Source organism: Humibacter ginsengiterrae (assembly GCF_054780115.1).
Window position 1 is genome coordinate 56,330 of sequence record NZ_BAAGWY010000005.1, and the last position, 55,737, is coordinate 112,066.

Genomic DNA, 55,737 nt, shown 5'->3' on the forward strand with positions numbered 1-55,737 from the left:
AACCGGACGACGTCGGGGGAGCGGCGATCCCTGCCGCCGACACCGAGCCGAGGGATCCGGAAGACATCGGTGAGCCCGACCCTGTTCCCGAGGAAGACATCGAGGCCGAGGAGGACGAAGAGCTCGAGGCGGCCGGGTTCGGCATTCCCGAGGAGGCCCAGCCGGAGTCGCAGGGCGAGGACCCGTTCGAGGCCGAACTCGGCGATGAGGGGCAGGGCGACCTCGCACCCGAAGATCTCTGAATGGGGATGTCGTCGCCTACCGTCGTGCCGCCGCGGCGGTCTCGAGATCGCCGACGAAGCGGTCGAACGCCTCGTCGAAGCCGTCCTTCCCGCGCAGCCGGAGCACGGCGGAGGGGTGCGTCGTGACGAACACGGCGGCATCCGGTGCGGCATCCGGCCCCTCGAAGCGCTGCCCGCGAGACCGGGTGATCGGGATCGGGCGGCCCATAACGGCGCGCGCCGCGGTCGCGCCGAGACACACCACGACCTGAGGGTGCACCACCTCGAACTCGGCCTCCAGCCACGGGTGGCACGCGATGACGTTGCCGACTTCCGGCTTGTCGTGGATGCGCCGCTTACCCGACACGTGGTGTCTGAAGTGCTTGACCGCGTTGGTCAAATATGTGGTCTCCCGATCGATGTCTGCTGCCTCGAGCGCGTCATCCAGCAACTTCCCGGCCGGTCCGACGAAGGGCTCACCGGTCGTGTCCTCGTGGTCGCCGGGCTGCTCGCCGATCAGCATCATGGCGGCGGATGCCCGGCCCTGCGAGAACACGACGTGTCGCGCGTCCCGCCACAGCTCGCATCCACGGCAATCGGGTGCGGCGCGACGCAGAGCCGCGAGCGTGTGTCGCTCGGGCACCCAGCGGTCGGCGCCCGGACGCTCCGGATTGCCGGTCTGCGCGTGCACCGCGGTGTGGGGCATACGGCCACTCCAGCAGGTGTTGCGCCGCTCACGGGAGTGCTTGCGCCGCGCGGGTACTGACGCTAGCGGTGTCAGTTCTCGTCGTCGGGATGCGCCGCGAGGTACCGCTCGATGCGACGGTCCGGGATCAGCCAGATCACGGCGACCGCGACGTACGGCACGAGGCCGAGCCACGGGACGACGAAGCTCAGCCCGATCCCTATGGCGTACAGCACGGGCGATAGCCAGCCCTTGGTATCGCGCCCGATCGCTTCCCGCAATCGGTCGCCGCCCGGCCGCCGGGCGATGACGGACTGCAGGATGCTGTACGCCACCGCCGCAGCCAGCAGATTGACGCCGTACACCACGGTCGGCGCGGTGGCGACCTCCGTCTTCGTCAGCCAGCCCGTCGTGAACGGGAAGAGCGACAGCCAGAAGAGCAGATGCAGGTTGGCCCACAGCACCCTGCCGTCCACCCGTGGCTGCAGCTGGAACAAATGATGGTGGTTGTTCCAGTAGATGCCGATGTAGATGAAGCTCAGCAGGTAGGTGAGGAGCCCCAGGCCGGAGGTGCTGACCAGCGACCAGAACGAGTCTCCGGACGGCGCCGCGAGGCCCAGCACCATCACGGTGATGATGATCGCGAGCACGCCGTCGCTGAACGCTTCCAGTCGTGACGACCTCATCGGATGCCTCCCCGCAGCACGCCGCGCCATAGCGCGCATCGCACCCTCGACGACTCGTTCACCTCGAAAGCCTATTGTCCCTTCCGGGCCGAAGCGGGCGGGGCGACTCCCAGCTCTTCGTTGCCGTATCGTCGGCACCGTGCCCGCCCGTGCAGTGGGAGCACACCAGAGGGAAGGGGAACCGATGCGTCTGGCCGACCTGCTCGTCACTCCGCTCGGCTGGATGCTGCGCGGCAAGCGTTCGAAACCGGAGCGCAGCGTGCAGTTCGCGCCCGAGCTCACCGCCCGAGGCATCCTCACGGTGACGTCTCCATCGTTCGAGAACGGCGCACGCATCCCTCAGCGGCACTCCGGCATCGGACAGGGGCCGAACGTCTCGCCGGAGCTCTCGTGGAGCACGCCGCCGGAAGGCACGAAGCAACTGCTGCTCATCCTCGAGGACACGGATGTTCCGTTCGACGCCCCGATCGTCCATCTGATAGCCCTGGTCGAGCCGTGTACCGGCGTCGCAGAGGGCGCGCTCACACCGGGAAACCTCGCCGTGCATTACGTGCCCGCGTTCCGCGGCTGGGTGGCCTACCAGGGACCCCGTCCGCTTCCCGGCCACGGCGTGCACCATTACGGCTTCCACCTCTACGCTCTCGACATCGAGTTGGATGCCCGCGATTTCGCCGGTCTCGCCGACCTGCTTCCCGCGGTGGCCGGGCACGTGCTCGCCTCCGGCGTTCTCACTGGGGAACAGCGAGCCTGAACCGCGCCTGACCAAAGCGCGTCGCCACCCCGCACGCGGGGACACCGTGCGTATCGTGGAGCATGACGCCTTCGCACGAGTCGTACCCCCTTTCCCCGAACCTTCCGGCCGGTGCTCCGGCGGCCTCCGACGCGCCACGGATCAGCATGCTGGGCGAGCTGAAGGCATCCGGCCACGTGCAGAAACCGCTGCGGGCCGAGGTGCGAGACAACCTCCTGGCGAAGCTGCGCGCAGGCGAGGATCCGTGGCCGGGCGTGCACGGGTTCGAGAGCACCGTCATCCCGCAGTTGGAGCGTGCGCTCATCGCCGGACACGACATCGTGCTGCTCGGCGAGCGCGGACAGGGCAAGACGCGCGTGCTGCGCACCATCGGCGGACTCCTCGACGAATGGACGCCCGTCATCGCGGGGTCCGAGCTGGGCGAGCATCCGTATCAGCCGATCACCCACGCCTCGATCCGCCGAGCCGCCGAGCTCGGCGACGACCTGCCTGTGGCGTGGCGGCACCGCAGCGAACGGTACGTGGAAAAGCTCGCGACGCCCGACACGTCGGTGGCCGACCTGATCGGAGACGTCGACCCGATGAAGGTCGCGGAGGGACGCTCGCTGGGAGACCCCGAGACCATCCATTTCGGGCTGATCCCGCGCAGCCATCGCGGCATCGTCGCGATCAACGAGCTGCCAGATCTGGCCGAGCGCATCCAGGTGTCGATGCTGAACGTGATGGAGGAGCGCGACATCCAGATCCGCGGCTATGTGCTGCGATTGCCGCTGGACGTGCTCGTCGTCGCCAGCGCCAACCCGGAGGATTACACGAACCGGGGCCGCATCATCACGCCGCTGAAGGACCGGTTCGGCGCCGAGATCCGCACCCACTATCCGCGGCAGCTCGAGGCGGAGATCGCCGTGATCCGGCAGGAGGCCGAACTGGTGGCGGATGTTCCCGACCACCTGATCGAGATCCTCGCCAGGTTCACCCGCAGCCTGCGGGAATCCAGCTCGATCGACCAGCGCAGCGGCGTCAGCGCCCGGTTCGCGATCGCGGGCGCCGAGACCATAGCGGCCGCGGCGCTGCATCGCTCGACCGCACGCGGGGAGGACGACGCCGTCGCCCGCACGGTCGACCTCACGACGGCCGTCGACGTGCTGGGCGGCAAGATCGAGTTCGAGACGGGGGAGCAGGGCCGGGAGTCCGAGGTGCTCACCCACCTGCTGCGCACCGCCACCGCCGACGCGGTGAGAGCCCACTTCCGCGGCATCGACTTCGGCCCCCTCGTCGCCGCGATCGAGGGCGGAGCCATGGTCGCCACGGGCGAGCGGGTCACTGCTGCCGAGTTCCTCGCCGGGCTGCCGATGCTGGGCGAGTCCCCGGTGTACGACGAGATCGTCGAACGACTGGATGCCCGCACCGACGGCGAGCGCGCCGCCGCCATCGAGCTGGCACTGGAGGGCCTGTATCTGGCGCGCAAGATCGGCAAGGACACCGACGGGAACGAGACGATCTATGGCTGAGCATCCACACGGCGCGCCACGCTCCCCGGTCAGCCGGTTCCACCGCTACGAGGGCGGGGACCCGCTCGCGCCGCCGGTCGACCTCGCCGAAGCGCTCGACGCGATCGGCGAGGACGTCATGGCAGGGTACTCGCCCGAGCGCGCGCTGAGCGAGTTCCTGCGAAGGGGCGGGCGCGACCTGACCGGCCTCGACGACCTGTCGCGCCGCGTGGCCGAACGACGCAGGGACCTGCTGCGGCGGCACAATCTCGGCGGCACGCTGCAAGACATCCAGAAGCTCCTCGATCACGCCGTGCTGGAAGAGCGCAAGCAGCTGGCACGCGACGTCGACATGGACGACACGGACCGCTCGTTCGCCGAGATGCGGCTGGAGAGCCTGCCGCAGTCGACCTCGGCTGCGGTGAACGAGTTGAGCGACTACGACTGGCGGTCGTCGCAGGCGCGAGCCGATTACCAGAAGATCAAGGACATGCTCGGTCAGGAGCTGCTCGGGCAGCGGTTCTCGGGACTCAAGCAGACGCTGCAGAACGTCACCGACGAGGACCGCGCATCGGTGAACAAGATGCTCACCGACCTCAACCGGCTGCTCGACAAGCACCGGCGTGGCGAGGACACGCCCGAGGACTTCGGCGAGTTCATGGCCGAGCACGGGCAGTACTTTCCGGAGAACCCGCAGAACGTCGACGAGCTGATCGATGCGCTTGCCGCGCGTTCGGCGGCGGCACAGCGGATGCTCAACTCGATGACCGAGGAGCAGCGGCAGGAGCTGATGCAGCTCTCCGCCCAGGCGTTCGGGTCGCCCCAGCTCATGGAGCAGCTCGCCGACCTCGATGCGAACCTGCAGGCGCTGCGCCCCGGGGAGGACTGGAGTGGATCGGAACGCTTCGACGGAGACCAGCCGCTCGGGCTTGCGGAGGGCACCCAGGTGCTGTCGGATCTCGCCGACCTGGACGAGCTGTCCGAGCAGCTCTCACAGGGCTACGACGGCGCGCGCCTCGATGACGTCGACCTCGACAAGCTGGCCAGGCAGCTCGGCGATGACGCGGCGGTCGACGCACGAACGCTGCGCGACCTTGAACAGGCGCTCCGTCGCAGCAACACGTTCCGCCGCGATTCGCATGGCAACCTGCAGCTGACCCCGAAGGCCATGCGGCAGCTCGGCCAGACCCTGCTGCGCGACATCGCGAACCGGATGTCCAAGCGCAGAGGAGAGCGCGACGTGCGGCTCGCAGGCGCCGCAGGGGAGACATCCGGAGCCACGAAACCGTGGGAGTTCGGCAGCACGGAGCCGTGGGACATCCCGCGCACCATGCTGAACGGGGTGCTCCGCCGTGCATCGGGCGGTGCGGCGGCCGGCCGTCGCATCGCGCTGGACGACATCGAGGTGGAGGAGACCGAGTCGCGCACACAGGCGACGGTCGCCCTGCTCGTCGACACCTCGTTCTCGATGGCGATGGACGGCCGGTGGGTGCCCATGAAGCGCACTGCGCTTGCGCTGCACACGCTCATCCGCACCCGGTTCCGCGACGACCGGCTCGAACTCATCGGGTTCTCCCGTCACGCGCAGGTGATGGAGATCGAGGAGCTGACCGGGCTCGACGCCATGTGGGACAAGGGCACCAACCTGCATCATGCGCTGCTGCTGGCGAACCGGCATTTCCGCAAGCATCCCGACGCTCAGCCCGTACTGCTCATCGTCACCGACGGGGAGCCGACCTCGCACCTGGAGGCAGACGGCTCCGTGCGGTTCGCCTACCCGCCGCACCCGATCACCATTGCGCACACCGTGGACGAGTTGGATGTCTCGATGCGGCTGGGTGCACAGATCACGATCTTCCGCCTCGGCTCCGACCCGGGTCTGGCCCGCTTCGTCGACGGACTCGCGCGCCGTGTGGGTGGACGCGTCGTCGCACCCGAGCTGGACGACCTCGGAGTCGCGGTGGTCGACAGTTATCTGGGATCGCGCGGGTCTCGCCGCGGACGCGGCGAGGGCGCCTTCGATGCCGGAGCTGACCTCTTTGGCGGTTCGGGCAACGGGCTGGGCGGCGGGCTCGGCGGTCACGACGGCTACGGCGGCGGATGGTTCGGTGGCCGCGGCTTCTGGGTCGACCAGTAGCCTTACCTCGCTTTCATCTGCCTGAAGTGGTCTGAAGGCGGAGGTCTGTTCGCGACCGCGAGAGAAGGGGCAGAGTTCGCATGTTGGATCCGCTGCACTGGTTGCTGACGCTGCGGATCGACAAGAGCAGTTTTCTGATCCCTCTGGATGTCGTTGTCGCGCTGCTCGGCGTGTATCTGCTGTTGAGGTCGCCGCGACCCAGGCCACTGCTGCGTTCCTTCGGCGCGGCGGCCCTGGGAGCGGCGGTAGGTCTTCTGCTGGCGTGGCTGGTCAGCGACGTCTGGAACGTCTTCGGGCTTCCTCTGACGGCAGTCACGCGCATGTGGGTGGCGATCGCCTTCGCCGGTGTGTTCCTCGCGATCATGAATCTGTGGGGGACCAGGTGGTGGCGAAAGGGGATCGCCGTCGCCATGATCCCCGGTGTTCTTCTGGTCGCGGCAGCCGGCATCAACGTGGACGAGGGGGCGTACCGCGACTTGAACGACGCGCTCGGCATCGTCCCGTACTCGGCTCTGCCCGCATCGGACCTTGCCGCGCACGCCGGTGCCATGGACCCGAATCTGGGGAAGGACTGGCGGCCGCCTGCCGGCATGCCGAAGCGCGGCCGCGTCGGGACCGTGAACATTGCGCCGACCGCCTCGCACTTCGAGGCGCGGGAGACTGTGGTTTATCTCCCGCCGGCGGCCTTGGTGCCGAATCCGCCTGTGCTTCCGGTGGTGATGCTGTTCAGTGGTCAGCCGGGAACGCCGGCGGATGTGTTCACCTCCGGCCGGGCAGCGGCGACCTACGACGCGTTCGCTGCGAAGCACAAGGGTCTCGCGCCCATCGTGGTGTCCGCCGACCAGCTGGGATCCCCTGGGCAGAACCCGATGTGCGTCGACTCCCCGCTCGGGAACTCCGCCACCTATCTGACCATCGACGTGCCGACCTGGATCCGAACCCATCTGCCCGTGGCCGAAAGCAGCAGGTACTGGGCGGTTGCCGGGTACTCGCAAGGCGGAACCTGCGCTATCCAGTTCGGGGCCGGCCATCCGGAGCTGTTCGGTTCCATCGTCGACGTGCTCGGGGAGCTCGCACCCACCATCGGCTCGAAGACGGTCGCGGAGGGCTTCGGCGGCTCCGCGGCCGCATACCACGCGGCGAAACCGCTGACCCTGCTGGCCAAGCACGCACCGTATCGGGACAGCTTTGCGATCTTCGGATCCGGAGCGCGGGATGTGAAGTACACGCGTTACGCGACAGAGCTGAATGCGGCGGCGCAACGAGCGGGGATGAGGACGGAGCTCGTGATCTCCCGCGGCTCGGGACACGACTGGAACACCGTCCGCTACGTGTGGGCGAGGGCCTTGCCGCAAATCGCAGACCGGATGGGTCTGGCGAACTGACACTCGCCTGTCGCGGCTGATTCCGCGCTCTCGGGGAACTTTCGGGTTATCCACACGTTCGTCGACGGCTGCTGTGCCGGTTCTTGGTATCGAGCCGCGACGGTGGAAGAAGGGACAGGTCGCGAGCTCGAAAGGCATCAGATGATTCTTCACACCGCCATTCCGCTGTTGGATGCCTCGAGCTGGCTGCACGCCTTCGGGCCCTGGGTGCTGCTGGGCATTGCGGTGCTGGTGTTCGTGGAGTCCGGTTTGCTGTTTCCGTTCCTGCCAGGTGACTCTCTTCTGATCACCGCCGCGATTCTTGCTCCTCAGCTGGGCATCCAGGCATGGATGGTCGCGCTCGTGGGGATCGTCGCTGCCATCGCCGGCGACCAGGCCGGGTACTGGCTCGGCAAACGCTTCGGCAGGCGACTGTTCAAGCCGGGCGCACGCATCCTTAAGCCGCAGCACCTCGAGCGTGCGGAGGAGTTCTTCGGCCGATACGGAGCTCCATCGCTGCTGCTGGGCCGGTTCGTGCCGATCGTGCGCACCTATGTGCCGCTGGCTGCCGGCGTCGCGAGGATGCCGTACCGCAGATTTGTGCTCTGGAACGTTCTCGGCGCGGCATCGTGGTGCATCGTCATGGTGATCCTGGGGTTGCTGCTTGGCGGGATTCCGTTCGTCGTCAGCAACATCGATGTGCTCATGGTGCTGGTCGTGGTGGTCTCCGTTCTGCCCATCGTCGTGACCGCTCTGCTCAGAAGGCTGAAGAGCCGGCGGGAACGCGCCGGGTCGGAACCTGCTCGCACGGAATCCGTGAGCATTCGGCGGTAGGCCGTGTGGATTCCGTAAGGGGTGCGTCCCTGCTCGCACGGCACGAGTTCGATGGTGCCTTGGCCGCACAGCGCGGCCCGCCGTGACAGCGGCGCGACAGGGATCGGAGCATCCTCGTGCTGGACCTCGCCTGCATCCTCGGCATCGCAGCGCTCGGCGTCGTCGTGGCGCTCGTCGCACGGGCGGTGGAGAAGCTGTGACCTTCTTCGTCGTTCTGTCGGCCGTACTGGCCGCGGCCTCGCTCGTGTACCTCGTGTATGCCCTCGTGAAGCCGGAGAAGTTCTAGGTGCTCACGTTCTGGCTGTTTCTCGCTCAGCTCGCCACCGTCGCGTTGATGCTGGCGATCTGTTACCGCCCGCTCGGCGACCACATCGCCCGCACGTTCACCTCGCGCAGAGACCTGAGGATCGAACGTGGCGTGTACCGGCTGATCGGCGTCGACTCGTCGTTAGAACAGAGCTGGCCCGTCTACCTGCGCAGCGTGCTCGCTTTCTCCATCGTCGGCGTGTTCCTCGTCTACCTGATGCAGCGGCTGCAGGCCTGGCTGCCGTACTCGCTCGGCCTTCCCGCCGTGCCCGAAGGGCTCTCGTTCAACACGGCGATCTCGTTCGTGACCAACACGAACTGGCAGTCGTACTCGCCGGAGGCGACCCTCGGCTACACCGTGCAGATGGCCGGCCTCACCGTGCAGAACTTCGTCTCCGCCGCCGTGGGTCTCGCCGTCGCGATCGCCCTCGTGCGCGGGTTCGTCGCGCGCCGATCGGGCACGATCGGCAACTTCTGGGTCGACCTGATGCGGGGCATCCTGCGCATCCTGCTGCCGCTCTCGGTGATTTTCACGATCATCCTGATCGCCGGCGGAGCGATCGAGAACCTGAATGCGGTGCAGACCGTGCACACGCTGACCGGCGGAACGCAGAGCATCCCCGGCGGTCCCGTCGCCTCCCAGGAGGCGATCAAGCTGCTCGGCAACAACGGCGGCGGATTCTTCAACGCGAACTCGGCGCATCCGTTCGAGAACCCCGCTGCGTGGACCAACCTCGTCGAGGTTTTCCTCATGCTGCTCGTGCCGTTCAGCCTGCCTCGGGCATTCGGCACGATGGTCGGCGACCGACGGCAGGGCTACGCCATCCTCGCCGCGATGGGCGTGATCTTCGTGGCGTCCGTCTCGCTCTTCACCTGGATCGAGTCGACCACCGGGGGAGCGGCGACCGCCGCCGCGGGCGGCGCGATGGAGGGCAAGGAGCAGCGTTTCGGCCTCGTCGGGTCAACCCTTTTCGGCACGACGAGCACCTTGACGTCCACGGGTGCGGTGGATGCCGCGCACGACAGCCTCACCCCACTTGGCGGGATGATGACGATGATCAACATGATGACGGGCGAGGTCGCCCCCGGCGGCATCGGCGCCGGGCTCTACGGGATGCTCGTCATGGCCATCGTCGCGGTATTCCTCGCCGGTCTCATGGTCGGTCGCACACCCGAATATCTGGGCAAGAAGATCGGCTCGCGCGAGGTGAAGCTGGCCAGCCTGTACTTCCTGACGACGCCGACCATCGTGCTGGCAGGCACCGCGCTGAGCTTCGCGATTCCCGGAGTGCTGCAAAGTGTCGAGAAGACCACGATCTTCAACCCGGGACAGCACGGGTTCTCGGAAATCCTCTACGCGTTCACATCCGCCGGGAACAACAACGGGTCGGCCTTCGGCGGAATCTTCGCGAACACGCCATGGATGAATGCGTCGCTCGGCGCTGCGATGTTCCTCGCCAGGTTCATCCCGATCGTGTTCGTGCTGGCGCTGGCGGGCTCGCTCGCCGCTCAGGAGCGGATCCCCTCCACTGCAGGCACGATGCCGACGCACCGGCCCCAGTTCGTCGGGCTGCTCGTCGGAACCATCCTCATCATCACCGCGCTGACCTACTTCCCCGTACTCGCCCTCGGGCCGCTCGCCGAAGGACTCCACTGACACATGAGTGACGAAACGACCATCGTCGAACCCGAGACCGTTGCGCCACGGCATCCTGGCGAAGGCAAGACGCGCGGCGGCGCATTCAACGCTCGTCAGCTTCTCACGAGCCTCCCGGATGCCCTCCGCAAGCTGAACCCGCGCGAGCTGTGGCACAACCCGGTGATGTTCATCGTGGAGGTGGGCGCCGCGCTGACCACCGTGCTGGCCATCGCGCAACCCTTCCTCGGCCAGCAGGTCTCGGGTGGTACGACGACGTCGGTGGCATTCACGTGGTGGATCGCCGTATGGCTCTGGCTGACGGTCGTGTTCGCCACCCTCGCCGAAGCGGTCGCCGAGGGGCGGGGCAAGGCGCAGGCTGCCAGCCTGCGAGCAACCCGCACCACGACCAGTGCGTATCGCGTCGTCGATTACAGCGAGGACGATCCTGGTGCTCTGCATGCCGCCACGGCCCGGGTCGCGTCGGCGGAGCTGAAGCTCGGTGACATCGTCGTCGTCAGTGCCGGTGACCTGATCCCTGGCGACGGCGACATCGTGTGGGGCATCGCCTCGGTCGACGAATCGGCGATCACCGGTGAATCGGCGCCAGTCGTGCGCGAGTCGGGCGGCGATCGGAGCGCGGTCACAGGAGGCACACGAGTGCTGTCCGACCGCATAGTGGTGCGCATCACCTCCAAGCCGGGCGAGACGTTCGTCGACCGGATGATCCACCTCGTCGAGGGCGCGAGCCGGCAGAAGACGCCGAACGAGATCGCACTCGAGATCCTGCTTGCCAGCCTGACCATCGCCTTCGTGGTCGTGGTACTCATCCTGGGACCGGTGGCCGGGTTCGCTCACGCGACACCGTCCGTACCGGTTCTCGTCGCGCTCCTCGTCTGCCTCATCCCCACGACCATCGGAGCGCTCTTGTCCGCCATCGGCATCGCCGGCATGGACCGGCTGGTGCAGCGCAACGTGCTCGCCATGTCGGGTCGAGCCGTTGAGGCGGCCGGGGACGTGACCACGCTGCTGCTCGACAAGACCGGAACCATCACGTACGGAAACCGGCAGGCGAGCGAATTCGTCCCGGTCGCAGGCACAGCCGTCGACGATCTCGTGGATGCGGCCGCACTGGCCTCGCTCAGCGACCCGACCCCGGAGGGATCCTCGGTGGTCGCCCTGGCGACATCGGTGGGACGCACGCCGCCGGCGTCGGTGGCGGGCGACGTCGTACCGTTCACAGCCCAGACCCGCATGAGCGGGGTCGACCTGACCGACGGACTGCTGATCCGCAAGGGCGCTGCGAGCGCCGTGATCGGCTGGGCGAGGCAGGGGTCTCCCGTCGAGCCCGCCGTGGTCGCCGAGCTCGACCAGGTGGTGGAGCGGATCTCGCAGTCCGGCGGCACACCGCTCGCTGTCGCGACACGCGTCGCAGAGGGCACGACGAGCATCCTCGGCGTCATCCACCTCAAAGACGTCGTCAAGACGGGACTGGTCGAGCGGTTCGCCGACATGCGGCGCATGGGCATCCGCACCGTGATGGTGACGGGCGACAACCCCCTGACCGCGAAGGCGATCGCGGACGAAGCGGGTGTCGACGACTTTCTCGCGGAAGCCACGCCCGAGGACAAGCTGGCGTTGATCAGGAGGGAGCAGGAGGGCGGAAAGCTCGTCGCCATGACGGGAGACGGCACGAACGATGCGCCCGCACTCGCCCAGGCCGATGTCGGTGTCGCCATGAACACCGGAACGTCGGCCGCGAAGGAGGCCGGCAACATGGTCGACCTCGACTCCGACCCGACCAAGCTCATCGACATCGTCTCGATCGGCAAGCAGCTGCTCATCACCCGTGGCGCTCTGACCACGTTCTCGATCGCGAACGACGTAGCCAAGTACTTCGCCATCATCCCGGCCATGTTCGTCGGCGTGTTTCCCGGACTTCAGGTGCTCAACATCATGCGGTTGCACTCGCCGTCGTCCGCGATCCTCTCGGCCGTGATCTTCAACGCGATCATCATCGTCGCCCTCATACCGCTCGCCCTTCGCGGCGTGCGGTACCGGCCGGCGGCTGCCTCGCAATTGCTCGGACGGAACCTGCTGGTGTACGGGCTGGGTGGCATCGTCGTGCCGTTCATCGGGATCAAACTGATCGACCTGGCTGTCTCACTGATCCCCGGGTTCTGATGCAGATACCGAACTCGACCTCTGCGCCGAACCAATTCCCAGACCAAGGAGAACCGCAATGAGCCCCGCCCTTCGCGGCACCGGTAGGCAGTACTGGGTCGCCGTCCGAGCCATGATCGTGCTCACCGTGGCGCTGGGCGTCGTGTACCCCCTCGTCCTGACCGGCATGGGGCAGCTGACCATGCCGCGGCAGGCGAACGGGTCGCTCGTGCGAGTCGGCGCCGAGACGGTCGGATCGAGCCTCATCGGCCAGTCGTTCACAGACGCTAAGGGCCGGGCGCTGCCCCAGTGGTTCCAGTCCCGGCCCTCCGCAGCGCTCACCTCCGCGGGCGCGGGCTACGACGGCAACGCGTCGAGCGCCAGCAACCTCGGACCGAACAATCCGGAACTGACCAACGAGATCGAGCAGCGCAGGGCCTCCATCGAGAAGCTGGACGGTGCGGATGCCACGAGCATCCCGCCCGACGCGCTGACGGCATCCGCCTCGGGTCTCGATCCGCACATCAGCCCTGCCTACGCGCTGCTTCAGGTTCCCGCCGTGGCCAAAGCTCGAGGCATCCCGGAATCCGAGGTGGAAGCGCTGGTGAAGTCTAGGATTCAGGGGCGGGATCTCGGTTACCTCGGTCAGCCGACGGTGAACGTGCTGCAGCTCAACCTGGCGCTGTCGAAGATGGATCCGGCGGGGGACAAGGCCTTCAGATGATCGGGTCGGCATGACGACAGGCAGACTGCGTGTGCTGCTCGGTGCGGCGCCGGGCGTCGGCAAGACGTACGCCATGCTCGAGGAGGGCAGGCGCCTTGCGGAGGCCGGCAAAGACGTCGTGGTGGCGGTCGTGGAGACGCACGGCCGCGCGGCGACCGCGGCCATGCTCGAGGGCCTCGACGTGGTTCGCCGCCGCAGCGTGGGGTATCGCGGCGTGACGCTCACCGACCTCGACCTCGACGCCGTGCTGGCCAGGCGTCCCGAAGTGGCGCTCGTCGACGAGCTCGCCCACACGAACGCCCCAGGGGGCAGGCACGACAAGCGCTGGGAAGACGTGCAGGAGCTTCTGGATGCCGGCATCACCGTCATCTCGACGGTGAACATCCAGCACATCGAGTCGCTGAACGACGTTGTGGAGCAGATCACGGGGATCGGCCAGCAGGAGACGATTCCGGATGCCGTGCTGCGCGCCGCCGATCAGGTCGAGGTGGTCGACCTCGCGCCGCAGGCGCTGCGCGACCGCCTCGCCGAGGGGCTCGTGTATCCGGCAGCGCGGGTGGATGCCGCGCTCTCGAACTACTTCCGGCTCGGCAACCTCACGGCGCTGCGCGAGCTCGCCCTGCTCTGGCTCGCAGACGAGGTGGACAGCGCCCTGCAGACCTACCGCCGCGAGCACGGCATCGAGGGCAAATGGGAGGCGCGCGAGCGGGTCGTCGTCGCGCTCACCGGCGGTCCGGAGGGCGAGACCCTGCTGCGCAGGGGCGCGCGCATCGCGGCGCGTTCGAGCGGTGGCGAACTCCTCGCCGTGCACGTGGTGAGCGACGACGGACTGCGGGAGCGGCATCCGCGAGCCCTCGCCGAGCAGCGGGCGCTCGTGGAGAAGCTGGGCGGCGCGTACCACGAGATCGTCGGGTCGGACATCCCGGCAGCTCTCGTCGAGTTCGCGAAAGCGGTCAACGCCACGCAGCTCGTGATCGGGGTCTCCCGGCGGTCGCGGCTGCTCGCGTTCCTCACCGGTCCCGGCATCGGGTCGACGGTGATCAGGGCATCCGGCGACATCGACGTGCACATCGTCTCGCACGCGGCGGCGGGCAGCCGTCAGCTCGTGCTCCCGCGGGCACGCGGCGCGCTCAGCGTGCGGCGACGGGTGTACGGATTCGTGCTCGCGCTGGCCGGAGGCCCGTTGCTGAGCTGGCTCCTCTGGCTGTTCCGCAGCCCGGATGCCCTGGCCAGCGACGTTCTGGCGTTTCAGCTGCTCGTCGTCGTGGTCGCGCTCGTCGGAGGCATCTGGCCCGCACTGTTCGCCGCCGTGCTCTCCGGCCTCACGCTGGACTACCTCTTCGTGGCACCGATCTACACCATCACGATCGCGCAGCCCGTGCACCTGCTCGCGTTGCTGCTCTATGTCGTCGGCGCAGCCCTCGTGAGCTTCGTCGTCGATCAGGCCGCGAGGCGCACGAGGGCGGCACAGCGCTCGGCGGCGGAGTCCGACGTGCTCGCGACGGTCGCCGGCGGCGTCATCCGCGGCGAGGACGCCGTGCATGCCCTCGTGCAACGAGCCCGCGAGGCGTTCGGGCTCAGTCGCGTGCGACTGCTCGACGACGACGGCACGGTTCTTTCGGAGGAGGCGGGGCATTCGGAAGGCACGGAGCCGGAGGAGGCGCTGCCGCACCAGGCCGATTCGACCGAGGTGCACCAGGCGCGCACTGTCGAGCGCGTAGGGGAGCGCGGAACGCTGGAGCTCTACGGAGCGGAACTCACGGCATCCGATCGCCGCGTGCTCTCCGTGATCGTGACGCAGTTGGATGCCGCGCTCGAGCATCGCGAACTCAGCGAGACCGCGAGCGAACTGAAGCCGTTGGCCGAAACGGACCGCGTGCGGTCGGCGCTTCTGGCGGCCGTCGGCCATGATCTGCGCCGGCCGCTCGCCGCAGCGACTGCTGCCGTAACGAGTCTGCGCTCTCCGCAGGTCGAGTTGAGCGCACTCGACAGGGATGCCCTGCTCGAGACAGCGAAGGACAGCCTCGCGAACCTCGACGCGCTCGTCACGAACCTGCTCGACGTCTCACGGGTGCAGGCCGGCGTGCTCGGCGTCTCGTTGCGCAGGGTGGATATCGAGGACCTGCTGCCGCCTGTGCTCGAGGAGCTTTCGGCGCCACCTGGCAGCGTGGAGCTCGATGTGCCGGAAGGAACGCCTGCGGTGATGGCCGATCCGGTGCTTCTGCAGCGTGTGCTGGTCAACCTGCTGGCCAACGCGCTGCGCTACTCTCCGCACGGGAGCCCGCCGCGGATGAGCGTCAGCGTCTTCGGCGACGAGGTGCAGGTACGCATCGCCGACAGCGGCACCGGTGTGCCCGACGAACACAAAGAGGCCATCTTCCAGCCGTTCCAGCGCGAGGGCGATACCGACAACACGACCGGAATCGGTCTGGGACTCGCGCTCTCCAAAGGCTTCGTCGAGGGAATGGGCGGTACGCTCACGCCCGAAGACACACCGGGCGGCGGGCTCACCATGGTGGTCGCGCTGCCCCTCTTCACGCGCGCCGGGGAGCCGGCCGGCCAGCACTCTGCGGAAGGACCCCGATGAAGATCGTCGTCGCCGACGATGACCGGCAGATCCTCGGTGCGCTGCGCATCATCCTCTCCGCACGCGGATACGACGTGACCATCGCCGCGGACGGCAAGCAGGCGCTCGACCGGGTGATCGACGACCACCCGGAGCTGGTCATCCTCGACCTCGGCATGCCGGGTCTCGACGGACTGGCCGTGATCGAGGCGATCCGCGGCTGGAGCACCGTACCGATCCTGGTGATCTCCGGCCGCACCGATTCGGCCGAGAAGGTGGAGGCGCTCGACCGGGGTGCCGACGACTACGTGACGAAGCCGTTCGCGACGGACGAGCTGCTGGCGCGCATCCGTGCTCTGGTGCGACGGATGCCGGCAGCCGACGAGCAGCCTCGCGTGGAGTTCGCCGACGTGCTCGTCGATCTCGCCGGGCGCAGGGTCACCAGGGGCGGACATCCGGTGCGGCTCACACCCACCGAGTGGCAGATCCTGGCGTTGCTGGTGCGCAACCCGGACCGCCTTGTCACCCGGGAGGCGATCCTCACCGAGGTGTGGGGACCGCACCACACCTCGGACTCCGGCTATCTCCGCCTGTACCTGGCCCAGCTGCGCAAGAAGCTGGAGCCCGAGCCGTCTCGTCCGCGTTTCCTGATCACCGAGGCGGGGATGGGCTATCGGTTCCTGCCGGCCGGTCAGCAGGAGTAGACGCCGAACCGATCCGGGTCCAGACTCGTACCCTGGAAGCACCGAGACCCGATCGGAGGTGCACGATGGCCGAAGGTGACGGCAGCGGGCGCGCCGATGCCCGGCCGCGGACGATCGCGCGGGGTGTCGCGAAGGCGTCTATGACGCTCGACGAGGCGCTGCGCATCGAGCAGCAGCTCGAACGCGGGTCGCTCGACCTCTCGCTTCCCGGCACGAGCGACATCGTCGCCGAGGCGCACCGGGTGCGGCTGAAGGCCGAGCTGTGGGGAGCGGATCGCACCGACGACCGCCGTCGTCAGGCCAAGGGAACGGTCCTCGTGGTCTGCGCCTTCGTCGTGATCACGATCGTCGGCCTGGTCGCCTGCCTCGCGGTCGCCGTCTGATACCGGGGGTGTGCGAGCGCGCGATCACCTCACGCCCCCGTGGCGGGCGGAGCCGATTCCCGAACCCAGCTTCGCATCGTGTCGATCCACCACGGCGAACAGAGCTGTGATTCCCACCAGCAGGCACATTCCGACGGTGTGTACTCTCAGCGTCGGCGTCGTGTCGGCGACCGGCTCAGAGCGACCCTAACTGGTCGAATGCGGCGTTAGCCTCGGCTCCGAGCCGGTCGGGGCTCGTCGCCCGGCGGCGGGCTACCTGATAGCAGGCCAGTGCGACCAGGCCTGCGAACACTGCCGTCGGCTCACTCGTGCCACGACCTACGAGAAGTTCAGCAAATCGATCGGCGATCAGCTGCGTTTTCAGGGCATCGTGCGCGCGTAGTTCAAGGTGCTTTTCGACCAACTCGTAGTGCAGTGCATAACCGTCGATGTTGTCGCTTGCGTAAGCACAAAGTGCGACGACGATAGCCCGCAGTTGCTCGACTGCCTCCGCGGCGGTGCGGGCTGGCGCCACGGCCTCGCCCGCCGCGAATTGGGTGATCCGCTCGAGAATGTCCTCCTCGTGTGCGAACACGACCTCGGCCTTGTCTCCGAAATAGCGAAAGAACGTGGTGCGTCCCACATCGGCGTGGGCCGCGATGTCCGTCACGGAGACATTGTCGTAGCCTTTCGCGGCGAAGAGCTCGTCCGCGGCTTGGATGATGCGCTGGCGGGCGAGACGTCGCTTGCGCTCCCTGAGGGACTCGCCATTGGGCCTGGTTTGCGACACGGCCTGAGACTACACGGAAACGGTATGCGGAACCATTCGGAACTGCGTATGCTGTGGTACTGAGTACCAAATGGACCGGATGCCTGCCGCCTGCAAAGTAGAGGAACCGTCATGGCCGAGTCGCTCGCGATCACCCGCGTCACCCACAGCTGCCACCTGATCGAGATCGGAGAACTGACGGTGCTCACAGACCCGTGGTTCTCACAGAAGACCTTCTACCACCCCGGCGAGCCCATCGCCTTTCAACCGGAGGAACTGCCACACCTCGATGCTGTCGTGATCAGCCACGAGCATTACGACCACTGCGACCTCGACGCGTTCAAGCGATACCCGGACCAGGACGTACCGATGATCGTCGCCGGCCCGGTTGTCGAGAAGGCGCGGAAGGCAGGCTTCACGAACGTCACTCCACTCGAGGCGTGGGAGAACACGAACGTCGGTGACCTGACTTTCCATGCAGCGCCAGGTGAGCACGGGGTCTACGAAGTCACGTATGTGATCGCAGGCGGCGGCCGCAGCGTCTACTTCGCCGGCGACACCCTCTTCACGTCGGAACTGCGCACCTTGCCCGACCGTTTCGGTCCCCTCGACGTCACCCTGCTCCCGGTCAACGGTCTCCACATACGGATGGCGGGAAACAAGCAGGTCGTCATGAACGCCGAAGAAGCCGCCGAACTCACGTCCGTTCTGCACCCCAAGTTGGCAATCCCGCAGCACTACGCGTTCACAGCCGGCCTCATCGGCGATCGCCTCATCCTCAAGAGCGACAAAGACCCGGCGCTCTACGTCGATGCCGCCCGTCGTCTGGTCCCGGACGTTCCCATCACTGTGATCAAGCCAGGAGAACGCCTGGTTGTTCCAGCGTGAAGTAGTGGCGAGATGTTCGCAGGCGCATGCGTGCGCAGGCGCACGCGTTTCTTCTGTCGACGGTCCCGCGCCCAGGTGAAGCATCCGTTGAGCGCGGTGTCATCATGAGAGACGATGCGAAATGAACGGCTGATCCCCAGGCGCACTCCCGAATCGCGCGCCGTGGTCGAGAGGGTCCAGCTTGTCATGGACCTGACCTCGCGTCTGAACGTGCTGCGTCACAACGACATCGAGGGGCGCACCGCTCTTCTCAGCGAGATCCTCGGCAGGCCCGTACCCGAGACACTCACTGTGTACCCGCCGTTCTACTGCGACTACGGGCTGGGCCTCGAGTTCGGCGATCATGTGTTCGTGAACCAGAACTGCGCGTTCTACGACCTCGGCGGAATCACCATCGGCGACCGCTCCATGATCGGTCCGGGCGTCGCGCTCAGCACCGCCGGGCACCCTGTTGAGCCGGGGGAGCGGTTCGACGGCATCACCGTCGCGCCCATCGTGATCGAATCCAACGTCTGGATCGGGGCGAACGTGACCGTGACCCCCGGGGTGCGCATCGGTTCCGGTTCAGTCATCGCAGCGGGCGCCGTCATTGCAAAAGACGTCCCAGCCAACTGCGTCGTCAGCAGCAACGGATACGTCAAGCGCCGAGACCTCACCGCCGCGCCTTAGGCCCGATGTTGTAGGGGGTCCTCGCCGGGCGTGAGGTGACGCCGTATTCAGGTGATGGCGGTACGGCGCATGAGGTTGGGAGTTCGAAGCCGAGCGAGCCATGCTGCTGCCGCGATGAGCAGCGGAAGCGCCATGCTGAGGCTGGCGATGAGCGACCACGGGATGTCAGCAGCATGGAGTGTCTGCGCGTACAAGGTGACTGCGATAGCGGGCGAGATTCCTATGGCGGCGCCGATGATGGATCCGCTGCCGACTATCAACAGTGCCTGTGCACCGTGTACCCGACGTCGTACTGCGCCGGCTCCTCCGACGGCGGCGAGTGTTGCGTCGTCGCTGCGCCGTTCCACCCGTGACAGTCCTAGGCAGATAACGCTGGCGCCGATGACGAGCGCGCCGGCGACCGCTGCGATTAACTCCAGCCACGGCTCGGTGGGCGCGGGTCCACGCTCGACCTGGACGTGAAGGCCACCGTCGCCGGAGAACACCTTTTCGGCGGCTGCTGTCATGGCGTCCTGTTGCGCCATTGTTGGTGGCTTCGAAAAGCGAGCCACGATGGTGTCCGGTCGAGTTGTGATTCTCAATCGTTTCGCGGTCTCGGGCGCTATGAGCATGGCCGCATTCGCGTATGTGTAGGTTCGAACGATCGTTGGGACGACCGTGGCGGTTGCTTTCGAACCGTTGGGCTTTTGTGGGCTGTCGGCCGTGGTACGGACGATAGCTACGTTGCCGTCGCGTGTCTCGGCTGGGAGTGTGACGATCGCCGCGCCGTTCCGGTATCGCTGCCGCTCGGCCGCACTCAGCTGAACGCCGACCGTGGTTCCGAGTTCGTCGACGTCTATGACGGCGATCGTCCCGTATGCGGACCAGCCGGCGAATGATGCGGAGCATTGGCCGTGGCACGCCAAGCCGGCACTGAACGCGTGCTGCTGGGGGTTGAGCAGCTTGCCGGTGGTCGGGTCGTAGTTCGGAGCGAGTGGAGTGTTGATTTGCCCGATGCGGGTTGCTCCCGCGTCGCGGACGATTCGTCTCGCTGCAGTGACGAGCTCAGCGTCTTGTTTTGTGGTGTCGGAGTGTGGTCCGGAGTTCAGTTGCACCGCGGCGCTGTTCAGCGGGCCTGCCCAGCTGTAGTCGCGCGCATTCGCGGCACCGGAGGCAGATGCTAGCGAGAGGGCGAGTGTCCCTATGCAGACGCTGACGGCGATGCTCGCCGCGGCGGGAACGATCCGGGACGGGTTGGCAGCAGTGTCGCGGCGGGCCAGTCGCAGCGCGACTCCCGAGCGTGAGCACAGTCGGGCGAGTCCGGTGAGGAGCCAGTGTCCGCTGAGCATGACGCCGATAAGGAGTGCCAGGGGTCCTGCGGCAAGAAGCGCCGTGAAGGCGAGCTCCTCTGCGAGGCTGAGGGCGTGATCGGACTGGCGTGCTTGTCCGACGTATTGCCCATAGATAAGGCTCCCAGCTGTGGCCAGTAGTCCGACGATGAGGAGACCTCCACCCCACGGGGGCATCGACCTGGCGAGTCGCATCGGCCGGCGTGCGCCGCGCAGCGCGCTCAGACTGTCTCCGCGTGTGGCAGCGCGTGCCGGGAAGAATGCTGAAATCAGTCCGACCACGACGGCGAACGCCGCGATAGTTGCGAGGAAGCCTACGGGTACATGGAAGCCGTAGTTTCCGCGCCACGCGTTCCATGGTTCGCCGTGATCAGTCAGAGCCAGAGCCGATGCTGCTAGACCGATCCCAGCACCGGTGCCAAGCAAGGCACCCCCGATGCCGAGCACGGCGCCTTGCAGTAGCACGACGAGGAACAGGTCGCGGCGAGTAGCGCCGACGCTGGCCGTCACCGCAAGGGAGCGCTGCTGCCGACGGGCGCTGACAGACATCGCAGCCCCAGCGAGCAGTGCGACCAGTGCGGCTAGGAACGCTCCGCCGGCGCCCAGGATGACGAACAGACTCTGGTAAGAGGTGATCTGAACTGGCAGCGCGCCGGGTGGCGGGTTGAGTATGAGGTTGCGGCCGAGCACGCCGTAACCTGCATGAACGAGGCGGGTGAACTGCGAGTAGGTCGGCTGCCACCCGGTCAGGAACCACGTCGTTGCGGTCCCTGCGTCAGTCAAAGGCAGTATGCCGCTCGGAACGAAGAGTTCGTCCTGGGTCGGGTAGAGCGTGGGTGTGAGGGTTCCCGTGATTGTCAGTGAAGGCCCATCGTGCGCGAGCCGGACGGTGCCTCCGATGTGAGTGCCCAGGCGTTGCATTAGATGTGGGGAGACCATGGTCTCGTGCTCGTCCATCGGTGTCCGACCGGTTGAACGGTAGGCACCGTCGAGCGACCGGTCCCATGCGGCACCTTCGGTCACCGAGATTTCGCCGACACCAGTAGCCGTCTCTACCTCAACCGAGGAGGCTTGAAGAGTAATGACGTGCGCGGAGGTGGGAACCATGGCGGGCATGGCGCCGGGTGGATGTCCCTGCATGATCCCGGACGTCACCGTGCCGAAATCGTCGATGTACTGGGCCCTTTTTCGGTCAGGTGGACTCACCGGCGTGATGCGGGCATCCGATCGCCCCAGCTGCATCGTCACCGTCTGCTGGGGAGTGGGCTGGTGGCTGGCGAAGAACACCAGGCAGGCCCCACTGGCAGCGATCGGTAGGGCGATGAGCGACGCGATCAGGAATGAGGTGCGTGGCGTGCGAGTGACTTGACGGGTGGCCAGCCGAAGGACTGCAAGAAGGCGAGGGATGAATGACATCAGTGCCTCGAAGCCAGCAACGCTGTCTCAGGGTCGTCGCGTCGAGTTTCATCAACGATCCGACCGTCACGGAGGAACAAGATGCGGTCGGCCCAGGCAGCGTGCCGAGGCTCATGCGTGACAAGGATCGCGGCTGCGCCCGCGTCCACGCGGGAGCGAATCAGTCGCAGAACGGACTCTCCAGTCGCGGAATCCAGCGCCCCAGTCGGTTCGTCCGCGAGGATGAGCCTGCGTCCACCGACAACGGCCCGCGCGATGGCGATCCGCTGCTGCTGACCGCCGGAAAGGTCGTCAGGATAGGCGTCGGCCCGCTCGCGAAGACCAACTTCCGACAATGCCTCGTCTGCCGCACGCCTCGCTGCACGGCGGCCGATACCGTCCAACTCCAGCGGAAGTGTGATGTTCTCAACGGCGGTGAGGGTGGGAATGAGGTTGAAGTCCTGGAAGACGAACCCCAGCGAACGACGGCGCAGCCTGGCCAATGCACTAACCCCGAGTGAGGAGAGGTGTTCGCCTTCCACGATCACCTCACCGGAGGTCGGCTCCTGGAGCCCGCCGGCAATGGACAGCAGAGTCGACTTGCCAGACCCGGAAGCACCCATCACAGCCACCAGCTCCCCTGGCGATACGTCGAGGTCGATTCCGCAGAGTGCACTCACCGCAGTCTCGCCATGCCCGTACTGACGGGTGACGCCAATCAATCTGAGCACGCTTGCGCTATCGGAACCAGACGGCTGCGTCGCTTGCTCCGCGGTGCGCGTCAGACGATCGTTCCATTTCTCTAGGCGCACAACATCTCGGTCGCGATAGCCCTCCGGCTGCTCACGAGCATCGTGTCGACTCATGGCTGCATCACCGACTTCGAAGGCCGGCCCCGCCGCGGACGCTCGGTCGCAAGACCAATCTCGCGGTCCGATCGCGGACGGGCGCGCAACCGGTCCTCGATATGGTCGAGCCACCGTACCTCCGCCTCAGTAGCGAAGATCATTGAATCAACGACGAGTGACCACGCCAGCTCCTCAGCGACGTCAGCGGATGATCCCGCGTACTTCGCCCGATTCAACTCCTGCATATGCCGGAGTGAAGCCGTGCGTTGAGCCTGAATGACAGCCGCGACATCCACGCCGGGCAGAGTCGCCGCGATCGCAAGCTTGATCGCCAACTCGTCCCGAGTCCCGGTGCCCCGTTCCACAGGTGAAGACAGCCATGCCGCCACTTCGGCGTGTCCGTCCTCTGTGATCTCCCAATACACCCGCCCCTCCGTATCCAGATCACCGCGCATAACGAAACCGTCACGCTCGAGCCGCTCCAGCGTGTTTGAGATCTGACCCACATTCAATGACCACGTCGAGCCGGTACGTCGATCGAACTCGGCACGCAATTGGTAGCCGTAGCACGGCCCTTGATCGAGAATCGCCAGCAGGCTCATCCGGACGGACACAAGCAGCCTCCGAAAATATATTGCTCGGTAATCACTTCCCGAGAAACATATACCGCGGACTCGTCGAATCGATCAAAGACGGCCAGCGAGTTGACGCTGCGTCTTCAACGGCGGGCGCAACGCGGACAGGTACGCCGCAAAGCTTTACGAGCAGCCGCGCGACGACTATCGGCCTTGACGGGCTCTTGATGTCCAGGTCTCGGCATGCCCAGGTCTCGGCGCGGCGGAGTCGTCGATTCTCAATTCCTCAGGGGCGAAAGTGCTCGATTCCTGACGAGCACTGACAATGAGGTGCGCGGCACTCTCACTCGCCAGCGCGCGGTGCGGGTTCTAGGCGCTTCGAACCCGAGTACGCGGGGTCCCTACACAGACGCGAGCGCATCTCCAACGAAAGCGAGTTGGGCGGGAGCGAGGCGACGCCAGAACCCGGGGTCGTGGCCGCCGGCCTCTAAACCGCCCGCTGGATGCGCGGAAAAGCCGGCGACATAGTCGCGGACGTTCGGATAGAAGCCGTCGCCCGTACCACAATCAATGCGCACGGCAACGCCCGCCAAGTCGGACTGGCGGCCGAAGACGGTGTTGCGCGCGAAGTCCGCGGCGTCGTCGAAGGCACCCTTGGCGGCCTGGCCGAACGTGTGCCAGAGCGCGGGGCTCTCAACCGCGACGGCGGCGACTCGCGAGTTTCCGAGTACGCCGCCCAAGCGGAGCGCTCCGTAGCCTCCCATCGACCAGCCCATGAAAGCGACGCGATCAGCGGGTCTGGTGCGCAGGCCCCGCGCCGCAAGCTGAGGAAGCAACTCGTCGACGACCATGGCACCGGCATCCGTTCCGTCTTCCCGCGGATGCCAGTAGCCGTTTCCTCCGGCGACCGACGCCAATGCGAACGGCTTACGGGAGCGCACAGCTTGCGCGAGATAGGCGTCGAAACGCATCGAGGTAGAGAACGCGGCCCGTTGGTCGTCGCCATATCCGTGCAGAACGACAGCGACGGGCAGTTCAGCTCCGGGCTTCGTGCCCGGCGGGTAGGCGATCTCGTATCCGACCCGCCGACCGCCCATGTGCGCCGACACGAACGACCCGGCGACCACCGGACCCGCCGCGATACTCGGCACCACACCGTCCGGGCCGTCAAGGCCGAGTGCGCGGTACATGGTGGAGCGACCAGGTAGCAGATTCTCATTCACGGCGATGCCGGCGCCGGTGAGCACAGCCGCCGCGGCAATGCCGATTCCCGTTCCGAGCGCGACGCGGCGGGTAACAGGGCGCGCGGTCATGGCCACATTGTGACAGCGTTCGGCCGCCTGCCGGCTCGGACATACCCACGTGGTCCGCGGATGCCGCGCCCCATATCGTGGACCCGTGGCTCAGAACGATGTACCCGGCGTGCTTGCGTCGGTGCGCGATGACTTTCCGCGCTGGTATCAGGACGTACTGGAGAAAGCGCAGCTCGCCGACAACGGCCCGGTGCGCGGCACCATGGTCATCCGACCGTACGCGTACGCCATCTGGGAGCGGATGCAGGCCGATGTGGATGCCCGCATCAAGGCGACCGGCGCCGAGAACGTCTACCTGCCGCTGTTCATCCCGCAGTCGTATCTTGAACGCGAGGCCGAGCACGTCGAGGGCTTCAGCCCCGAGCTCGCCGTCGTCACTCACGCCGGCGGCAAGGAGCTGACGGAACCGGTCGTCGTGCGGCCCACGAGCGAGACGGTGTTCGGCGAGCTCATGTCCAAGTGGGTTCAATCGCATCGCGACCTGCCGATGCTGCTGAACCAGTGGTCGAACGTCGTGCGGTGGGAACTGCGTCCGCGCCTGTTCCTGCGCACCACCGAGTTCCTGTGGCAGGAGGGGCACACGGCGCACGCGACTGCGGAGGACGCTGCCGCGTACGCGCGGCGCATCCATCTCGGCGTGTACCGTGACTTCCTCCAGAACACCCTCGCGATCCCCGTGCTGGTCGGCGTGAAGAGCCCGAGGGAGCGCTTCGCCGGAGCGATCAACACCATGACCTGCGAGGCGATGATGGGCGACGGCAAGGCACTCCAGATGGCGACGAGCCACGAACTGGGCCAGAACTTCGCGCGGGCCTTCGACATCCGGTACACGGATGCTTCCGGCCACGTTCAGACATGCTGGACGACCTCATGGGGTTCCAGCACGCGCATGATGGGCGGTCTGATCATGTCGCACGGTGACCAGGCCGGCCTCCGTGTTCCGCCGAGCATCGCGCCGATCCAGGCCGTGGTGGTCGCGGTGAAAGACGATGAGCGCACGGTGACCGCGGCGTCCGCCGTCGCCGACGAACTGGCGGATGCCGGCGTGCGCGTGCGCCTGGATGCCCGCAGCACGCCGGGTTTCGGCCGCCGGGTCGTCGAGTGGGAACTCAAGGGCGTTCCGGTGCGCATCGAGATCGGCCCGCGCGATGTGGACGCACAACAGGCGGCGATCGCTCGTCGGGACGCGCCCGGCAAGAGTACGTGTCCGCTCGATCGCCTGAGCTCCTCCGTTCCTGCGCTGCTCGGCGCCATGCAGGCGGAGCTGTTCGAGCAGGCGGCGAACCGACTCGCCGACAACACCGTTGACGTCCGCACCGTCTCGGATGCCATCGCCGCCGCCGCGACCGGGTTCGCACGGATTCCATACTCCGTGCTCGGCGAGGCCGGCGAAGACGAATTGGCCGACAACGCGATCACCGTGCGCTGCCTGCAGACCGAGCAAGGCGGCCTTCCGGAAGCCCACACCGACGAGAACCTCTTCGCCGTCGTGGCAAGGAGTTACTGAGTAGCCCGAGTCATCGACCCGTACCGGTCAGCCTCCCGCGAACTCCTCGACCGCCCGCCGCCCGGCATCCGCGGTGCGCTGCAGAAAGCCGGCGATGAGTTCGAGCTCGGCGGGGGAGTATTCGGCGCACACGGCATCCATCTGCGCGTTCATGCCCTCGTAGTGGCTGAAGACCTCACCGATCGCGTCCGGTCGAACGGAGACCACGACGCCTCGGCGGTCGCTCGCGTCGCGTTCGCGGGTGATCCACCCGCCCCTCTCGAGCCGGTCGATCACGCCCGTCATGGTCGCCGGATGCACACCGGCACGGCGTGCCAGGGCGCTCGGGCTCGTGGCCCCGTGCTGGGCGAGGTAGTCGAGGCAGTCCAGGTCGATGTCGCGCAGCTCGACGCGGGATGAGACGTGGTGCGAGAGCAGCGCGATCTGATTGTTCACCTCGCGGAAGCGTCTCTTCAGCTCGGCGGTGAGCCGTCGGTGCCCGCGTGCGTCGCTCGAACCTCTAGGCATTCTCGTCTCCATACAGTATGGTTATCATATTATCTGAATCACCGGTCTAAGGAGAATCTAGTGAAGATCGTGGTGTTCGGTGCGAATGGTCCGACGGGCCGCCTCGTCACACGCCTCGCCCTGGAACGAGGTGTCTCGGTGGTCGCGGCGACGCGCTCGCCGCGGGCGTTCCCGTTCGCTCACGAGAACCTCGTCGTCGAGCATGCAGATGTCTTCGACAGCGCTTCGGTGAGCCGCGCAGTGGGTGGAGCGGATGCCGTTCTGTCGGCGCTCGGGGTTCCGTACAGCCGGCGGGAGATTACGACATACTCCGCAGGCACGGCCGCCATGCTCGACGCGATGGCGCAACACAAGGTGCAACGGCTTGTCTGCGTGAGCTCCAGCGCCGTCGATCCCGAGGCGGGCCCGCACGGCGGCTTCGTCTTCGAGCGCGTGCTGCAGCCGTTCGTCGCCGGCGTTCTCGGCAAGACGCTCTACGACGACATGAAACGCATGGAGGCGATGCTGAGCGAGAGCGACGTCGACTGGACGGTCATGCGGCCATCCGGTCTCTTCGACTCCGAGACCGTCAGCGACTATCGCATCGCCGAGCGCTACCTTCCACAGAAGTTCACGGCTCGTATCGACCTCGCGGATGCCATGCTGCGTCAACTCGACGACCACCGGTTCGAGTGCGCCACCGCCGCGGTCGGCACGGTCAGCGGAACCCCGTCTGTGGCTCAGCTCATGATGCGTGAGGCCTTCAAGAGACCGCCGAGGCAAGCACCGCTCGGCTCTTGACCGGCCACTCCTGCGCGCCTAACATACAACCAAATGGTTGTAGATAAGCGGATGTCCGACATCCTCACCGAAGACGAGATCGACCGGATCTTCCACGCGCTCGCCGACGCCACCCGGCGTGACATCGTGGCGCGCACGCTGGGAGGCGATCGATCCATCTCGGGTTTGGCGCAGAGCTACCTGATGAGTTTCGCCGCCGTGCAGAAGCACGTGAGCGTGCTCGAGAAGGCGGGCCTCGTGACGAAGGAGCGCCGGGGGAGGGAACAGCTGGTGCGCGCGGTGCCGGAGACGATCAGACGGGCGAACGAGTTGCTCGCGCGCTACGAGTCGCTGTGGCGCGAGAGGGCGGCGGCGATCGAGAACATCCTCGCCGAAGAGATGACGAAAGGGCACGACAGATGACCGTGATCAGCGCAGTGAGGGATGCCGAGAACCTCACGCTCACGTTCGTGGCGGAGTTCGCTGCGCCGCCCGAGAGGGTCTGGCAGGTGTGGGAAGACGCCCGCCAGCTCGAGCGCTGGTGGGGTCCGCCGACCTGGCCTGCCACGTTCGACGAACACGACCTCAGCGTCGGCAGCAGAAGCGCCTATTACATGACGGGGCCGGAGGGCGACAAGGCGCACGGCTGGTGGGAGATCGTCGCCGTCGATCCGCCACGCGGTCTCGTGTTCGACGAAGGGTTCTCGGATGATGACGGCAATCCGACCGACGACGTGCCCGCACGTGTCGAAGTGACGCTCGAACCGGTCTCGCTCGGCGACGACGTCGAGGGCACTCGCATGACCACCGTCAACCGATTCGTCAGCCTGGAGCAGCTGGAGCAGATGATGCAGATGGGTATGCAAGAGGGCATGCGCCTGGCCATGGGCCAGATCGATGCGATCGTCGCACCGGAAGGAGCGAACAGATGAGCGGCATTGCGGCCATCCAGCCCTGCCTGTGGTTCAACGACCGGGCGCGCGAGGCGATGGAGTACTACGTGAGCGTCTTCCCGGACTCCCGCATCGTTTCGATCGACGAATATCCCGACGAGGCGCTCGATGAGCACTTCTCCGGGATGTCCGGCAAGGTGCTGAACGGACGCTTCACCCTGAACGGTGTGGACTTCGTCTGCCTCGACGGCGGTCCGATGTTCACCTTCAATGAGGCGATCTCGTTCGTCGTCACCTGCGCCGATCAGGCGGAGATCGATCGGTACTGGTCCAAGCTGTCGCACCTGCCGGAGTCCGAGCTGTGCGGGTGGTGCAAAGACCGGTTCGGCGTGAGCTGGCAGATCATCCCGCAGAACATGGACGAACTGACCCGCCGCCCGGAACAGGTTCAGGCGATGATGCGGCAGAAGAAGATCGTGATCGACGCGCTCGCGAACGCCTGATCGTTCCGAAGACGCTAGCTCGCGATAGCGGCGGCGTCGATGGTGCGGTCCACGACGCCGGCAGCGACGGCCCTCAGTTGCAGGTTCCGTGAGCGCGCGTAGCTGCGCAGCGCCGTGAAGGCGTCATCCATGCTCAGGTCGGCCGACTGCGCGAGCACGCCCTTGGCCTGCTCGATCAGGATCCTGCTGTCCAGCGCGTGCTGCAACTGAGCGACGACCAGGTTCGACTGGCTGGCGATGCGCTCGTGCACGATGCCGATGGTCGCGACATCCGCAAGCGCCTGCGCCACGTCTGCGTCGCGGTGGGGGAACGCTCCGAGACGGGTGCGGAACAGGTTCATGGTGCCGATCACGTCGCCGCGCAGCCGCATCGGCGTGGCGTGGAGCGACAGGAATCCGTGTTGCAGCGCGATCGAGGCGAACTCGGGCCAGGAGGAGGCAGCGGCTGCGATGTCGGGCACATCGATGGCACGACCGGTCCGGAACGAGTCGAGGCAGGGGCCGGTACCGGCGCTCAACTGCATGAGTTCGACGAGTTCGACACTCTCGCTCGTCGACGCCAGCAGGTGCAGTCCCGCGCCGGGCTCGGCGAGGAGCAATCCGCCCGCCTGCACGCCGAGGATCTCGGTGCACTCGGTCACCAGGGTGTGCAACAGCTCCACAACGTCGTAGTCGGCGGTCAGCGTGTCCGCGACGGCGACGAACGCCGCGCTCAGCTTCGACTCTCGTGAGGCATCCGCCATGTTCTTCTCCCGTGAATGGTCTCGCATCTCAAGTATCGATCTCGCGGTCGGGGAGCGAGCCGAAATCGAGCCGTCCCCCCACCACTTCGAGCGCGACATCGTGCACCGAACGCCCCGCGGCGAACGCGTGCGCACGCAAGCGGGCGAAGGCATCGGTGGCCGGAACGTCGAGTTGCACGATTATCATCCCAACGGCCTGATGCACCTCCCGACGCAGGGCGGGCGCGTCTGGTTCGGCCTGCTCCGGCTCGCGGGCAGAGCGGATCGCGAGCCCGGTGGCCGCCATCGTCGCGGCCTCCGCAAGCATCTGCGCGGTCTCGACCGATGGCCGATCCAGTTCACCCGGTCGCACACGGTAGAGGTCGACCGTGCCGATGACGACCGCTCCGAGCCGGAGCGGGAAGGAGAAGACGGCACGGCCGCCGGCCCGCACAGCGGCGGCCGCGAACACCGGCCAGGCATCGCCGTCCGAGGAGTCGAGATCGGCAGCGAGTACCGCGCGGTTCTCGGCGATCGCCTGCCAGTGCGGGCCTTCGGCCAGGTCGAACTGCAGTTCTTCAAGCCGCGCGGCGAGGGAATCGGTGGCCGCGATCGTCGTCTGTCGTCCTGCCGTCCCCATCACGGAGATCGACGCACCGTCGACCGGAAGCGAAGACAGGAACGGTGCGCAGATCGTTGCGCCGACATCGTCTGGTCGCTGCCCCGGGTCGCCGAGTCCGCGGGATCCGCTCCCGTCACGGAGACGACCATCGTTCACGCTCGCTCGCAGACTTCCGGCGCTTATGCGCTGAGTTCACCGTACGCCCGATCCGAAAGCGGGCACGACGCGTACCCTGGAGACAGGTTGTCCCAGACCCTGGCCGCCTGACGATCGAAGATGTCGCGGATGCCGCGGCGCAGGCCAGGAGGATCCCATGACAACCGCCAATCTGCCTCAGGGCGCCGGTGCGGTGCGTTCCACCGTTCCTCGCACGGAACGGGCCAACGATTACACCCAGCTGGCTGCGGAGATCCGCGGGTCGGGTCTACTCCGCCGCAGGTACGGGTATTACTGGACGAAGCTGATCGCGGTTCCGTTGGCCTACGCAGCCTGCTTCGTGCTCTTCCTCTGGGTCGGGAACTCGTGGTGGCAACTGGGCGTCGCCGCGGTGGTCGCGTTCGTGTTCACGCAGACCGCGTTCCTGGGGCATGACGCCGCGCACCGGCAGATCTTCCGCTCGGGCCGCTGGAACGACTGGATCAGTCTCATCCTGGGCGGCCTCTTCATCGGCATGAGCTACGGCTGGTGGCAGCACAAGCACACGAGGCACCACGCGAATCCGAATCGCGAGGGTTACGACCCCGACATCGAACTGCCGGTCATCTCCTTCACCCCGGAGCAGGCGAGCCGCCGCCGCCCGTGGCCGCTTCCGTGGGTGCTCTCACACCAGGGTGCGTTCTTCTTCCCGATCCTCTTCCTCGAAGGCATCTCGCTGCACGCGTCGAGCGTGCGCCGCGTCTTCGGGCGGGAGCCTGTCGCCAGAAGACCGGTGGAGATCGTGTTCCTGATGGTGAGGCTGCTCGGATATCTGGGCATCCTCTTCCTCATGCTGCCGCCAGGCAAGGCGGGAGCGTTCCTAGGCGTCCAGCTGGGCCTCTTCGGGTTCTACATGGGGATGTCGTTCGCGCCGAATCATAAGGGCATGCCCCTTGTGCCGAAGGACATGCAGCTGGACTTCCTGCGCAGGCAGGTGATGATGAGCCGGAACATCCGGGGAAGCTGGCTGCTCGACTTCGCCATGGGCGGTCTCAACTACCAGATCGAGCACCACCTGTTCCCGTCGATGCCGAGGCCACACCTTCGCCGCGCCGCGCCGATGGTGCGCGACTACTGCGTCGCACGTGAAGTGCCATACATCGAGACCGGCCTGCTTCAGTCCTACGGCATCGTGTTCCGGTACATCAACCGGGTCGGCCTGGGCGAGAAGGATCCCTTCGCGTGCCCGATGCTGGAGCGGAGACAGAGCATCTGACGGATCGCGCACGCCACAAGCGGTGACCGCCGATCACGCGATTCACCGTGCCATGCGCGTCCGAGGCACGAGCTGCGGAAAGGCGGCCAGGACCATCTCGGCGAGCTCGCGGGGCGGGCTGGTGAGGGGATCAGTGGTCGGCAGGCCCGTCTCGTGCTCGAGAGCGGCGATTGCGGGCCGGATCTCCTCGGGGCGCATGTCTTCGTGGTTCATCGTGACGCCGATCACCCTGGTGTCCGCGAACGACTCGATGAGCGAGATCTCGCTCGCTGCGCTCGGCACCGGCATCATCGGGAAGTCTCCGAGCGCCTTCCGCTTCGGGGCGTGCTGCACGATGACCGCCTCGGCACGACTTCCGCGCAGAATGTGCGCGCTGGTCATGTACGCGGGATGGCTGAGGGCTCCCTGCCCTTCGACCACGATCACGTCGGGATCCTCGCCGAGCCACGCGGCCACCACTTGATCCTCCACCTCGCCTGAGCAGAACTGAGGCACGATGGCGTCGAGCGCGACCCCGTACGTTCCGCCCTGCATGATCGAGGTCTGGCCCGTGCCGACCATGACGGCTTTGACGCCCCGGTCGTTCAGCGCCTTCACGAGGAGCGTCGACGTGGTGCGTTTGCCGACCGCGCCGTCCGTGCCGAGCACCGCGATGCGCGGGCATGTGACGTCGAAGATGCGTCCGGAGAACAGGTGAAGGTCCTGCTTCTCCTTCGGCTTGCGCACGTCGGTGATCGTCACCTGGTGCAGCAGAGCCGCTGCCGCGAACTCCGCGTCATCGTTCAAGAATTCGTGCAGCCCGTTGACGATGTGCATGCCGTTCGCGATGCCGTCGAGCAGTACGGTGCGGTGCGCCCGGGTGAGCAGGCCGTCCGCTGGTGCGATACCCAAGATCAGATAGTCGGGCACGCTCCCGGCCCGTCTGATCGCATCGCGCAAGGAGGCGACGATCCGGATGCCGTTGGGTGCGCCGTCGAGCTGGCTTCCGGCATCCGCTCCCTCGAGCGTGCTGTCGATCACGCTCAGAATGCGATAGCGCTCGGAGAACCGCACAAGCCCGTTCGCGGTCTTGCCGTCCTGCGCTCCGAATTCGCCCTCGCAGTAGACGACGGCGGTGGCGCCGGACGGAAGGGCGGGTTCAGCGGCAGCGGTTGCCTGGGGAACCGCGACGCTTGACAGCGGCGCGGAGAAACGGGTGATCTGCGACATGGCGCTCCTCTGATTGACTCAGAGGAGGTGTCTGTCCTGCCTCGCGTGGCGGCCGTGATCTTCCCTGACGCCGGCAGTTGCCGACTCGCAACGGTATCAGCCGCTCCTTCGCCGCACCTGAACGGTGCCTCACATACGCCGGGAAGTCTTCACGTTCGGTCGGCGGGCGCGAGTGGTTGACTCATCGTGTGAACCCCTGGCGAGTGGATCGGGGAGTCACTCCCGTCGCGACGGCGGAGTGGGAGGGACGCGTCTCGGCCGCGCGCGTGATCCGACTGGTCGTTGTCGTCGCCCTTGCAGCCCTGCTCGTCGTCTTCGTGGTAATGCCTCAATGGCGGGACGCCGTGCATGCCATCGGCGTCGTTTCGAACGTTTCCGCCCCGCTGCTGCTCGTCGGGCTCGGCCTCGAGCTTCTCTCGCTCTGCGCCTATGCCCGCCTGACCTCGACCGCACTCGACCCATCCTCGCGACCTCGTTTCTGGCGCGTCGCCCGCATCGACGTCGCGGGCGTGGGCATCAGCAACTCGATGCCAGGTGGTGGGCCCGCATCGCTTGCTCTGCGCTTTCACTTGCTCACCCGTTCAGGTACGCCAGGCAGCGCGGCTGTGGGAGGCATCACCGCGGAAGTGGTGCTCTCGAACCTCGCGCTCGGAGCTCTGTTCGGGACGGGCCTGCTCAGTTCGGTCGCAGCCCTGCCGTCCGCTCCGTACTATCGGCTCGCCGGTGCATTCATGGTCGGCGTCTTCGGCACCGCAGTCGGTGGGCTCGCCTTCGCCCTGGCTCGTCCGGCGATCACACTGCGCGCGGTGCACCGGGTGGCGAAACGGCTACCCGGGGATCGTGCCGGATACGTGACACATGCGTTCGCGCAGACCATCCGCGCCGTTCGCTCACTGGCAGGGAATCCACGTCGCTTCGCGGCCGCCGTCTTCTGGGCTGCGACGAACTGGGCGCTCGACGTCGCCGCACTGTGGGTCATGTTGGCGGCGTTCGGCACCATCGCTCCGCTTGCGCCGCTGGTGCTGGTCTACGCGTTGGCCGGCATCCTCGCGCTTCTGCCCATCACGCCTGGCGGCGTCGGGATCGTCGAAGGGGTGATGGTGCCTGCGTTCGCGGCGATGGGAACGCCACATGGAGTCGCGGTACTGGGTGTCACGGCCTGGCGACTGGTGCAGTACTGGATGCCGATGCCGCTTGGTGCGTTCGCCGGCGCCAGCCTGATGACCCACCGGGCCGATGGTCAGGGGGTGCTGCGCAGCAGGCGGAACTGGCGTGGGCTGCTTCGGGGCATCCGCACCTCGCCGCTGACACGAAAGCCGAGCCGTTCGTAGAACGCGAGGTTGCCGCTCGTCGTCTCCAGGTAGGCGAGCATGCGTTCCGCATCGACCCGGTCGAGGCCGGCGACCATCAACGCGGTGCCGACACCCCGTCTCTGCACGACAGGATCGACGGCGAGCAGCTGCAAATACCAGTGCGGCTGTGCGGGGTAGGCGGCGAACACCCGTCTTCCCATCGTGACCATGCGGGGAATGCTCGGGCCCAGCGCCCACCCCGCCGCCAGGGCGAACGGCACAGTGTGCCGGCCGATCAGCCGCCTGCCGGGTGATCGCCACACCGCGGCGCCGACCACCGCGCCTTCGCTCACGGCCGCATCGGTGGCGCCGAACGGCACTCCTTCGTGTTGCACGATCGCCCTGTACACACCGGCCAGCCGGCGGGGCCGGGATTCGGCGCGCGGAACCGCCCAGCGCATGACCGGATCGGCGTCGAACGCTCTAGCCATCATGGCGGCGATCTGAGGGATGTTCTCTTCGGTCGCCGCGCGAACGACGGTGTCCACGAATTCAGCGTAGGCACGCGGCCGGGCTGCAGACACGACGAGGCCGTGGGGGATTCCCACGGCCTCGTCGTTCAGACAAGTCCTAGGCGGCCACAGGCATCCGCCGCTCGGCCGTCACGTGCAGCTCATCGCCTGACGCGTCCACACGCACCGACCCGCCGTCGTCGACGGAGCCGTTCACGAGCAGGTCGGCGATGCGATCGTCCACCTCGCGCTGGATGACCCGGCGCAGCGGCCGCGCGCCGAACTCCGGCTCGTAGCCGTGCTCGGCGATCCACTCGACGGCGGCATCCGTCACCGTCAGCGAGATCTCGCGCGTGCGCAGCCGCGACTGGGTGGCGGTCAGGAGCAGGTGCACGATGTCGCGCAGCTGCTGCTTGTCGAGCTTGCGGAACAGCACGATCTCATCGATGCGGTTGATGAACTCCGGCCGCATGTTCTCACGGAGCTTGCCCATCACCCGGTCACGCAGAGCCTTCTCGTCACCGAATCCGTCGGCGCCCGGTGCCACGAAGCCCAGCGCACCGCTCTTGGAGGCCAGGAATTCGCTGCCCAGGTTCGAGGTCATGATGACCACCGTGTTGCGGAAGTCGACCGTGCGGCCCTGACCGTCGGTGAGCCGCCCGTCGTCCAGAACCTGCAGCAGCAGGTTGAAGATGTCCGGGTGCGCCTTCTCGATCTCGTCGAACAGCAGCACCGAGTACGGGTTGCGGCGCACGCGCTCGGTGAGCTGCCCGGCCTCGTCGTAGCCGACGTAGCCGGGAGGGGCGCCGATCAGCCGAGCGGCAGTGTGCCGTTCGCCGAACTCGCTCATGTCGAAGCGGATCATGGAGCGCTCCGAGCCGAACAACGACGCCGCAAGGGCCTTCGCCAGCTCGGTCTTTCCCACGCCGGTCGGCCCGAGGAACAGGAAGCTGCCGACCGGCCGGTGCTCGTCGCCCATGCCCGTGCGGCTGCGGCGCACCGACTTCGCGACCGCCGTCACCGCGTCGTCCTGTCCGATCACACGCTCGTGCAGCTCGCTCTCCAGCTTGGCCAGACGCTCGCGGTCGGCCTCGCCGATCCGGGCGACCGGGATGCCGGTCGCGCGCGCGATCACCGCGGCGATCTGCGCCTCGTCGATCACGGCATCCGCCCCGATACGTGCACCAGCAGCGGATGCCTCCGCCAGCCTGGACTCGACGCCTGCGATCTCATCGCGCAGCCTCGACGCCTCCTCGTAGTGCTCCGCCGAGACCGCTGCGTTCTTCTCCGCCTCCAGGTCGGCCAGCCGCTGCATCAGATCGGATGCGTCTGCCTGCTTGCCGAGCCGCAGCCGCAGTCGCGCGCCGGCCTGGTCGATCAGGTCGATCGCCTTGTCGGGCAGGCAGCGGTCGGAGACGTAGCGGGCGCTGAGCTCGACGGCCGCGCGGATCGCCTCGTCGGTGTACTCGACGCCGTGGTGCTCCTCGTACGCGTGACGCAGGCCGGAGAGGATCGCGACAGAGTCCTCGATCGACGGCTCCGCAACGGTCACCGGCTGGAAGCGGCGCTCCAGTGCAGGGTCCTTCTCGATCTGCCGGTACTCCTTGAGCGTCGTCGCACCGACCAGGTGCAGCTCGCCCTTCGCGAGACGCGGCTTCAGGATGTTGCCGGCATCCATTCCGCCGTCGCCGCCGGCGCCCGCACCCATCACCGTGTGCACCTCGTCGATGAAGACGATGAGCTCGCCCTTACGTTGCGAGATCTCGTCCATGAGCTTCGTCAGGCGCTCCTCGAAGTCGCCGCGGTAACGTGTCCCGGCCAGCATGCCGGGCAGATCGAGGGAGATCACGCGCTTGTCGCGCAGCTGCTCCGGAACGACGCCGTCGACGATCGCCTGAGCGAGCCCCTCGACGATCGCGGTCTTGCCCACACCGGCCTCGCCGACCAGCACCGGGTTGTTCTTGGTGCGCCGGGAGAGGATCTCCACGGTCTGCTCGATCTCGTCGACCCGGCCGATCACCGGGTCGAGCCTGCCTTCGCGGGCTTCGAGCGTGAGATCGGTGCCGAACCGGTCGAGCATGGGCGTCTCGGATGCCTGCCCCTCGGCATCCGCATCACTTCCAGCGCCCACGGTCGCGGCCTCACGCATGGCACCCGCGAGCGCCTCGGGCGTCACGCCTGCCGACTGCAGCACCTGGCCGGCGGGGGAGTCCTGAGCGATCACGAGCGCGTAGAAGAGGTGCTCGGGATCGATGTAGGTGGAGCCGGATGCGCGCGCCACCTGGTACGCGTGGAACAGCGTGCGCTGCGCCGGAGGCGTCAGGGCAGGCGCGTCCGTCGTCGCCTCGCCGGTCTGCGGCAGGCGCTGGTCCGCGGCGCGCACGATATGCGTGGGGTCGACGCCGATGCGACGCATCGCGTCGGCGGCCGGGTCCTCGTCGGCCATCACGCGAAGAATGTGCAGCGCGTCCAGCTCGTTGTGCCCGTGCTCGAGCGCGAACCGCCCAGCACGCTGCAGCACCTCCTGGGTGCGCCGGCTGAGAAAGCGGCTGATGTCGATCGAGCGGGCGGCGCGAGCGCGCTCGCCCGCGAGGTAACGCGCGAGGAAGTCGTCGAACGAGTTGCCCTCGCCGTTCGCCTCGGCGCCACCGGGGATGAAGTTCTCAGGCACTGAATCTCCTGTAGTTTCCGGGTTGTCTTCCGTTGAACCACCCGAACTTGAGCCGGGTGTTATCAACTTCAACATCTATCACGCAGGGATATTCCCGGTGCAACTCCTGGCATCGCGCGCGCACGGCGAAGGGCGCCGACAGTGGCCGGCGCCCTTCGTTCCGATGCGTTTACGGCAGCTTCGCGATGAGGTTCAGCACGCGCGTGGTCTGCGACGCGCTGAAGTTGTCGTCACTGATCAGGGCGATACCCGCCAGACGGAACGGTCCGGTGGTGAACGTCACCGCCATGCCCTCGAAGTTGTCGAGCAGCGGATTCGCCTGCGCCTCCTTGGCGCTCGCTCCCAGCGTGGGACACTGCACGACGTCGGCGACGAGCGTCTTGTGCAAAGCCAGGGTGTCGGATGCGTCCGAGAGATTCGAGACGCCGCTCACGTCGTGGGCCTTCCGCAGCCCAGTCACCGCGTACAGCTTCACCGAGTTTCCGATGGCCGGCGACCAGGCCGCCTCCTCCACGACGAGCGAGTCGTTGCCATACGCGGCCACCTCGGGGATGCGCATGCCCGGCTCCGCCCGGTACTCCACCTGCTTCGACAGCGTCCAGGCGCCGTGCCTGCCCTGCGTGTACACGAGCAGACGGTGCGCGGTGGCGTCGCCGTCGGTCGAGACGTCGCCCGACAGCGCGCCCTCCATGGCCGCCACGATCGTCTTGCCGTCCGGCGTGATCGTGAGGCCCTCCAGCGTGGCGTTCGCGGTCGCCTGGCCCGCGGCGGTCGTTCCGGTCACGGCGAAGCGGTCGGGAACAGGGAGCGACGCCTTCTGGATGCCGTCCCTTCCGAACACGCGGATCGACGGCTCCGTCTCGCTGCTGACGACGAAGTCCCCGTTCGGCAGCACGGCGAGTCCCTCGTTGTCGCTGTTCGTCCCGTTGTACGGGGTGCCGTCCGGGCGCTTCAGCACGAGCGGGTCCCGCGTGATCCGGGGGTGCGTCACTCCGGAGAGGAACCAGATGCGCGCCGGGTCGGATCCGTGATTGTCGACGGCGGAGACGTAGCCGCCGCTGCGCGGGTCGCGCGCGAGCGATGACAGACCGCCCACCTGCACGCCGTTGTAGGTGACCTTGTCGAGGGCATCCGAGTAGTCGGTGGCGACCGCCGAGGGCTCGCAGCGGCGGGACTCGAGGCCTGGCAGCGCCCATGGGCGGGCGCCGGCGGTCAGTGCCACCTCCTGCGGGTCATGGTCGCTGACCTGGTTCGCGAACTCCGAGTTGACGTGCACTACCTGGTAGTCCGGCTTGCCGACGCCCGCGGTGACGAGGATGTGGTCGAGCACCTGCGAGATCCCGTCGTACACGTAGGTGTACTGCTGGTCCTTCGGCAGCGTGGTGATGAGATCCCGCAGGATCGGGGTGCCGGATGCCGCGCCGGTGAGCGTCTGCAGTGCGGGGCTGAACTGGTAGTCGTTCAGGTCTCCCGCGACGACCACCTTCGCCTTCTTGTCGGCCTTCAACAGCGATGTCACGAAGTCGTGCACCTGGATAGCCTGCTTCTGCCGCTGGACAGCGGATGACTGCTGCGGGTACTGGTAGCGCCCGTCGGCGTTCTGGTCGCCGAGCTTCGAGTCGAAGTGGTTGCCGATCACGAAGACGTTCTCGCCGCGGAACAGGAACTCGCCGACCAGGGGCTTGCGGCTGTCCTCCCACGCATCGCTGGCCGGATCGATGCGCCCGGGGGAGAGCGTGAGGTCCGGCTTGCCGTGCACCTTCACCACCGACGTCGCCGTCGTCGAGCGGTCGACGTTCGCCCCGCCCCGGTCGACGAAGGCGACGCGGGCCGGGTCGAACAGGAACGCGACTCGGATGTTGCCACCCGGCTGTCCGCCGTCCTCGTCGTTCACCGGGTCGATCTCGCGCCAGTCGTACAGCGGGCCCCCTGCCGAGTGGATGGCCTGGGTCAGCCTGGTCAGCGCCTGGTCGGCGGCCACGGTTCCGGAGTCCGTCGCGCCGTCGTTGTCCTGCACCTCCTCGAGCGCCACGATGCCTGGCGAGGCGAGGTTGGTGACCACTCCCGCCGCAAGACGGCTGTACTTCGCGGCCGAGTCGGCTGGCGCGAGGTTCTCGACGTTGTAGTTGGCGACCGAGAGCTGATCATCCGATGCCCTCTTCGCCACGACCGGCTGCAGTCCGCCGGACTTCACCTGCCCGAGCTGGGTTGCCGCGATGAGGTACCCGCCGTACAAGGAGTAGTCGATCGGCCCGACGGTAGCGCCGGTGAAGACGTCGCCGACGGTGACGTTCGGGTTCGACCCGTCGGCCGGCACCACCTCGAGGCGGCCCGACGGCGTCTCGTTCTCGCCGGGCAGGTAGGTGCCACCGCGGTAGGTGACGTTCTGGTCCGGCTTCGTGGTGATGTACTGCTCGCCGTACTTGTCGCTGGGGCCGACCACGCGTGCGTCATCCACCTGCACTCGCATCCCCTCGACCGACTCGTAGAAGTCGAGTGCAGAGCGGGTCGGCGTGATCGGGGTCGTCTCGATGTTCCCGCCGCCGAGGTCGGGCGCATAGGCATCCGGCACCGTCGTCGGGCTCAGCACCACGGGTGCGGGCAGGGGGTTGCTGTGCGAGACGGTGTAGACCTGCGGGTTCTGCAGCTCTGTGATCGAGAGGTTCGATGTCGTCGACGGCGAGTCCCCGCTTGCCAGCGGGTAGTAGTCCTTCACCGTCGCCGAGACGAGCACCGAGTCTCCCTGCGCCGCAGAGGGCGCGGAGCCCGTGTAGACGAAGACGCCCTCGCTCGTCGCGGAGTTCGTGTCGGCGTCAGGGTCCTGCATCCAGAAGCCGCGGCTGGAACCGGATGCCCGCACTCCCGTCACAATGCCGGGCACGTTCGTCACCTTCTGGCCGTTCAAGGGGGAGACGAAGCTCGAGCCCTGGATGTCGTGGATGCGCGTCGTTCCCGGTGTCGGCGGGGTCGAGCCGCCGTCGTCGCCGGACGTGTCTGCGGTGCCGGGCGTCGGCGCCGCAGCGGAGAAGTCTGTTGCGTTGTTGTCGGTGTCCGCCGCGCTCGTGCGCTGCTCCGACGCGGTGTTCGAGGCACCGGCGGCCGGTGACCCCTCCGCGATCGCCGCTGTCCCGAAGCCGACGAGGTCGACGGATGCCGTACCGCACGATGCGCTGTCGGCGCACGTCAGCGGTGTGCTGCCCGACACCAACGCCACTGTGCCGTCGGTGGCCGACATGGTGATCGAGCCCGCGACATCCTGCTGCGGCAGCGGCGTGGTGCCGCCGTTGCCCTTCGCCTCGGCGACCACGTAGAACGCACCGGGAGCGATGCTGCCGCTCAAGTCGGTGACCTGCCAGGTGCCGGTCGCAGACTTCGAGTGGTACTGAACGGACCATCCGGCGAGGTCGACCGCAGCCGACCCGCGGTTCGTCAGCTCGATGAAGTCGTTCGTGTAGGTCGATCCCGCGTTGCCGCCTCCGCCGTACACCTCGTTGATCACGATGCTGGTCGACGGCGCCGCCTGCGCCGCGGTCGCCGTCAACGTGCCCGCGAGCATCCCGAGTGCCGCCGCCGCGACCGCGGCGCCTCTTCCCACGCGTGTGAGCTTGCCGTTCTGTATGACTTGGCTGCGCATACCCGATTCCCCTTCGACGCCTGCCACCCGATCAGGTGCCAGTGAACCCTGTGTGAAGTCACAGCGAAAGGTCGTCGACGCGGTTCGCTCATCCGTGCACGCCGCCGCACTCGCTACGGTGAAGTCACCGCCACGAAGGAGCACGAATGAGCGCAGCAGCCCGTCGTCCGGCAGGGGTGACCCTGATCGCCGTCCTCGCCTGGATCGAGGGCGCGCTCAACATCGTGGCAGGCGTGCTGCTCCTCGTGTTCCAGCACGAGCCGACCGTGCGCAGCGCGTGGTCGAGCAGCGCGTCGCTGATCACCTCGGCCATACTGTCGATCTTGTTCGGCGTCGTGGTCGTGCTCATCGCCGGGGGACTGCTGCGCGGTTCCGGTGGCGCCCGAATCATCGTCACGATCGTGCAGCTGCTCGCCATCGCTGCCGATGCCTTCACCGCCTGGGCGTTCCCCGGTCAGTTCGCGTGGGCCGCGATCAGTGCACTGATCTCGCTGATCATCATCATCCTGCTCTGGACGGGACGGGCGTCCGACTTCTTCCGTTCCCACTGAGACGGCGCGACGCCTGCCATGCGTGTGCTTGACCCTGCCCCTGGGGTCAGCGTTTAGCGTGAATCGGGACGACAGGAGGCCCCATGAGGATCGGTGAGGTCGCTCGCCGCGCCGGCGTGAGCGTGAAGACCGTGCGGCACTACGAGTCGCTCGGGCTGATCGGCTCTTCCCGGCTGCCGAACGGCTACCGGGACTACGCGGATGATGCGCCGCGGCTGGTCCAAGAGGCCCACGAGCTCGGAACCGCGGGCCTGCGTCTCGACCAGACCAGACCTTTTCTCGACTGCCTGGCCGGGGGCAGCGCGAACTCCGACGACTGCCTCGCAACGCGTCCCGCCTACCGCGCAGCCATCGACGACCTGACCCGGCGGATCGACGAGCTCCAGCGACGCCGGGAAGCGCTCGAGGCGTTGCTCTCCGCCGCGGAGGAACGGGGGCGGACGGAACTGGAGAATCCGGGTTGCGCACTCATGGGCACACCAGAGGCAGTCGTTTCTGAAGAGAGGAAAACTTCATGATCATCGCCGATGAGCTGACGTTCGCGTCTGCGCTCGAGCACGCGGAGACACCGGTGCTCGTCTACTTCTGGGCCACCTGGTGCGGTCCGTGCCGGGTGCTGGGCCCGTTGCTCGAGAGCATCGAGTCCGACCACCCCGAGGCGTTCACCATCGTCAAGGTGAACGCCGACGACAGCCCTCGCCTCGCGGCGCAGTACGGCGTTATGGCCGTGCCGAGCCTCAAGCTGCTCGTGGACGGCGCTGTCGTGCGCACGATCGTGGGCTCGAAGCCGCGCGCCGCTCTCGAGGCTGAGCTCGCCCCCGTGCTCGCGCGATAGCGCCCGCCTCAGGGGTGACGCCCGCCCGTCGCGCGGGTAGCGTGTGCTCAAACGGCGTCAGAATCGAGGCAAGGTCATGTCCGTCGTTCTCAATCCCTATCTGGGCTTCCGCGACAACGCACGCGAGGCCATGGAGTTCTACCAGTCCGTCTTCGGCGGCGATCTCACCGTGAGCACGTTCCGCGACTTCCACATGGAGGAAGACGAGAGCGAACTCGACAAGGTCATGCACTCGCAGCTGAACGCCCCAGGCGGCATCGTGCTGATGGGCGCGGACACCCCCAACCGCATGGAGTACACGCCCGGCGGCTCCATCACCGTGTCGCTGAGCGGCGACGACGAGCCGAGCCTGCGCGGCTACTGGGACGGCCTGTCGCAGGATGCCACTATCGTCGAGCCGCTGGAGAAGGCTCCGTGGGGCGACTGGTTCGGCATGCTGGTCGACAGGTTCGGTGTGAACTGGATGGTGAACATCTCCGGGCAGGGCTGATCCGGCGAGCCTGGCCGGCGGCCGACCCGATCCCTGCACGACTGACGACGAGGAACGCATGGCAGACGAGACGACGCTCGAGGTTCAGGGGCCGGAAGGCGCGCGCGCGGTGCGCATCAGCCATCCGGACCGGGTCGTGTTCCCGGAGCCGGGCATCACCAAACTCGATCTCGCGCGCTACATCGAAGCGGTAGCCGACCCGTTCCTGAGGGCCAACGGCGACCGGCCGATCTCGCTGCAGCGCTTTCGCGAGACGATCGACGGCGAGCAGTTCTTCTCCAAGAACCCTCCGCGGGGTGCGCCCGCGTACATCCGCGACATCAAGGTCGTGTACCCGAGTGCGAGGTCGCATCCGCAGCTCGTGCTCGACGAACCCGCCTCGGCCATCTGGGCCGTGCAGATGGGCACCGTGGTCTTCCACCCGTGGGCGTCGCGCGCGGAGAACTCGGACAACCCCGACCAACTGCGCATCGACCTCGACCCGCAACCGGGAACCGACTTCGACGACGCCGTCCCGGCGGCGATCGAGTTGCGCGCCGTGCTCGCCGAGGCGGGACTGGATGCCTTCGTCAAGACCTCCGGGAACCGCGGTCTGCACGTGTTCGCTCCGATCCGGCCGGAGCACGAGTTCCTCGACGTACGGCACGCAGTGATCGCTGCGGCACGCGAGCTGGAGAGGCGCATGCCGGATGCCGTGACCACCGCCTGGTGGAAGGAGGAGCGCGGACGCCGAGTGTTCGTCGACTTCAATCAGGCGAACCGCGACCGCACGATGGCCGGCGCCTACAGCCCGCGCGCGCTTCCGCACGCATCAGTATCGTGCCCAGTTACGTGGGACGAGCTGGAGTCGGTGGACCCCCGATCCTTCACCGTGCTGACCGTGCCCGACCGGCTCGCCGACGTCGGCGACCCGTGGGAGAACTTCGGCGAGCGGCCCGGGAGCATCGAGGTGCTGCTGTCGTGGTGGCAGCGGGATCTCGCGGACGGCCTCGGCGAGCTGCCATTCCCTCCGGACTTTCCGAAGATGCCTGGCGAGCCGCCCCGCGTGCAGCCCAGCAAGAAGGTCGCCGAGAACTGGGATCACGAGGGCAACCGGGTCGACGCCGACTGATCAGGAGATGGCGCGGATCAGGAGATGACGCCCGACAGGTCGTACGCCACCGGCCGGTCCAGCTGATCGAACGTGCAGGAACGCGGTTCCCGGTCGTCGCGCCAGCGGTCGAACTGAACGGTGTGCCGGAACCGCATCCCCTCGAGCTGGTCGTACCGCACCTCGAGCACGCGCTCCGGGCGCAGCCTGACGAACGAGACATCCTTGCTGCCGGAGAACCTGCTGCGGTCGGTCTCACCCTTGACCATCTCGCCGTTCTCGTCCCGTTCCACGAGCGGCTCCAGCTCGTCGACCAGCTCGAGCCTGCGCGCGTTGCTGAATGCGGATGCGCCGCCCACGTTCCGCAGCACGCCCTGGTCGTCGTAGAGGCCGAGCAGCAGCGACCCCACCCCGTGACCGCTGGAGTGCACCCGGTAGCCGATGAGAACGACGTCGGCCGTGCGATGGTGCTTCACCTTGAGCATCGTGCGCTTGCCGGGGGAGTACGGCGCGGTCAGCGGCTTCGCCACGACGCCGTCGAGACCGGCCCCCTCGAACTCGACAAGCCAGCGACGGGCGAGGGAGACGTCCGTCGTCGTCTGACAGAGGTACAGCGGATGCTCCCACTCGGTTGCGAGCTTCTCCAGCGCCGCCCGGCGCTCGGCGAACGGATGCTCCATGAGATCGTCGCCGTCGAGCCAGAGCAGGTCGAAGGCGACGAACATCGCCGGGGTGGTCTCGGAGAGCATGGTGATGCGGCTGGCGGCGGGATGGATGCGCTGCGACAGAGCCTCCCAGTCGAGCCGCTCGGACCCGGGCTTCCCGGTGCGGACGACGATCTCGCCGTCCACGATGCAACGCGGCAGTTGCCGGGCGAACGCGGTCACCAGTTCGGGGAAGTACCGGGTGAGCGGCTTCGCGCCTCGGCTGCCGATCTCGACGTCCGCGGTCCCCTCGGCGGCGCGCTCGACGCCCACGATGCCGCGGAACCCGTCCCACTTCGGTTCGTACGACAGCCCGCCCTCCACCGAGTCCGGCTCGGGTACGGCGTCGACGGCGCGGGCGAGCATGGGAGCGGGAAGCGATGCGGCCATCCTCCGATCATGCCGTCTTTCGCCGGTCCGACGACAGTGCGGAGTTCACACGCCACGCGGGAGCGCGGCGGTCGAGCCGATCGCGTCAGCGGTCCAGAGGTGCATGGTGGCGTACGCGCGCCACGGCCGCCACCGCTCGCCGAGCCCTAGCGCCTCGGCCGGCGACACGCCCCCCAGCGCCCGGCGCAGCACGAGATCGCCGACCGGGAAGGCATCCGGATCCCGCAACACGCGCAGAGCGAGGTAATCGACGGTCCACGGGCCGATACCGGGCAGCGCGAGCAGGTCGGCGCGAACGTCCGCGTGGTCCGCATCGCGTGCGACTCTGAGTCCGGAAGCGAACGCCTCGGCCACCGCGACAACGGTTCTAGCGCGAGCGACCGGGATGCCGACCGCGGCGCGCAACTCCTCCAGCTCGGCCGATGCGACCACCTCGGCCGAGGGAAAGGCGATGAGTGCATCGTCGTCGGGGTCTCCGTCGGCGCCGACGGCGAGCTCGCAACGAGTCCCGTACGCGGCCGCGAGGCGTCCGGTGAACGTGCGGCACGCCGCCAGTGAGACCTGCTGGCCGAGCACGGTCTGCGCGGCCGCCTCGAAGGCATCCGGATGCCCGATCACCCGCAACGCGGGCCTGTCGCCAACCAGAGGCCCCAGCAGGGGGTCGTCGCCGAAGGCATCCGCCACGGCGTCGACGTCGGCGTCGAGGTCGAACCACTCGCGCACTGCCGCGAGCACGTCGGGTGACACGCACCCGTGAACTTCGACCCCGTCGTCGCGCACAGCGACGGTCACGGGTACCGGACACGCGGCGGATGCCCCGCTGATCAACCGGGTGACGGTTCCGTTCCCGAGATTCACGCGTTCGACGCCCGGCACGCTGTGCCGCCCGAGCGAGTCGAGCACCACGTCGCGTTCCAGGCGCCCGGCGAGGAACGCGCTCTCCGTCACGCGGCCGCCTCCAGCGCGAGCAGGGCGCGCTTCGCGTCGAGCCCGCCCGCGTAGCCGCCGAGCGATCCGTCGCCGCGCAGAACGCGGTGGCACGGCACGACGACCGGCAGCGGATTCGTGGCGCACGCCGTGCCCACGGCCCGGAACGCACGTGGCCGGCCGGCCGCATTCGCGAGCTGGGCGTAGCTCGTCGTGTGCCCGTACGCGATCGTGGGAAGCAGTCGTTGCACCTCGCCACGAAATCCGCGGCTGAGCGCGAAGTCCAGCGGCACGTCGAACCTGGTGCGACGCTTCGCGAAGTACTCGTCGAGCTCGCTCGCCGCACGATCGAGTCGGGCAGGCGCCTCCAGCACGCGCGGGCTCACCCGGTCGGCGAGCGTTTGCAGCACGGCGTCGAACCCTTCGCGTTCGAACGCTATGCGAACGATGCCCTGCTCGGTCGAGGCCACGAGAAGCCTTCCCACCGGACTGTCGACGATGCGATAGCCCACATCGATCAGCCCACGCTCCTCGGCCTCTCGCGCCAGCCGGGCGTGAAGATTGCCCAGCTCCATGCCTGGCAGCTCGTTCTTCGTCTCGTTCATCGCTCAGCCCCCATCGTGCGTCTCAGAGTGCGGATGCCGTCGGCCGCCGCCCGTCGCGCCGCCTCCGTCGTTCCGCCGATGATCTCCGACACCTCCCGGTAGCCGAGCCCGCCCAAGTAGTGGTACGTCACGGCCTGCCGCTGCCGATGCGGAAGCACGGCGACGGCCTGCGCCACCGCATCCGCCTCCGCCCGGGCTTCCACCGCATCCTCGGGAATGCCGAGCGTTCCCTGTTCCTCCGGTATGCGATCGAGGGTCATCGCACGGCGGCCCTGCGCACGAACCAGGTCGATGCACTTGCGCCGCGCGATCGTGACCAGCCACGCCTCGACGTTCGCGTCGGCGGGCAGCCGCGGGTAGGCATCCATCGCGGCCAGAAACGTCTCCGACCACGCGTCGTCGGCGTCGTGAACAGCAAGCATCGAACGGCACACGCGCAGCACGACCTCGCCGTGCCTCCGCACGACCGACTCGAAGGGCAGGAGCATCATCACACCGTAGACGCTGCCGCCGACGAGAACGTGAGGTCTATGCGGCGGCGTCGAGCAGGTCGCGCACCATCGGGACCACCTTCGTGCCGTAGAGCTCTATGGAGTGCTCGAGCAACTCGTGCGGCATCGGACCGTTCGCGTATTTGAGGTCGAACCGGTCGACGCCGAGCGCTCGGATCGCTTCCGCGATCCGCTTCGCCACGGTCTCCGGCGAGCCCACGTACAGCGAGCCGTGCCGCACCTCGCTGATGTACTGCTCCTTGCTCTGCGGCGCCCAGCCACGCTCGGCGCCGATGCGGTCCATGGTCGCCTTCTGATACGGATAGAGCTGCTCCATCGCCAGCTCATCGGTGTCGGCCACGAAGCCGGGGGAGTGCATGGCCAGGGGCATGGGCTCGCGACCGAACTGCTCTTGAGCACGCTTGTACAGGTCGACGTACGGGGCGAAGCGTCCTGCGTTTCCGCCGATGATGGCCAGCGCCATCGGGATGCCGTACCGAACGGAGCGGATCACGCTCTCCGGGCTGCCCCCGACGCCCACCCATGCCTTCAGCCGTCCGGACTCGGTCGTCGGGTACACCTGCTGGTCGGTCAGGGGAGCGCGCACCATTCCGTTCCACGTGACGGGCCCCTCCTCCAGCAGCAGGCTGAACAGTTCGAGCTTCTCCTCGAAGAGCTTCTCGTACTGCGTCAGGTCGAAGCCGAACAACGGGAACGATTCGGTGAAGGAGCCGCGACCGAGCGTGACCTCGGCGCGACCGTTCGAGACGGCATCCAGCGTCGCGAACCGTTCGTACACCCGCACCGGATCGTCTGAGCTGAGCACCGTGACGGCGGTTCCCACGGTGATGTTCTTCGTGCGTGCGGCGATCGCCGAAAGCACGATGTCGGGTGCGCTGACCGCAAAGTCCGCCCTGTGGTGCTCGCCGATCCCGAACGCGTCGATGCCGAGCTCATCGGCGAGCACGGCCTGATCCACCACTTCCCGAATTGTGCGGGCACCGGATCCCTGCGTGCCGTCCGGCTGCAGCGGAACATCACCGAACGTATCCAAACCGAACTGAACGGCCACGGGCCCTCCTTGTGTCTATGCGTATGCATGTATGACGAACGCGACGGCCCGTTCCATCATTCCTTGCGTCCGCGCAAGGGGGTGGGCCAGGGACGGCGTTCCGTCGTACCGTGACGGTCATGGATGCGCTCGATCTGGCGAAGAAGCACACGAAGCAGGCGGCGAAACGCACGCGTAAGCTCGTCGAGTTCCAGCTCGAGCACGAGCGCAGGCCGCCGTCGCCCGCCGAGCAGAAGTTGCGGCAGCGCGAGGCGAAGGCCGCGGCATCCACCCGATACGGGCACATGCCGATCAAGTACGTGCTCGGGCGCACGCTGCGTGAGTACGGCAGGGACGGATGCTCCAACCTCGCCGCCTCTCTCACCTACTTCTCCGTCCTGTCGGCGCTGCCCGCGCTCCTGGCCCTCGTCTCGGTGCTGGGCCTGCTGGGGGCGGGGCGTTCCGGGTCGAAGACGATGCTTCAACTGGTCGACACCTTCGCGCCCGGCCAGGTGCGGCCGGCGCTGTCCGGGCTGCTCTCGCAGCTGACCTCGTCGACGGCCGCAGGCATCGGGCTCGCCATCGGCATCGTCGGCGCGATCTGGTCGGCGTCGGGCTACGTGGGGGCGTTCACGCGTGCGGTCAACAGCATCTACGGCGTGCGCGAGGGGCGCAGCGCCATCGTCTTGCGGTCCCAGCAGGTGCTGATCACCATCGTCGTGCTGGCGCTTGCGGTGCTCGTCGTTCTGTCGCTCGTGCTCAGCGGACCCTTCGCGCGCAGCATCGGGCAGGCGATCGGAGCGGGAGACGCGCTGTTCACCACCTGGGAGATCGTGAAGTGGCCGGTGATCGGTGTCGCCGTCATCGTTGCCGTCGCAGTGCTCTTCTTCGGAACGCCGAATCTCCGCAGGCTTCGCATCCGTTATGTCGCGTGCGGTGCGGCGGTCGCCGTCATCATCATGGTGCTCGGCTCGCTCGCCTTCGGCTTCTATGTGTCGAACTTCGCGAGCTACAACCGGGTCTACGGCGCTGTGGGCGGTCTGCTGGTCGCGCTTCTCTGGGTGTGGCTGGTGAACCTCGCGCTCGTCGTCGGCGCCGAACTCGGCTCCGAGCTCGAACGCGGACATGAGCTCTCGATCGGTGAGGCCGCCGAGAAGGAGGTGCGGTTGAGGGTGCGCGGCGACACCGCGTACGAGAAGGCGGACGAGAAGCTGCGTGCCGATGAACGCGTCGGGGCGGCGATCCGGCGAGCTGCGGCCACGGCTGCGCCCGCGCGGGGTTAGCCTGACAGCGTTCCTCCTGCACAGGATTCAGCGACCACAAGGCCGGGCGATCCGGCCGCACGACAGGGAGACACACGATGATCGCGTCCATCCTCGAGAACGACAACGTGCACTTCGAGCACCGGGGCGGCGGTTACGTCGTGCACCGGCTCGGTCCGGCTGACTGGGTCGTGCGCGGGGACGACGGCCGCACGATCGGTGCTCTCACCGTCATCGCACCGGAGGGCGAGGAGCACGAGCCGGTGTACGGCGGCCTTCTTCCCGGCCAGACGGAGACCGACTACGAGGGCTCCGACTGGGAGTCGATCGTGCGCGGCCTGGTCAACGAAGACCTCGATGCCGACACGGAGTTCACCGGACTGCCGAGCCCGGCCGCTCCCTGATCGGCGCAGAAACGCTCTCAGCTCTCGCGTACTACGTCCTTGGGGTCCTTGTCCGGCCGCCAGCCCCGCCACGACGGCTGTCGCAGCCTTCCGCCGCGCGTCCACTCGGCGAACTCCACCTCGCCCACCAGGGTGGGTTTCACCCAGCGCACACCGCGGGCATCCGTCTTCGGAATGTCGTCGAACGGGTTGGAACCCGCCTCGAGGTCCGCCAGTCGCCTGCCGATATCGTCGAGGTCGGCGTCGCCGAAACCGGTGCCCACCTTGCCCACATAGGCGAGCTTCTTGCCGTTCGGGATGCCCAGCAGCAGCGATCCGATCCCGTTGGCGCGGCGCCCTTCGCCGGGCTTCCAGCCGCCGACCACGACCTCCTGGGTACCGTGGTGCTTCACCTTGATCCACGCGGTGGAGCGCTTGCCGGACGAGTACGTCGACTCCCGGTCCTTCGCCACGATGCCCTCGAACCCCGCCTTCCGGCTTGCCGCCATGGCCGTCTCGATCGGCCCGTCGACGACGTCCGGAACCTGCAGCACGCCGCGTCGCCGGTCGGCGACGACGTGCTCGAGAGCGGCACGGCGCACCTCGTATTCCTCGTCCGTGATGTCGTGTCCCTCGAGTTCCAGGATGTCGAACGCGTAGTACCGAACGGGCACGCGCGAGGTCATGTGCGAGATCTCGGTCTCGTTCTGCAGGTTCATCCGCTGCTGCAGCAGCCCGAAGTCCGGATGCCCGTCGTTCAGCGCGACGATCTCGCCGTCGAGCACCGCGGGGGAGCGCAGGCTGTCGGCGATCGCCGTCAGCTCCGGATACTGTGCCGTCACGTCGTGCCCGTTTCGTGTCATCAGCCGAACCGTACCGTCTTGCACGTAGGCGAGCGCGCGGATGCCGTCCCACTTGTTCTCGAAGACCCACCGCTCGTCGTCGTGCTCGAGCTGGGATTCCGCGCCGAGCGTGGCCAGCATGGGGGAGTAGTCCTTGTGCCGCGTCTCGATGGCCATCCGATGGATCAGCCAGTTCTTCTCGTCGGCGGCACCCGAACCGCCCGAGCCGCCGCGCGTCGAGTGGCCGGTGTGGATGAGCGCCACCTTCACGGGTCGGCCGCCCAGGCCGCCTTCCGCGGAGGGATGCAGCGTGACGATGACCTCCTCGCCGTCGCGCCACTTCTCCAGGTCGTAGACCCCGGAGTCCCAGATGTCCACGTGGCCTGCGCCGTATTCCCCGCGCGGAATGTCTCCTTCGAACCCGCCGTAGTCGAGCGGGTGGTCCTCGGTGTGCACGGCGAGGTGGTTCTCCTTCGGGTCCGTCGGAACCCCCTTCGGTAGCGCCCAACTGACCAGCACCCCGTCGCGCTCGAGGCGGAAGTCGTAGTGCAGCCGCCTCGCCGCGTGCTTCTGGATGACGAACGAGCGGCCGTTGGTGGTCTTCGGCGTGCCCTTCGGCACAGGTTCCGGGGTCTTGGCGGCATCCCGTTTGCTGCGATAGACGGTGAGGCGGTCCGCCTCGCCGACGGTGCCCGGCGTGGTCTCCATGAGCGGGTCATCCTTCTTCGCCATGCGTTTCAGCACCTCTTCGTACCCCAGCTGGGTCAGCTTCGACGAGGCGAGTTCCCGCCACGTGCGGGGTACTGCGACCATGGGATGCGACCTGCCGCGCAGCGAGTACGGTGCGATCGTCGTCTTGTTGGCGTTGTTCTGACTCCAGTCGATGAACACCTTGCCCGCGCGATCTGCACGCTTCATCGTGCTGATCACCTCGTCCTTGTGATCGGCCTCCAGAGCCCGGGCGAGCTCGTGCGCGACCTGCGAGACCTGGTCGGAGGTCTGCGCCCCGTCGAGCCGTGCGTACAGGTGGATGCCCTTGCTGCCGCTGGTCACGGGCACGGGCTCCAGTCCCATGCCGGTGAGGATGTCTCTGGCCCAGAACGCCACCTCGGCACACTCGGCGAGGCCGACGCCCTCACCCGGGTCGAGGTCGAGCACGAGCCGGTCCGGATTGCGCCGGGCACCACGCGGTCCCGCCTTCCATTGCGGAACGTGGATCTCCAGGGCGCCGATCTGGCCGAGCCACGCGAGAACCGCCGCATCGTTCACCAGCGGATACACGTTTTCGTGGTCGCTGTGCTGGATCGTCACCCGCGGCACCCACGCCGGCGTTCCTTCTCCGAGGTTCTTCTGGAAGAAGGGGGGTTCCGGATGCTCCGCCGTGCCCACACCGTTCGGCCAGCGCTTGCGGGTCGCCGGTCGTCCGTGCGCGTGTTCGATCAGATGCGGCGCGATCTGCGCGTAGTACCCGACCACGTCGCCCTTCGTCGTGCCGGTCTCGGGGTAGAGCACCTTGTCGAGGTTGGTCAGCTTGAGCCGGTGCCCGTCGATCTCGACGATCTGCGAGCCGCTCGATCCTGCCGCCCTCGCAGTCGTCCTCTTGGTCGCCATGCCCCGACGTTACGCCGTGGCCGTCGCCGCGCTCCTCCCCTTGCCCTTCTGCCGGTGGGGCTGTGCAATAGACGGTATGCGAGCCATCGGAAAGCGGGTGATCGCCTTCGGCCTGGTGAATGTGCCGGTCAAGATCTACAGCGCGACGGAAGACCACGACGTGTCGTTGCACCAGGTGCACGACAAAGACGGAGGTCGCATCCGTTACAAGCGCACGTGTGAGATCGACGGCAAGGTCATTCCCTACGAGCACATCGCGAAGGCGTACGAAGCGGGCGATCAGACGGTCATCCTCACCGACGAGGACCTCTCCTCGCTGCCGGAGGAGCGCAGCAACGAGATCGAGGTCGTCGAGTTCGTTCCCGACGATCAGGTGGATCCGCTGATGTTCGAGCGCAGTTACTACCTCGAGCCCGACTCCAAGTCGGCCAAGGCATACGTGCTGCTGCGTGAGACGTTGGAAGCGACGAACCGCACCGCCATCGTGCAGTTCGCGCTTCGTCAGAAGACCCGTCTGGGCGCCCTCCGCGTGCGCGACGGCGTGCTCGTGCTTCAGGGGCTGCTCTGGGCCGACGAGGTGCGCAAGCCGGAGTTCCCGAGCCTTTCCGAGAACGTTCGCGTCACCGACAAGGAACTCGACATGTCGGCCAAGCTCGTGGCCAGCTACGAGAGCGACTTCACGCCGGAGAAGTTCGAGGACGACTACCAGATCCAGCTGAAGAAGCTCATCGACGCCAAGCTCGAACAGGGCGAGACCATCGACACCGAGGCCACGTTCGGCGAGGAGGCCGAGGGCGAGAAGGGTGAGGTGCTCGACCTCATGGAGGCCCTGCGGCGCAGCGTGGAGAAGAACCGCGGATCCAAGAAGGGCAAGTCGAGCGGTACGAAGGACCAGGACAGCAGCAGCCGAACCCGCAAGAAGGCGGGCTGAGGCGCGTCGTCGTGCGTCCCGTTCCGGCACTGGACTGCCGCCACGGAGGTCAAGGGGACGACGAGCAAGCATCCGTGCTGCGATGATGGGCAGATGGGATACCTCATCTACGGCTCTGGTGCCGAGTACGAGATCGACGATCGCACTCTGGCCCATCTCAAGATCGCGATCATCGTCAAGCTGCGGCTGCAGGAGAGCTTCCTGATCAACTGGACCGTTCCGGCCGAGGAAGGATCCGGACGCGTCAGCCTCTGGGTGTCCCCGGCGATCCCGCTTCAGTTCCGTTTCTCGGGGTCTCGCCCGCCGGAGCTCAACCGCGTATGGCTCGAGGCCATGGCGCTGTCGTCGCACGGTACCCGCGGCATGGTGGTCATGCCAGAGGCGGACGCCGAGGCGTTCGTCGCTTCCGCACCGAGCGCCGGGTAGTTGTCCACGTCGCCGAGCGGAAGCGACGGCCCTGCGCCGCTGCAGCGTCGTCCGCATGGTAGCGGTGACGCGTGGGTCGAGGGTCCGGACGGTCGCAGGTTCTGGGGCACCTTCGGTGCGGCAGGGCTGCTGGTGGCAAGGCACGACGACGGCGTGCTGCTCCAGCACAGGGCCGAGTGGAGCCACTTCGGCGGCACCTGGGGCCTGCCCGGGGGTGCGCGCCATCGCGGCGAGAGCGCCAGGGACGGCGCCGTCCGCGAGGCCACGGAGGAGGCCGGTGTTCCGGCTGAGAACGTCCGGCCGAGATTCCTGTCGTTGCTCGACCTCGGCTGGTGGTCTTACTCCACGGTGGTGGCGGGTGCCGACGCGCCATTCATTCCGGTGATCGGGGATGCCGAGAGCATCGAGGTGCGCTGGGTTCCGGTCGCCGAGGTCGCCACGCTGCCGCTCCATCCCGGGTTCGCCGAGCGTTGGCCATCGCTGCGCGAGGACCTGTTCCGCGATCCCGTCGTCATCGTCGACGCGGCGAACGTCGTGGGCTCGCGTCCGGACGGCTGGTGGCGCGACCGGCCCGCCGCCGCGTTCCGCCTCGTCGAGCACCTCGTCGCGCTCGGAGAGGCAGGCTGGCCGGCGGAGGTGCTCGGCCTTCCGCACGAGAGGTGGTGGCCGCGCGTGGTCGTCGTGCTGGAGGGCGAGGCGAAACGGATGCCCGACCCGGCACATCCGCAGGCGCTCGACATCGAGCGGGCCAGCGCAGACGGCGATTCCGCCATCGTGGCCCGGGTGCGGTCGCTTCCCGATCCCGCACAGTCGATCGTCGTCACCGCTGACCGCGGCCTCACCGACCGCATCACCGCGCTCGGTGCCTCCACATCATCGCCCGCGGCGCTCTGGCGAGCGATCGACGCCGTCTAGGACACTGCCGGCTCTGCCGCGAGCGTCGCCTTCCACCTCACGAGCGAGCGCACGACCGGGCTGGTGTCCTCGGCCAGCCGTGCCATGGCATCCTCAGGAACGAAGTAGTTCGCGGCGACCCAGCCGCGAACGAGCTCGGAGCGATCCCCGGCGAGCTCGCGCAGCACGTCGCACGGCGTGGCCTCGTTCCGCGCGACGCAGGCGCGCACGCCTTCCGCGGGGTCATGCGCCAACACCTGGAACAGGTCGGCGGGAGTGTTGTAGCTGCTGGCGACGCTCTCCCTGATCTTCGGGTTGGCATCCGCTGCCAGGAGGCGCAATCGTCTGATCTTGCTTTCGGTGACCGGCGGTGCCGGATGCAGTGCAGCGGCTTCCTCAGCCGTCAGCATCGCGGGCGCTGCACGACGCATCGCCTCGCGCTGGGCAGGGGTGTTGAACCGAATGCACGACATGCCTCCAGGCTAACGAGGACCTCCGTCACGCAGCGGCGACTCGGCGTCGCCGAGGAAACCACGGCACGATAGGCGACGTCTCGGCCTGGTACTCGACGTACTCCGGGTAGCGGCTGCGTGAGATGGACTCGGTGAAGATGGTGGAGCCGATGAAGAGAACCGTCAGCAATACGGCACCGAGCACGGTCCACTGCAGCACCGACCCCGCCGCGATCGTCCCGAAGAAGAAGATCACCCACCACTGGCCCAGCTCGAAGAAGAAGTTGGGGTGACGCGAGAAGCGGAAGAGTCCGGAACGCAGGAAGCGCGGATGCGGCTCGCGTCCCGCGGCGGTCTCCGCAGCCTTCCACCGATGGAAGTCCCACTGCTGCTGATCGGCGACGGTCTCGCCGATCAGGAACGTGAGGAACACGACGACGGCGACCACGTCCAGCACCGTGAACGGGCTCTGGTGCTGATACGCCGTCCACGCGGGAAGCGTGAACAAGAAGATCAGCACGTTCTGGTAGAGCACGATGAACAAGAGGTTGAAGAGGAACCACTTCCAGCCAGCGATCCGCGACCGCAGGAACGCCCATCGGTAGTCCTCGCCGCCCGGAGCGTATCCGCCCTTCCTCGCGAAGTTGAATGTGAGCCTGGCGCCCCAGAGCGTGACGAGGGCCGCCATCACATCCAGCCGTGCGTCCGCGAGGCCCGCCGCGATCGCGTACACCCACACGTACACCACCGGAACGATCGACCAGATGCGGTCCACCCAGGAGTACTCCTTCGTGAGGAAGGAAAGCACCCACGTCACCACGCAGACGGCCGCGAGAATCAACAGACAGACGATCACAGGGGGCATGTACCGAAGTCTATGGTCGCGATGGTGCGCGGGCGTCGTCGCATCCGGGTGGAGCCCATAGGATTCCAGGCGTGGAACAGGCATCCGGAGCGGTCTCGTCTCGGGTGCTCACCGTCCCCAATCTGCTGAGCTTCTTCCGGCTCGCGCTGGTGCCGATCTTCCTGTGGTTCGTCATCGTCGGATGGGATGCCTGGGCGCTCCTCGTGCTCATCGTCGCGAGCATCACCGACTTCTTCGACGGCTTCCTCGCCAGGCGCCTGCGTCAGGTCTCGCGGCTCGGT

The 55,737-nt window shown here is 67.3% G+C and carries 56 protein-coding genes (2 of these 56 only partly in view); 34 read left to right on the forward strand and 22 right to left on the reverse strand.

Going from position 1 to position 55,737, the window contains the following annotated elements; all coding sequences use genetic code 11:
• Positions 1 to 242 carry the 3' portion of a hypothetical protein gene (locus ACYVII_RS07985; protein WP_460533675.1) on the forward strand. The gene continues 28 nt to the left of window position 1, outside the view, so the window shows 242 of its 270 coding nt (coding positions 29-270); the start codon falls outside the window, past its left edge; its stop codon occupies positions 240 to 242.
• A 16-nt stretch (positions 243 to 258) separates the two neighbouring features.
• Here ACYVII_RS07985 and ACYVII_RS07990 read toward each other — a convergent pair whose 3' ends face one another.
• Together ACYVII_RS07990 and ACYVII_RS07995 are read right to left on the reverse strand one after the other, a co-directional pair.
• Complete coding sequence (locus tag ACYVII_RS07990; protein ID WP_460533678.1) at positions 259 to 927, reverse strand: uracil-DNA glycosylase family protein; 669 nt, start codon at positions 925 to 927, stop codon at positions 259 to 261.
• A 71-nt stretch (positions 928 to 998) separates the two neighbouring features.
• Positions 999 to 1,592, reverse strand: a complete 594-nt coding sequence (locus ACYVII_RS07995) for a TMEM175 family protein (RefSeq protein WP_460533681.1) — start codon at positions 1,590 to 1,592, stop codon at positions 999 to 1,001.
• Between the two features lie 139 nt (positions 1,593 to 1,731).
• Here ACYVII_RS07995 and ACYVII_RS08000 point away from each other — a divergent pair, with 139 nt between their 5' ends.
• From ACYVII_RS08000 to ACYVII_RS08055, 12 genes are all read left to right on the forward strand, one after another.
• Positions 1,732 to 2,343, forward strand: a complete 612-nt coding sequence (locus ACYVII_RS08000) for a YbhB/YbcL family Raf kinase inhibitor-like protein (protein ID WP_460533684.1) — start codon at positions 1,732 to 1,734, stop codon at positions 2,341 to 2,343.
• 146 nt (positions 2,344 to 2,489) lie between these two features.
• Complete coding sequence (locus tag ACYVII_RS08005) at positions 2,490 to 3,854, forward strand: magnesium chelatase (RefSeq protein WP_460534042.1); 1,365 nt, start codon at positions 2,490 to 2,492, stop codon at positions 3,852 to 3,854.
• On the forward strand, positions 3,847 to 5,970 hold the full coding sequence (locus tag ACYVII_RS08010; RefSeq protein WP_460533686.1) for a vWA domain-containing protein: 2,124 nt from the start codon (positions 3,847 to 3,849) through the stop codon (positions 5,968 to 5,970). Before ACYVII_RS08005 ends, ACYVII_RS08010 begins: the two co-directional genes overlap by 8 nt.
• 80 nt (positions 5,971 to 6,050) lie before the next feature.
• The gene (locus ACYVII_RS08015) at positions 6,051 to 7,355 is read left to right on the forward strand and encodes an alpha/beta hydrolase (protein ID WP_460533689.1); all 1,305 of its coding nucleotides are present in this window, start codon (positions 6,051 to 6,053) and stop codon (positions 7,353 to 7,355) included.
• Positions 7,356 to 7,496: 141 nt separating this feature from the next.
• Complete coding sequence (locus tag ACYVII_RS08020) at positions 7,497 to 8,168, forward strand: DedA family protein (RefSeq protein WP_460533692.1); 672 nt, start codon at positions 7,497 to 7,499, stop codon at positions 8,166 to 8,168.
• A 196-nt stretch (positions 8,169 to 8,364) separates the two neighbouring features.
• Positions 8,365 to 8,454, forward strand: a complete 90-nt coding sequence (gene kdpF / locus ACYVII_RS08025) for a K(+)-transporting ATPase subunit F (protein ID WP_460533695.1) — start codon at positions 8,365 to 8,367, stop codon at positions 8,452 to 8,454.
• A 48-nt stretch (positions 8,455 to 8,502) separates the two neighbouring features.
• Entirely contained in the window at positions 8,503 to 10,131 is a 1,629-nt protein-coding gene (kdpA, locus tag ACYVII_RS08030; protein WP_460534044.1) for a potassium-transporting ATPase subunit KdpA, read from the forward strand.
• A 3-nt stretch (positions 10,132 to 10,134) separates the two neighbouring features.
• A complete protein-coding gene (gene kdpB, locus ACYVII_RS08035) occupies positions 10,135 to 12,294 on the forward strand; it encodes a potassium-transporting ATPase subunit KdpB (protein ID WP_460533698.1) in 2,160 nt (719 codons plus the stop codon).
• 58 nt (positions 12,295 to 12,352) lie between these two features.
• The gene (gene kdpC, locus ACYVII_RS08040; RefSeq protein ID WP_460533701.1) at positions 12,353 to 12,997 is read left to right on the forward strand and encodes a potassium-transporting ATPase subunit C; all 645 of its coding nucleotides are present in this window, start codon (positions 12,353 to 12,355) and stop codon (positions 12,995 to 12,997) included.
• A 10-nt stretch (positions 12,998 to 13,007) separates the two neighbouring features.
• A complete protein-coding gene (locus tag ACYVII_RS08045) occupies positions 13,008 to 15,584 on the forward strand; it encodes an ATP-binding protein (RefSeq protein ID WP_460533704.1) in 2,577 nt (858 codons plus the stop codon).
• Positions 15,581 to 16,267: a response regulator transcription factor KdpE gene (locus ACYVII_RS08050; RefSeq protein ID WP_460533707.1), complete on the forward strand. Its 687-nt coding sequence runs from the start codon at positions 15,581 to 15,583 to the stop codon at positions 16,265 to 16,267. The genes ACYVII_RS08045 and ACYVII_RS08050 overlap by 4 nt, the downstream gene beginning before the upstream one ends.
• A 65-nt stretch (positions 16,268 to 16,332) precedes the next feature.
• Complete coding sequence (locus tag ACYVII_RS08055; RefSeq protein WP_460533710.1) at positions 16,333 to 16,650, forward strand: hypothetical protein; 318 nt, start codon at positions 16,333 to 16,335, stop codon at positions 16,648 to 16,650.
• Positions 16,651 to 16,825: 175 nt separating this feature from the next.
• Here the strand turns inward: ACYVII_RS08055 and ACYVII_RS08060 are convergent, their stop codons facing one another.
• The gene (locus tag ACYVII_RS08060; RefSeq protein WP_460533713.1) at positions 16,826 to 17,419 is read right to left on the reverse strand and encodes a TetR/AcrR family transcriptional regulator; all 594 of its coding nucleotides are present in this window, start codon (positions 17,417 to 17,419) and stop codon (positions 16,826 to 16,828) included.
• A 111-nt stretch (positions 17,420 to 17,530) separates the two neighbouring features.
• Here ACYVII_RS08060 and ACYVII_RS08065 point away from each other — a divergent pair, with 111 nt between their 5' ends.
• Entirely contained in the window at positions 17,531 to 18,286 is a 756-nt protein-coding gene (locus ACYVII_RS08065) for an MBL fold metallo-hydrolase (RefSeq protein ID WP_460533716.1), read from the forward strand.
• Positions 18,287 to 18,472: 186 nt separating this feature from the next.
• Positions 18,473 to 18,955 (forward strand): sugar O-acetyltransferase, encoded by a 483-nt coding sequence (locus ACYVII_RS08070; RefSeq protein WP_460533718.1) that lies wholly within the window; start codon positions 18,473 to 18,475, stop codon positions 18,953 to 18,955.
• Between the two features lie 47 nt (positions 18,956 to 19,002).
• Here the strand turns inward: ACYVII_RS08070 and ACYVII_RS08075 are convergent, their stop codons facing one another.
• The gene (locus ACYVII_RS08075) at positions 19,003 to 21,066 is read right to left on the reverse strand and encodes an FtsX-like permease family protein (RefSeq protein ID WP_460533720.1); all 2,064 of its coding nucleotides are present in this window, start codon (positions 21,064 to 21,066) and stop codon (positions 19,003 to 19,005) included.
• Positions 21,067 to 21,421: 355 nt separating this feature from the next.
• Here ACYVII_RS08075 and ACYVII_RS08080 point away from each other — a divergent pair, with 355 nt between their 5' ends.
• Positions 21,422 to 21,652 carry a hypothetical protein gene (locus ACYVII_RS08080; protein WP_460533722.1) on the forward strand — a complete coding sequence of 77 codons (231 nt, stop codon included), beginning with the start codon at positions 21,422 to 21,424 and terminating at the stop codon, positions 21,650 to 21,652.
• Between the two features lie 46 nt (positions 21,653 to 21,698).
• Here the strand turns inward: ACYVII_RS08080 and ACYVII_RS08085 are convergent, their stop codons facing one another.
• The 3 genes from ACYVII_RS08085 to ACYVII_RS08095 form a co-directional block, all read right to left on the reverse strand.
• On the reverse strand, positions 21,699 to 22,409 hold the full coding sequence (locus tag ACYVII_RS08085; protein ID WP_460533724.1) for an ABC transporter ATP-binding protein: 711 nt from the start codon (positions 22,407 to 22,409) through the stop codon (positions 21,699 to 21,701).
• Positions 22,410 to 22,540: 131 nt separating this feature from the next.
• Complete coding sequence (locus ACYVII_RS08090) at positions 22,541 to 23,140, reverse strand: PadR family transcriptional regulator (protein WP_460533726.1); 600 nt, start codon at positions 23,138 to 23,140, stop codon at positions 22,541 to 22,543.
• A 362-nt stretch (positions 23,141 to 23,502) separates the two neighbouring features.
• Entirely contained in the window at positions 23,503 to 24,414 is a 912-nt protein-coding gene (locus ACYVII_RS08095; RefSeq protein ID WP_460533728.1) for an alpha/beta hydrolase, read from the reverse strand.
• 85 nt (positions 24,415 to 24,499) lie between these two features.
• On the opposite strand from ACYVII_RS08095, the gene proS reads away from it, so the two are divergent.
• Complete coding sequence (proS, locus tag ACYVII_RS08100; protein WP_460533730.1) at positions 24,500 to 25,921, forward strand: proline--tRNA ligase; 1,422 nt, start codon at positions 24,500 to 24,502, stop codon at positions 25,919 to 25,921.
• 27 nt (positions 25,922 to 25,948) lie between these two features.
• Here proS and ACYVII_RS08105 read toward each other — a convergent pair whose 3' ends face one another.
• Positions 25,949 to 26,428, reverse strand: a complete 480-nt coding sequence (locus ACYVII_RS08105; protein WP_460533732.1) for a MarR family transcriptional regulator — start codon at positions 26,426 to 26,428, stop codon at positions 25,949 to 25,951.
• Positions 26,429 to 26,488: 60 nt separating this feature from the next.
• On the opposite strand from ACYVII_RS08105, the gene ACYVII_RS08110 reads away from it, so the two are divergent.
• The 4 genes from ACYVII_RS08110 to ACYVII_RS08125 are packed head-to-tail and all read left to right on the forward strand — an operon-like array spanning position 26,489 to position 28,583.
• Positions 26,489 to 27,208, forward strand: coding sequence for an NAD(P)-dependent oxidoreductase (locus ACYVII_RS08110; RefSeq protein WP_460533734.1), 720 nt, complete (start codon positions 26,489 to 26,491; stop codon positions 27,206 to 27,208).
• A gap of 33 nt (positions 27,209 to 27,241) precedes the next feature.
• The gene (locus tag ACYVII_RS08115; RefSeq protein ID WP_460533736.1) at positions 27,242 to 27,610 is read left to right on the forward strand and encodes an ArsR/SmtB family transcription factor; all 369 of its coding nucleotides are present in this window, start codon (positions 27,242 to 27,244) and stop codon (positions 27,608 to 27,610) included.
• Complete coding sequence (locus ACYVII_RS08120) at positions 27,607 to 28,119, forward strand: SRPBCC family protein (protein WP_460533738.1); 513 nt, start codon at positions 27,607 to 27,609, stop codon at positions 28,117 to 28,119. The genes ACYVII_RS08115 and ACYVII_RS08120 overlap by 4 nt, the downstream gene beginning before the upstream one ends.
• On the forward strand, positions 28,116 to 28,583 hold the full coding sequence (locus ACYVII_RS08125) for a VOC family protein (protein WP_460533740.1): 468 nt from the start codon (positions 28,116 to 28,118) through the stop codon (positions 28,581 to 28,583). Before ACYVII_RS08120 ends, ACYVII_RS08125 begins: the two co-directional genes overlap by 4 nt.
• A gap of 14 nt (positions 28,584 to 28,597) precedes the next feature.
• On the opposite strand, the gene ACYVII_RS08130 is transcribed toward ACYVII_RS08125, so the two are convergent.
• Positions 28,598 to 29,353, reverse strand: coding sequence for a GAF and ANTAR domain-containing protein (locus ACYVII_RS08130; protein WP_460533743.1), 756 nt, complete (start codon positions 29,351 to 29,353; stop codon positions 28,598 to 28,600).
• A 1-nt stretch (position 29,354) separates the two neighbouring features.
• A complete protein-coding gene (locus ACYVII_RS08135) occupies positions 29,355 to 30,083 on the reverse strand; it encodes a GAF and ANTAR domain-containing protein (RefSeq protein WP_460533745.1) in 729 nt (242 codons plus the stop codon).
• Positions 30,084 to 30,240: 157 nt separating this feature from the next.
• On the opposite strand from ACYVII_RS08135, the gene ACYVII_RS08140 reads away from it, so the two are divergent.
• The gene (locus ACYVII_RS08140) at positions 30,241 to 31,338 is read left to right on the forward strand and encodes a fatty acid desaturase family protein (RefSeq protein ID WP_460533747.1); all 1,098 of its coding nucleotides are present in this window, start codon (positions 30,241 to 30,243) and stop codon (positions 31,336 to 31,338) included.
• 42 nt (positions 31,339 to 31,380) lie between these two features.
• Here the strand turns inward: ACYVII_RS08140 and ACYVII_RS08145 are convergent, their stop codons facing one another.
• Complete coding sequence (locus tag ACYVII_RS08145) at positions 31,381 to 32,547, reverse strand: DUF1611 domain-containing protein (protein ID WP_460533749.1); 1,167 nt, start codon at positions 32,545 to 32,547, stop codon at positions 31,381 to 31,383.
• Positions 32,548 to 32,735: 188 nt separating this feature from the next.
• Between ACYVII_RS08145 and ACYVII_RS08150 the strand changes: the two genes are divergently transcribed.
• Entirely contained in the window at positions 32,736 to 33,878 is a 1,143-nt protein-coding gene (locus tag ACYVII_RS08150) for a lysylphosphatidylglycerol synthase transmembrane domain-containing protein (protein WP_460533751.1), read from the forward strand.
• On the opposite strand, the gene ACYVII_RS08155 is transcribed toward ACYVII_RS08150, so the two are convergent.
• The 3 genes from ACYVII_RS08155 to ACYVII_RS08165 all read right to left on the reverse strand — a co-directional run bounded on the left by ACYVII_RS08155 (position 33,788) and on the right by ACYVII_RS08165 (position 40,617).
• On the reverse strand, positions 33,788 to 34,387 hold the full coding sequence (locus tag ACYVII_RS08155; RefSeq protein WP_460533753.1) for a GNAT family N-acetyltransferase: 600 nt from the start codon (positions 34,385 to 34,387) through the stop codon (positions 33,788 to 33,790). The genes ACYVII_RS08150 and ACYVII_RS08155 overlap by 91 nt on opposite strands.
• 82 nt (positions 34,388 to 34,469) lie before the next feature.
• A complete protein-coding gene (locus ACYVII_RS08160) occupies positions 34,470 to 37,022 on the reverse strand; it encodes an ATP-dependent Clp protease ATP-binding subunit (RefSeq protein WP_460533755.1) in 2,553 nt (850 codons plus the stop codon).
• Between the two features lie 169 nt (positions 37,023 to 37,191).
• The gene (locus ACYVII_RS08165; protein WP_460533757.1) at positions 37,192 to 40,617 is read right to left on the reverse strand and encodes an esterase-like activity of phytase family protein; all 3,426 of its coding nucleotides are present in this window, start codon (positions 40,615 to 40,617) and stop codon (positions 37,192 to 37,194) included.
• Between the two features lie 185 nt (positions 40,618 to 40,802).
• Between ACYVII_RS08165 and ACYVII_RS08170 the strand changes: the two genes are divergently transcribed.
• The 5 genes from ACYVII_RS08170 to ligD all read left to right on the forward strand — a co-directional run bounded on the left by ACYVII_RS08170 (position 40,803) and on the right by ligD (position 43,643).
• Positions 40,803 to 41,207 (forward strand): DUF7144 family membrane protein, encoded by a 405-nt coding sequence (locus tag ACYVII_RS08170; protein ID WP_460533759.1) that lies wholly within the window; start codon positions 40,803 to 40,805, stop codon positions 41,205 to 41,207.
• Positions 41,208 to 41,290: 83 nt separating this feature from the next.
• Positions 41,291 to 41,725: a MerR family transcriptional regulator gene (locus ACYVII_RS08175; protein ID WP_460533761.1), complete on the forward strand. Its 435-nt coding sequence runs from the start codon at positions 41,291 to 41,293 to the stop codon at positions 41,723 to 41,725.
• The gene (locus tag ACYVII_RS08180; RefSeq protein WP_460533763.1) at positions 41,722 to 42,042 is read left to right on the forward strand and encodes a thioredoxin family protein; all 321 of its coding nucleotides are present in this window, start codon (positions 41,722 to 41,724) and stop codon (positions 42,040 to 42,042) included. The genes ACYVII_RS08175 and ACYVII_RS08180 overlap by 4 nt, the downstream gene beginning before the upstream one ends.
• A 76-nt stretch (positions 42,043 to 42,118) precedes the next feature.
• On the forward strand, positions 42,119 to 42,532 hold the full coding sequence (locus ACYVII_RS08185; RefSeq protein ID WP_460533765.1) for a VOC family protein: 414 nt from the start codon (positions 42,119 to 42,121) through the stop codon (positions 42,530 to 42,532).
• A gap of 58 nt (positions 42,533 to 42,590) precedes the next feature.
• Entirely contained in the window at positions 42,591 to 43,643 is a 1,053-nt protein-coding gene (gene ligD, locus ACYVII_RS08190; RefSeq protein ID WP_460533767.1) for a DNA polymerase domain-containing protein, read from the forward strand.
• A 17-nt stretch (positions 43,644 to 43,660) separates the two neighbouring features.
• Here the strand turns inward: ligD and ACYVII_RS08195 are convergent, their stop codons facing one another.
• From ACYVII_RS08195 to ACYVII_RS08215, 5 genes are read right to left on the reverse strand one after another with little or no spacing between them, the layout of a single operon-like run.
• Positions 43,661 to 44,716: an ATP-dependent DNA ligase gene (locus ACYVII_RS08195; protein ID WP_460533769.1), complete on the reverse strand. Its 1,056-nt coding sequence runs from the start codon at positions 44,714 to 44,716 to the stop codon at positions 43,661 to 43,663.
• Between the two features lie 45 nt (positions 44,717 to 44,761).
• Positions 44,762 to 45,664 (reverse strand): DNA-3-methyladenine glycosylase family protein, encoded by a 903-nt coding sequence (locus tag ACYVII_RS08200; protein ID WP_460533771.1) that lies wholly within the window; start codon positions 45,662 to 45,664, stop codon positions 44,762 to 44,764.
• The gene (locus ACYVII_RS08205) at positions 45,661 to 46,248 is read right to left on the reverse strand and encodes a methylated-DNA--[protein]-cysteine S-methyltransferase (protein WP_460533773.1); all 588 of its coding nucleotides are present in this window, start codon (positions 46,246 to 46,248) and stop codon (positions 45,661 to 45,663) included. The genes ACYVII_RS08200 and ACYVII_RS08205 overlap by 4 nt, the downstream gene beginning before the upstream one ends.
• A complete protein-coding gene (locus ACYVII_RS08210) occupies positions 46,245 to 46,736 on the reverse strand; it encodes an RNA polymerase sigma factor (protein ID WP_460533775.1) in 492 nt (163 codons plus the stop codon). The genes ACYVII_RS08205 and ACYVII_RS08210 overlap by 4 nt, the downstream gene beginning before the upstream one ends.
• A 40-nt stretch (positions 46,737 to 46,776) precedes the next feature.
• The gene (locus ACYVII_RS08215) at positions 46,777 to 47,811 is read right to left on the reverse strand and encodes an LLM class flavin-dependent oxidoreductase (RefSeq protein ID WP_460533777.1); all 1,035 of its coding nucleotides are present in this window, start codon (positions 47,809 to 47,811) and stop codon (positions 46,777 to 46,779) included.
• A 119-nt stretch (positions 47,812 to 47,930) separates the two neighbouring features.
• Here ACYVII_RS08215 and ACYVII_RS08220 point away from each other — a divergent pair, with 119 nt between their 5' ends.
• Positions 47,931 to 49,073 (forward strand): YihY/virulence factor BrkB family protein, encoded by a 1,143-nt coding sequence (locus ACYVII_RS08220; protein ID WP_460533779.1) that lies wholly within the window; start codon positions 47,931 to 47,933, stop codon positions 49,071 to 49,073.
• Positions 49,074 to 49,150: 77 nt separating this feature from the next.
• Positions 49,151 to 49,456: a hypothetical protein gene (locus ACYVII_RS08225; protein ID WP_460533781.1), complete on the forward strand. Its 306-nt coding sequence runs from the start codon at positions 49,151 to 49,153 to the stop codon at positions 49,454 to 49,456.
• 17 nt (positions 49,457 to 49,473) lie between these two features.
• On the opposite strand, the gene ACYVII_RS08230 is transcribed toward ACYVII_RS08225, so the two are convergent.
• On the reverse strand, positions 49,474 to 51,888 hold the full coding sequence (locus ACYVII_RS08230; RefSeq protein WP_460533783.1) for a multifunctional non-homologous end joining DNA repair protein LigD: 2,415 nt from the start codon (positions 51,886 to 51,888) through the stop codon (positions 49,474 to 49,476).
• A gap of 76 nt (positions 51,889 to 51,964) precedes the next feature.
• On the opposite strand from ACYVII_RS08230, the gene ku reads away from it, so the two are divergent.
• The 3 genes from ku (at position 51,965) to ACYVII_RS08245 (ending at position 54,160) form a co-directional block, all read left to right on the forward strand.
• A complete protein-coding gene (ku, locus tag ACYVII_RS08235; RefSeq protein ID WP_460533785.1) occupies positions 51,965 to 52,819 on the forward strand; it encodes a Ku protein in 855 nt (284 codons plus the stop codon).
• A gap of 93 nt (positions 52,820 to 52,912) precedes the next feature.
• Complete coding sequence (locus ACYVII_RS08240; RefSeq protein ID WP_460533787.1) at positions 52,913 to 53,245, forward strand: DUF7882 family protein; 333 nt, start codon at positions 52,913 to 52,915, stop codon at positions 53,243 to 53,245.
• On the forward strand, positions 53,246 to 54,160 hold the full coding sequence (locus ACYVII_RS08245; protein WP_460533789.1) for an NUDIX hydrolase: 915 nt from the start codon (positions 53,246 to 53,248) through the stop codon (positions 54,158 to 54,160).
• Here ACYVII_RS08245 and ACYVII_RS08250 read toward each other — a convergent pair.
• Both ACYVII_RS08250 and ACYVII_RS08255 read right to left on the reverse strand, forming a co-directional pair.
• Complete coding sequence (locus ACYVII_RS08250) at positions 54,157 to 54,612, reverse strand: hypothetical protein (RefSeq protein WP_460533791.1); 456 nt, start codon at positions 54,610 to 54,612, stop codon at positions 54,157 to 54,159. The genes ACYVII_RS08245 and ACYVII_RS08250 overlap by 4 nt on opposite strands.
• Before the next feature lie 25 nt (positions 54,613 to 54,637).
• Positions 54,638 to 55,456 carry a DUF1295 domain-containing protein gene (locus tag ACYVII_RS08255; protein WP_460533793.1) on the reverse strand — a complete coding sequence of 273 codons (819 nt, stop codon included), beginning with the start codon at positions 55,454 to 55,456 and terminating at the stop codon, positions 54,638 to 54,640.
• A gap of 71 nt (positions 55,457 to 55,527) precedes the next feature.
• On the opposite strand from ACYVII_RS08255, the gene ACYVII_RS08260 reads away from it, so the two are divergent.
• Positions 55,528 to 55,737, forward strand: partial view of a CDP-alcohol phosphatidyltransferase family protein gene (locus ACYVII_RS08260; protein ID WP_460533795.1) — the start only. Its footprint extends 423 nt past the window's final position; the window shows 210 of its 633 coding nt (coding positions 1-210); its start codon is at positions 55,528 to 55,530; its stop codon lies off the right edge, out of view.

Coding starts and splice junctions, on each gene's coding strand:
- ACYVII_RS08250 (WP_460533791.1), bottom strand. CDS start 54,612: ATGTCGTGCATTCGGTTCAACACCCCTGCCCAGCGCGAGGCGATGCGT.
- ACYVII_RS08175 (WP_460533761.1), top strand. CDS start 41,291: ATGAGGATCGGTGAGGTCGCTCGCCGCGCCGGCGTGAGCGTGAAGACC.
- ACYVII_RS08010 (WP_460533686.1), top strand. CDS start 3,847: ATGGCTGAGCATCCACACGGCGCGCCACGCTCCCCGGTCAGCCGGTTC.
- ACYVII_RS08185 (WP_460533765.1), top strand. CDS start 42,119: ATGTCCGTCGTTCTCAATCCCTATCTGGGCTTCCGCGACAACGCACGC.
- ACYVII_RS08005 (WP_460534042.1), top strand. CDS start 2,490: ATGCTGGGCGAGCTGAAGGCATCCGGCCACGTGCAGAAACCGCTGCGG.
- kdpA (WP_460534044.1), top strand. CDS start 8,503: ATGCTGGCGATCTGTTACCGCCCGCTCGGCGACCACATCGCCCGCACG.
- ACYVII_RS08015 (WP_460533689.1), top strand. CDS start 6,051: ATGTTGGATCCGCTGCACTGGTTGCTGACGCTGCGGATCGACAAGAGC.
- ACYVII_RS08130 (WP_460533743.1), bottom strand. CDS start 29,353: ATGCGAGACCATTCACGGGAGAAGAACATGGCGGATGCCTCACGAGAG.
- ligD (WP_460533767.1), top strand. CDS start 42,591: ATGGCAGACGAGACGACGCTCGAGGTTCAGGGGCCGGAAGGCGCGCGC.
- kdpC (WP_460533701.1), top strand. CDS start 12,353: ATGAGCCCCGCCCTTCGCGGCACCGGTAGGCAGTACTGGGTCGCCGTC.
- ACYVII_RS08140 (WP_460533747.1), top strand. CDS start 30,241: ATGACAACCGCCAATCTGCCTCAGGGCGCCGGTGCGGTGCGTTCCACC.
- ACYVII_RS07990 (WP_460533678.1), bottom strand. CDS start 927: ATGCCCCACACCGCGGTGCACGCGCAGACCGGCAATCCGGAGCGTCCG.
- ACYVII_RS08240 (WP_460533787.1), top strand. CDS start 52,913: ATGGGATACCTCATCTACGGCTCTGGTGCCGAGTACGAGATCGACGAT.
- ACYVII_RS08220 (WP_460533779.1), top strand. CDS start 47,931: ATGGATGCGCTCGATCTGGCGAAGAAGCACACGAAGCAGGCGGCGAAA.
- kdpB (WP_460533698.1), top strand. CDS start 10,135: ATGAGTGACGAAACGACCATCGTCGAACCCGAGACCGTTGCGCCACGG.
- ACYVII_RS08125 (WP_460533740.1), top strand. CDS start 28,116: ATGAGCGGCATTGCGGCCATCCAGCCCTGCCTGTGGTTCAACGACCGG.
- ACYVII_RS08120 (WP_460533738.1), top strand. CDS start 27,607: ATGACCGTGATCAGCGCAGTGAGGGATGCCGAGAACCTCACGCTCACG.
- ACYVII_RS08065 (WP_460533716.1), top strand. CDS start 17,531: ATGGCCGAGTCGCTCGCGATCACCCGCGTCACCCACAGCTGCCACCTG.
- ACYVII_RS08255 (WP_460533793.1), bottom strand. CDS start 55,456: ATGCCCCCTGTGATCGTCTGTCTGTTGATTCTCGCGGCCGTCTGCGTG.
- ku (WP_460533785.1), top strand. CDS start 51,965: ATGCGAGCCATCGGAAAGCGGGTGATCGCCTTCGGCCTGGTGAATGTG.
- ACYVII_RS08105 (WP_460533732.1), bottom strand. CDS start 26,428: ATGCCTAGAGGTTCGAGCGACGCACGCGGGCACCGACGGCTCACCGCC.
- ACYVII_RS08045 (WP_460533704.1), top strand. CDS start 13,008: ATGACGACAGGCAGACTGCGTGTGCTGCTCGGTGCGGCGCCGGGCGTC.
- ACYVII_RS08020 (WP_460533692.1), top strand. CDS start 7,497: ATGATTCTTCACACCGCCATTCCGCTGTTGGATGCCTCGAGCTGGCTG.
- ACYVII_RS08225 (WP_460533781.1), top strand. CDS start 49,151: ATGATCGCGTCCATCCTCGAGAACGACAACGTGCACTTCGAGCACCGG.
- ACYVII_RS08210 (WP_460533775.1), bottom strand. CDS start 46,736: ATGCTCCTGCCCTTCGAGTCGGTCGTGCGGAGGCACGGCGAGGTCGTG.
- ACYVII_RS08230 (WP_460533783.1), bottom strand. CDS start 51,888: ATGGCGACCAAGAGGACGACTGCGAGGGCGGCAGGATCGAGCGGCTCG.
- ACYVII_RS07995 (WP_460533681.1), bottom strand. CDS start 1,592: ATGAGGTCGTCACGACTGGAAGCGTTCAGCGACGGCGTGCTCGCGATC.
- ACYVII_RS08055 (WP_460533710.1), top strand. CDS start 16,333: ATGGCCGAAGGTGACGGCAGCGGGCGCGCCGATGCCCGGCCGCGGACG.
- ACYVII_RS08180 (WP_460533763.1), top strand. CDS start 41,722: ATGATCATCGCCGATGAGCTGACGTTCGCGTCTGCGCTCGAGCACGCG.
- ACYVII_RS08115 (WP_460533736.1), top strand. CDS start 27,242: ATGGTTGTAGATAAGCGGATGTCCGACATCCTCACCGAAGACGAGATC.
- ACYVII_RS08205 (WP_460533773.1), bottom strand. CDS start 46,248: ATGAACGAGACGAAGAACGAGCTGCCAGGCATGGAGCTGGGCAATCTT.
- ACYVII_RS08095 (WP_460533728.1), bottom strand. CDS start 24,414: ATGACCGCGCGCCCTGTTACCCGCCGCGTCGCGCTCGGAACGGGAATC.
- ACYVII_RS08070 (WP_460533718.1), top strand. CDS start 18,473: ATGGACCTGACCTCGCGTCTGAACGTGCTGCGTCACAACGACATCGAG.
- ACYVII_RS08050 (WP_460533707.1), top strand. CDS start 15,581: ATGAAGATCGTCGTCGCCGACGATGACCGGCAGATCCTCGGTGCGCTG.
- ACYVII_RS08080 (WP_460533722.1), top strand. CDS start 21,422: ATGATCCCGGACGTCACCGTGCCGAAATCGTCGATGTACTGGGCCCTT.
- ACYVII_RS08195 (WP_460533769.1), bottom strand. CDS start 44,716: ATGGCCGCATCGCTTCCCGCTCCCATGCTCGCCCGCGCCGTCGACGCC.
- ACYVII_RS08170 (WP_460533759.1), top strand. CDS start 40,803: ATGAGCGCAGCAGCCCGTCGTCCGGCAGGGGTGACCCTGATCGCCGTC.
- ACYVII_RS08145 (WP_460533749.1), bottom strand. CDS start 32,547: ATGTCGCAGATCACCCGTTTCTCCGCGCCGCTGTCAAGCGTCGCGGTT.